This is a genomic window from Thiomonas sp. OC7, assembly GCF_900634595.1.
GTDB classification, from domain to species: Bacteria; Pseudomonadota; Gammaproteobacteria; order Burkholderiales; family Burkholderiaceae_C; genus Thiomonas; species Thiomonas arsenitoxydans.
The window spans coordinates 3,804,713-3,860,873 of the sequence record NZ_LR131953.1; the positions used below are offsets into that span (position 1 = coordinate 3,804,713).

The following is a 56,161-nucleotide window of genomic DNA, read 5'->3' on the forward strand; positions in this document are numbered from 1 at the left end:
GCGGCTCTATGCGCAGTTGCGCCCCAACGCCACCGAAGCCGATCAGCGCCTGCTGCGCTGGGCCGCTCAGTTGCACGAAATCGGCCTGTCGATTTCGCACAGCGCCTATCACAAGCATTCGGCTTATATCGCGGCCAACGCCGATATGCCGGGTTTCTCGCGCGGCGAGCAGGCGGCGCTGGCGCAACTGGTGTTGACTCACACCGGCAAACTGAAAAAACTCAGCGCTACTGATCTTGAAAACATTGATCTCGACGCCGTCCTGGCGCTGCGCCTGGCGGTCATTCTGGCGCGCAACCGCACCGCGGTTGACATCGATGGACTGCATCTGCGTTACCAACCGGCTGGAGTGAAGCTCTCGGGCCTGCGGCCGCCGCTCGATATCGTTGCCCCGGAGCCCTGGCTCAAAGGCAATCCGCTGACCGAATACAGCCTGCGGCAAGAGGCCGCCGAGTGGACGCGGCTGAACTGGAACGTCGCGTTACAAAGTCCTTCTTGATCGCGTCATGCCTGCCGCGTAATGTTTGAGCAGAGGCCGCAAAAGCGGTACTGAGCTACAAACTGGAGCTGACGATGCAGATCATCCTCACACGGCATGGTGAAGTTGAAGGCATTCATCCCGAGCGTTTTCGCGGGCGTATGGAACTGGAGTTGACCGCACTCGGTCGCCATCAGGCCAAGGCGGTGGCGCAGCGCATCGCCGCCGAGTTTTCCCCGCAGGCGGTTTACACCAGCCCGATGGGACGCTGCCGCGAAACCAGCGCCGACATTGCCGCGGCCTGCGGCCTGAGCGCACAGGTGCTCGAAGGGATGAACGATCTCGACTACGGCCAGTGGCAGTGGAAGACGCACGAGGAGGTGAAGGCAGCGCATCCGCAGACCTACGCCTTATGGAAAAGCGCGCCGCAGTGGGTGCGCTTTCCCGGCGGCGAGTCGCTGCAGGACTTGGCGCAGCGCACTGCCGACGGCCTGAGGGCGCTTTTGCAGCGTCATGCCGAGCACACCGTGGTGCTGGTCGGGCACGACAGCGTCAACCGCGCGCTGCTGCTGCACGCGCTCGATCTGCCGCTATCGGGCTACTGGCGCATCACGCAAAAGCCTTGCTGCCTCAATCTTTTCAGCGTGGATGCACAAGGCAAGGTCGCGCTGCAACTCGTCAACGACACCACGCATCTGCGAGGCTTGGCATGAAATCCGGCGGCGATTCGCAGTGCCCGTTCTGCCAGGACATGCCCTGGGTGCTGCGCAACGGACTGGGCTTTGCGGTGTATGACCGCACGCCCGTCAACCCGGGGCATCTGCTGCTCATTCCCTTTCGCCATGTAGCCGACTGGTTCGACTGCACCCCGCAGGAACATCAGGCGCTGCTCGAACTAGCTGCTCAAGGCCGCGCTCTGCTGCTGCGCGAGCACCGGCCGGATGGTTTCAACCTGGGCGTGAATTGCGGCCGTGCGGCCGGGCAGAGCATTTTCCATGTGCATCTGCACCTCATCCCGCGTTACGACGGCGACATGGACGAGCCGCTGGGCGGTGTGCGCGGCGTGATTCCGGCGCGGCAGAAGTATTGAGCGATTGCATTTCGAAGCAACCTTGAGCGCCCCGGACATTGACCCTGCGCATTTCATGGCCTAAATTCAAATCAACAAACGGCGATGGAGTTCGCCGTGCAATTGCCTCAATAGGGGTTTCGCCCCAGGCTGATGACTCCTACCCATGTTCCGGTTGACCTGCTGCCTGTGCAGCAGGCGCCGCCTTCAGGGAGGAGTCGCGGATGTTTACATCCCCATTGATCAGGAGTGTCTTGCCGCAGGCGCAAGACGGGGCTTCCGCCCAGCGCTTTCGGTCCGCGCAAAAACAACTCATGCTCCCGCTTTGTTCACAGCGCCTGTGTCTGCTGGTGCGTCGGTTCGTGCTTGCCAACATCTGAAAGGAGTTCCGTATGTCTTCGATCTCATCTTCTCTTCTTGGCCGGGTTGACGCGCGTCTGTCCCATCTTCCGCTGCCCTGCAGTGTGGTGCTGCCGGGCGGGCAGCGCGTGGGCCCGAGCAACGCGCAAATCGAAATGCGCCTGCGCGACAAGCGGGCGCTATGGCACATCACCACCGGGCAGATCGGCAAACTGGCTGAAGATTATGTCGAGGGGATGGTGGACATTCTGGGCAATCTGCGCGACCTCATGCGCATCGCCCCGGTGCTGCTCGACGACGACCCGCGCAACGAGCCTTCGGCCGCCACCGCGCGGATGTGGCACGGCTTGCGCCGCACCCTGTGGGAGCACAGCCACCACAGCCGCGAAAAGGATGCCGCGCAGATTCAGAGCCATTACGACGTGTCCGACGATTTTTATGCCCTGTGGCTCGACCCGCGCCGGGTGTATTCCTGCGCCTATTTCGCCGAGCCGTCGATGACCCTGGCGCAGGCGCAGGAAGCCAAGCTCGATCACATCTGCACCAAGCTCATGCTCAAGCCGGGCGAGCGCTTCATCGACATCGGCGCAGGGTGGGGCGGGCTGCTGCTGTGGGCCGCCGAGCACTACGGCGTGGACGCGACCGGCATCACCCTGTCGAAGAATCAATACAACCATGTGAACCGGCTGATCGTCGAAAAAGGCTTGCAGGGACGAGTGCGCATGTTGCTGCAGGACTACCGCGATGTGGACGAATCGCAGCCCTTCGACAAGGTCGCTTCGGTGGGCATGTGCGAACACGTCGGCCGCCCGAATCTGCCGCTGTATTTCAGCAAAATCCGCCGCCTGCTCAAGCCGGGCGGGCTGGTGATGAACCACGGCATCACCGCCGGCGGGGTGGACAACAGCCAGCTCGCCGGCGGCATGGGCGACTTCATCGAGAAGTACATCTTCCCGGGCGGGCAGCTCGTGCATGTCAGCGTAATGGCCGAGACCATGACGCGCGGCGGCCTGGAGCCGCTGGATTTCGAATGTCTGCGGCCGCATTACGCCAAAACGCTGTGGTACTGGGTCGATGCGCTCGAAGGCCATCTCGACGAAGCTCGCCGCGTGCTGGGCGAGCATGCGGAGAAGACCTTGCGCGCTTACCGGCTGTACCTCGCGGGATCGGCCATGGGCTTTGAGCAGGGATGGATTTCGCTGTTCCAGATTCTTGGAAGCCGCCCGGATGGTGTGGTGGAAGACCGCATCGACTGCGACCGCCTGCTGCGGGCCCGGCAGTCCGAGTATCCGTTCAACCGTAGCTACCAGTATGCGGGCAAGACAAGCGCAGGCTCGGCAGTCGCGGAGAAGCCGCAAGTCGTTGCGGCGCCGGTCGAAGCGCAGACGGCGTAGTTGCGCGTCATTTTGCGAGTGCGGCGGCGCGGTTTCGCGCCGTCGATGTCCACCCTTCAAGGAGAGGCCATGCCTGCTTCAGACGCTCTTATTTCTTCGATTCGCGCGCAGGAAATTCTCGATTCCCGCGGCACGCCGACCGTCAAGGCCACGATCACGCTGCAGTCGGGGGCGCGCGCCTCGGCGGCGGTGCCTTCGGGGGTTTCCACCGGCAGCAACGAGGCGGTGGAACTGCGCGACGGCGACCCGAAGCGCTATTTCGGCAAAGGGGTGCGCAAGGTGATTGCTCACATCGAGGGCGAAATCGCCGAGGCGCTCAAAGGGCGGGATGTGTGCGATCAGGCCGCGATCGACGCGGCACTCATCGCCCTCGACGGCACGCCCAACAAGGCGCGTCTGGGCGCCAATGCGCTGCTGGCGGTGAGCATGGAGCGCGCGGGCTATCGGCCGGGAGAAGATATCGCCATTGCGCTCGACCCGGCCTCGACCTCGTTCTACAAAAATGGCCGCTACCACTTGAGCCGCAGCGGCAATCAGGTGCTCGACAGCCAGGAGATGGTCGAGCTGTATCAAGGTTGGCTCAACGTCTTTCCCATCGTCTCGATCGAAGACGGCCATGCCGAGGACGACTGGTCCGGCTTTGCTGCGATGACGCGCCAACTCGGCGGTCAGATTCAGATCGTCGGTGATGACAACTTTGTCACCAATACCCGCATCATCCAGCGCGGCATCGACGAAGGCACGGCCAATGCCTCGCTCATCAAGCTCAACCAGATCGGCACGGTGAGCGAAACCATCGCCGCGGTGCGTCTGTGCCAGAAAGTGGGCTGGGGCACGGTGATGTCGCACCGCAGCGGTGAGACCGAAGACGCCTTCCTGTCCGACTTTGCCGTGGCCGTGGGCGCGGGGCAGATGAAGTCGGGCGCAACGGCGCGCAGCGAGCGGCTGGCCAAGTACAACCGGCTGATGGAGATCGAAGCCGAATTGGGTGATCGGGCCGAGTTCGTCAACCCCTACCGTTGAGGTCTGGTATGACGGGTGCGCCGGGGTTTCACAGCATCGTCCATCCCACGCCGGAGCAGGAGGTCGCGCAGTCTCGCCCGGATCTGCGCGATGTGTTCCACGACCTGTTCTTAGAGGCGATTTTCATGGGGGCTTACGGCAGCTTTGCCCCGCGCGAAAAGCCGTCGCTCTATGTGGTCCATCAGGGAGATGACGAAGCACCCTATCGTGCCGAGGTGCTGGTTTTGCTGCAGGCGCTGTTCGGCACGCCCTTGCATGAGCTGAGCGTGGTGCAGTACCGTCAGGCCGTACTACGCGACCTGAAACAGGCGCCGCTGCTCAAGGGCATGCGGGCGTTTCAGCGCGGCATGCAAGAGTTTCGCGCCTCGCTGCGTCGCGCAGAAAAGGCGGATTACGCCGCTGAAGGACAGCGCTGGTTCGTGGACGCCGCCTTGATTTACGGCCATGCGCTGCAAGCCCTGCATCAGACGCTGGTCGGCGCCGATCTGCAGTCGCAGGCGCTGCAATCCTTGCAGGGTCATGTCGCCGACTTGCTGGTCTCGCCCGCGTACACCGCGCGCATGAAGGAAGCGCAGGCTTTGATCCAAGCGCTGGCGCAGGTGCGCTATGCCTTTCGCGTGGACGGCACCGCAGTCACCGTGCTGCAAGACCCGCAGGAGCCGGACTACAGCGCCACCATCGCCGATACTTTCGCGTGCTTTCGCCAGGGCGAGGTCAAAGACTACCGTGTGCAGTTCAACCCGGCTTCGCGGTTGAACCATGTGGAAGGGCAGATCCTCGACCGTGTCGCCCTGCTGCACCCGCAGGTGTTCGAGCGGCTGGCGCAGTTTCGCAGCGCGCAGGAAGGGTTTGCCGAGGCCCGCATCGTGCGGCTGGACCGCGAGCTGGCCTGGTATCTGTCTTGGATCGACTACACCCAGCGCCTCGAGCGCGCCGGACTGCCGCTGTGTTTTCCCACCCTCCACCTCGAACAGGGGCATATCGACGCCCGCGAGGCCTACGACATGGCGCTGGCCTGGCAATGCCTGGATTCGCAAAAGCCGGTGGTGTGCAACGACATGGCGCTGCAGGGCGACGAGCGCATGCTGGTGGTCACCGGCCCCAACCACGGCGGCAAGACCACACTGGCGCGCACCTTCGGCCAGTTGCACTACATCGCCTCGCTGGGTTTGACCGTGGCCGCGCGCAGCGCCAGCCTGTTGCTGCCCGACCAGATGTTCACCCACTTCGAGCGGGTCGAAGACATCAACAATCAGCGCGGCAAGCTGCAGGACGATCTGGTGCGCATGCACCGCATTCTGGCCGCGGCCACGCCGCACAGCCTGGTGCTGATGAACGAGATTTTTTCGTCCACCACGCTTGATGATGCGCTCTGGCTGGCGCGGCGCGTCATGGCGCGGCTCGCGGCCATCGGCGCGGCCTGCGTATTCGTCACCTTTCTCGACGAACTCTCCACTTTCGATGCGCACACCGTGAGCATGGTCGGCACGGTCGATGCTAAAGACGCGACCCTGCGCACCTTCAAAGTGGTGCGACGCGCCGCCGACGGCAAGTCTTACGCGCTGGCGCTGGCGCAGAAATTCGGCGTCACCCGGCAACAACTGCTTGAGCGTATTTCCCCATGAAAGCCCATCTGCTGTTTCCCGATCGTGACTTCGATCCCAAGGCCGATCCGCCGCCGCAATGGCCCGAGCTGGCGCAAGACCTGGAGGTCGATACCCTGCTGGGCGCCATGGCCGAGGGTGACGCTTTTTTGCTCGACGTGGCGGCGCGCACCCTCATGGCCGCCAGCGGCGCGGGAGATGCCCGCGTCATCTCCTATCGGCAGGCCGCATTGCAGGATGCGCTAGACCACCCCGAACAGGTGAGGGCGCTCTACGCGCTGGTGGTTGAAGCCATCGACAGCCGCAAGAAGCATCTGTTCGGCCTGGGGCTGTTCGGGCGTTATCCCAGTTTCAACCTGCGTGGCGCGGTCGAACTGCTGCAGACCTTTGTGCAATACCTGCGCCGCCTGCGCCAGCAGGCTGATGCGCTGAGCGGCAGCTTCCGCTCCGAGGCCTTCGGCACGCTGTTCGAAAGCCTCAAGCGCGACATCAGCGATGACTATTTCGACACGGTGCAGGAGCATCTGGAGACGCTGCGATTCCGGCATGGCGTGCTGCTCAGCTCGGGCCTTGGCCCGGGCAATGCGGGCAGCGGCTATGTGCTGCATGCGGGCAATGGCAGCCGTCCCGGCTGGCTGGTGCGGCTGCTGCACCAGGCCCCGCCGCAATACACCTTCCGCCTGGCCGAGCGCGACGAGGCGGGCGCGCAGGCGCTGTCTGAACTGGTCGATCGCGGCATCAACGACGTGGCCAACGCCATGGCGCAGGCCACCGATCATGTGCTGAGTTTCTTTGAGCTGCTGCGCGCCGAACTGGGCTTTTACGTCGCCTGCCTCAATCTGCAACAGCGGTTGGCGGCGCTGGACGTGCCGTTGTGCATCCCTACGTTCAAGCCGATCGGCGCCTTGCAATTGCGCACGCAGGCGCTGCGCGACCCCACTCTGGCACTCACCCTGCAACGCGCCCCAGTGGGCAATACGCTCGAGGCAAACGGCAAGAACCTGATCGCCGTGACCGGGGCGAACCAGGGCGGTAAGTCCACCTTTCTGCGCTCCGTCGGGCTGGCCCAGCTCATGCTGCACGCCGGCCTGTTCGTCGCGGCCGAATCGTATGACGGCGAGCTGGCCAGCGGTCTGTTCAGCCACTACAAGCGCGAGGAGGATGCTGCCATGCAGGGCGGCAAACTCGACGAAGAGCTCGACCGCATGAGCGTGATGGCCGATCAGATTCGCCCCGGCGCGCTCTGGCTGTCGAACGAATCGTTTGCCTCGACCAACGAACGCGAAGGCTCCGAACTGCTGCTGCAGGCGGTCGATGCGCTGCGTCAGCGCGGCATCAAGGTGGCGCTGGTTACGCACCTGTTCGACGCTGCAAGACGGCTGCAAGGCCAGAACGCCGATCAGGTGCTGATGCTGCGCGCGCAGCGCCGCGACGACGGCGGCCGCAGCTTCCGGCTCGAAGCGGGTGAGGCGCTACAGACCAGCTTCGGCGCCGATCTTTACGCCGAAGTCTTCGGGCCGGATGAATCCTGATCGTCCTGTCAATCGGCCTTGTCCGCTTGGCAATGGGCTTGAAGCAGGGACTGGGCGCGGGTACGCACGGCGTGCGCTGGATGCTGCTCAGCCAGCCGCTGCAACGCGGCTTTGAGCAGCGGGTCGCCCGCGGGCATCTCGGCCAGGCTATGCAGGATTTCCAGCCCCTCGATCACATCGCCGTCATGCTCCAGCGCACAGTCGGCCAGCGCCCCGATGGTGTGCGGATCGGCCTGTTTGCCCAGCGCGATGATGGCGCCCATGCGCGTTTCGCTCAGGGGATGATGCAGGGCGTGGATCAGGCGGTCGGGGTAGGGCGTGTGCCGCGCGTAATCGTCGAGGTTGGTGCCGCAGTCGGGGCAGACCTGGGCATCGAGCGGAATCTCGGCAAAGCACCAGGTGCAATACTGAAAAGCGCTGCGCTCGCCCATGAAAAACGCTCCAGGCCAGAACGCGATATGCGGGTCGACGACGTTGAATTTTCTCGGCTGAACTCGGCGCCTCATTGACAGCCGCACTGCGCCAACCAATAGACGATGTGGCCCGGCGGCACCATTTCCTGAATCCGCGGCAATACCGACTCGACCACCTCCGGCTCATCGAAAAACTCCAGTACCAGCGGCAGATGGACGTTAAGCCGCAGCAGGTCGTCGGCATGCACTTCGCCCTTGCTGCCGAAACCGGCCACGCCGCGAAACACGGTGACGCCGTGGACTTTGTGCTGTTCGTGCAGCAGCTTGAAGATCGAGCGCATCAGGTCGTGATGATCGGTGTCCTTGTCGCCCTCTTTGATATAGACGCGAACCATGGTGACGGATTTGGCGCTCATGCTGAGACTCCCATATTGCGTGACAGAAAGGCGCCGAAAATGGCTGCTGCGATCGACAGCACGACCGAGGCGCCGATATACAACCCGGCCTTCACCATCTCGCCGTTCTCGATCAGATTGAGCGATTCCAGCGAGAAGGTCGAGAAGGTGGTGTAAGCCCCGAGACCGCCGGTGAGAATGCCGGTGCGCAACTCAGGGCTGACGTTGATGCGCTCCAGGGTTTCGAAAAACAAAAAGCCCATCAGAAACGAACCGAGCACGTTGATCGACAGCGTGGCAAAAGGGAACGAGCGTCCCAGCATGCCCTGAACGACGATGCTCTGGCCGTAGCGCGCGAACGCGCCGATGATGGCGAAGAGGGCGATATACACATAAGTCATAGATAGATCCAACAAGGCGAAGACGAAAAGACTGCTGTGACATCAACACAGCCCAAAAGCGGGAAATACCGGCTCAGCCTGGCGTCCACACCAGCACCAAGCCGAAAATCACCAGCAACAACACGCCGATATAAGCCAGATAGACGTTCATCAGCCCGTTCTGCAGGAATCGCAATTTGCGCGCCAGCCATTGCACTGCCTGAACCGCAGGGTTGAACAGCAGCGGGCCGAACAGCGGCGCCTGCGAATAGTCGAACTGCAATTCTTTCAAGAAATAGGCCTTGCCCTCGAACTGCCGCGCCACCGCGTTTTGCGGACGGTAGATGAAGCTGTAGAACACCCGCAGCGCGTTGGAGAACGACAGCGCCGTGGTCGCCCCGGCGTGCGCGGCGTAGTCTTCGCCGCCGCACCACAGCGGCGCACGGCGCACGGCATAGCGGCGCCGCCCCCACACCAGGGCCAGCGGAATGAGGGCGAGCAAGGGCACGACGATCACCAGCATGGCCGGGGAGATGAAGGCGAACCCGGCCGACAGCGGCACCAGCAGCCAGTCGTGCGTCATCTGCTGCGGGGCTTGCGCGGCGGGCCAGGCCGAGGCGGCCATCTGCGGCAGCCAGAACACCAGGCTGACGGCGAACGCGGGCACGGCCAGGCCGGTGATGAGCACGGCTCCCCGTTGCAGCGAGGTGAGCGCGGTCTGGTGTTTGCGGTGCTGCGCGGCGTGTTCCTCGTTCTGCCCGAGCAGGCCGACGCCGAACAGCTTCACCATCGTCGCCAGCGCAATGGCCGCGGTCAGCGCCATGCCGGCACCAGCCAGCGCCAGGGCGATGCGCGAACCATCGGTCTTGAGGGTGAAGTCGTGGAACAGGCTTTGGAACAGATACCACTCGCTGACGAAACCCGCGGTGGGCGGCATGGCCGCCAGACTCATCGCGCCGAACACCGCGCCTAGACCGAGGGTGAGCGGCGCATGACGCAGGATGGCGCTTTGCCGCAAGTGATGGTCGCCCTGCAGCGCGGCGGCGGCATCGGCGCTGAGAAACAGCGTGCCCTTGGCCAGGCTGTGGCCCATGAGGTGCAGCATGCCCACCGTCCAGGCCAGGGCCGAGAGGGCGTCTTGTCCGCCGGCGCGGAAGATGAGAGCAGCCCCCAGCGCGGTGACGGCGACCCCGGCGTTTTCGGCGGAGGAGAAGGCGAGCAAGCGCCGCCAGTCGCTCTGCTGGAAGGCATAGAGAATCGCCAGAATGGCGGTGAACGTGCCTGCGGCCAGCACCACCACGCCGAACGCGGCCAGCCAGGGCGGATGGCCCATCCACTGCAGCAGCGCGCGGCCGAGGGCGAAGTAGGCCGCGTTCATCACCACCCCGGACATCAGCGCGCCGCTGGCGCCACTGCCGCTGCCGTAGGCGCCGGGGTACCACTCGTAAAACGGCAGCAGCCCGAGCTTGGCGCCGAAGCCCGCCAGCCACAGCAGGCCGAGGAAAAAGGCCGAAGCCACGCCCCACTGCGTCCATTGCAGCGCGTAGGTGCCGAAGGCCAGGCTTTGGCCCAGCATGAGCACGGCCAGCAGCAGCGCCACGCCGCCGACTTCGAGCAGCGCGAGCATGAACAGATTGTCGCGCCCGGCCTGCACGCTGCGATGGTCGGCCAGCAGCATGAGCGCGCCGCCGAAGCCCATCACTTCCCAGGCGATGAGAAAGCTCGCGCCGTCCTGCAAGCCATACACCCCGAGCGCCCCGAGCAGCGACAGCGCCGCACCAGCGGCCCAGCCACGGGCGTGCCCCGTGCCGCCAAGCAGGCTGGCAAAAAAGGCGGGCAGCAGCGCGGGCAGCATCAGCCACAGTGCGGCGGCATCGGGCTGAAACACCACTGGCGAGTTGCCCAACAGCAGCAAGGTCTGACTGGCGCCGCCGTCGGGCAGTCCCCACAGCGCGCCGAGCGCCGCCAACGCGCAGCCTGCCGCCAGCAGCAGACGGGGCAGGGCGGTGCCGATGAGCAGATCGGCGAGCAGGGCCAGCAACCAGGCCAGCACGGCCAGGCCGAAAGCGGTCAACGAGACGGAATCAGGCAGATTCATAAACGCCTCCGTGCACCCGCTGCGGACTGCGCCGCAGCAGCAATAGCAGGGCTTCGATCAGCGCCGCCGGATTGGGCGGGCAGCCGGGCAGCCACACGTCCACTGGCAGAATGCCGTCCAGCCCCTGGTGGCAGGCATAACCGCCGCCATTGGTGCCGCCGCCGGTGGCGCAAGTGCCGGCGGCCATGACCCAGCGCGGCTGCGGCATGGCCTCATAGGTGCGTAGCAGCGGCTCGCGCATGGCGGCAGTCACTGGGCCGGTGACCAGCAACAGGTCGGCAAACCGCGGCGAGGGTGTGAAAAAAACGCCCAGCCGGTGCAGGTTGTAGAAGGGGTTGAGCAGGGCCTGCAGCTCGCTTTCGCAACCGTTGCACGAACCGGCGTCCACATGGCGGATGTGCAGACTTTTGCCGAAACCTTTCATCGCTTGCGCGAGTTCGGCTTCTTTCGCGGCGTCGGGGTTCGTGGGGGCGGCTTGGGCGGGGTTGAGCAGATCGGCCTTGTCGCGCACGCCAAACGCCCAGTCGTGGCTGACGCTGAAAGCGCCTTCCGGGCAGACCTCGGTGCAGAGCTGGCAGCCGACGCAGCGGGCGTAGTCGAGCTGAATCGCGCCCGCATCGCTGCGCGTAATGGCCGAGGCCGGGCAGGCCGCGACGCAATCGCTGCAGCCGCTTTGCTCGCTGGAACAGCGCGCGGCATCGAAGCGCGGCAGGCCGAGAACGCCCTCCTGCCCGTCCGGGCCGGGGCGCTCGGGCCAGGGGGTGGTGGCGCGGCCTTTTTGAAGGCCAAACCAAGTCCATACAGGCATGGTGGCTCTCCTCTTTCAGCGGTCAGCGCCAGCGATGGACAGGCCGAAGCTGGCTTCGTTGATGGCGTAATCCATCATGTTGCTGTCCTCCACAGTGAATGGAAACACCCGCCAGTTCGAGAACGACGGCTCTTTGATTTTCACGCGCTGCAGCCGGGTGCGGTCTGCGCTGAGGTGCACGGCGTAAAGCAGACCGCCGCGCGTGGCCTCCACCCAGCCCAGCCCTTCGCCCTGCGGATCGGCGTCTTCCATCACGTCGAAGCGCAGCACCCCGCCCGGCTTGGTGCGGCCGATGGTCTGACGAATGATGGCCAGCGATTCGCGGATTTCTTCCATGCGCACCAGTGAGCGCGCGTGGGCGTCGCCGCCTTGCTGCACGGGCACGTTGAAACGCACTTTTTCGTAGTGGGCGTAGGGATGATCGCGGCGCAGATCGCGGTCCAGGTTGCTGGCGCGCTCGATCGGGCCGCAAGCGCCCTGGTCGAAGGCCACCTGGCGCTCCAAGCGGCCCGTGGTCATCAGCCGGTCGAGGTGGCTGCGAGTGTTTTCCAGGCGCTGCAGATAGCGGTCGATCTCGTCGTTGACGCTGTCGAGCGCCTTGTCCAGCCCGGTTATGTCGAGGTCGCGGCGCAGGCCGCCGGGGGTGATGAGCCCGCGCAGAAAGCGGCTGCCGGTGAGTCTGCCGTTGATCTGCTTCACCCTCTCTTCCAGCAGATGGCCTTCGGTCTCACCGACCTTGAGCGTGGTGGTCTTGGACAGATGGCCGAGGTAATGCAGATGGTTGTACAGACGCTCCAGCTCGGCCAGGACGACGCGCAGATAGCGGGCGCGCGGCGGTGGGCGCCAGCCCATGGCGCCCTCCACAGCCTGGGCAAATGCCAGCGCATGCGCCACCGAGTCGATACCGCTCACGCGCTCGGCCAGCACCGCGCCCGTCGCCAGCGTGGCGCCTTCAAAGCGCCCTTCCATCGCCCGGTGCTTGTAGAACAGCCGCGGGTGATAGTGCAGGATGCCTTCGCCGATGTAGAAAAACAAAAACTGCGCCGACTCCACAATGTCGGCCCGCACCGGGCCGAAAGGCAGACGCTGGATGTCCGGCCCCTGCACCTGCGGCACGATGGGCGGCAGCGGCGCATAGTCTCTTGCCGGGGCCGCGGGGTCGAAGCCAGACGCCAGGGGCGCCGGATCGCGCGGCTCGCCCTCGTGCAAAACCAGCGGGTTCGGCTCGGGATGACCTTCGAAGCGCAGGCCGTACAAGTCCATCATCTCGCGTTCGTACCAACCCAGCAGCGGCAGCTTGTTGGCCAGCGAGGGCAGGGTTCGGTCATCGGACCTGACGCGCCAGATCTTGTAGGGCTGGTTCGCGCCCTGGCTGAGCAAACCGTCGGGCCGCCCCAAGGTTTGCTCGCCCCCTTGGGGGGCAGGCGCCGCTTGCGGCGCCGTGGGGGCGCTACTGACGTAGATCACTTCCATGTCGCCCTCGGCGCAGCCACAGGCGTAGGCCATCTGCATGCGGCCGTGGGCGCTGGGCGTATCGCCCAGTTCGGTGAGCAGGCTGTCGGCCGCCGTCGGCAATTCGGCGGGGCTCAGGCGGGTGGTGTCGCAAAAACGCATGTCACACCCCTCCCAGTTGCGTGGCGATGCCGGCCAGATGATTCCAGATCGGCGGAAGCCACCACAGGCCGAGCAGCAGGATGGCGGCCAGCGCCACCACCATCGGCGCCACATGCACGAATTTCAATTTCAGATGCGGCGCATGGTCGGGGCGCGGGCCGAAGAACATGGCGCGGAAGTGATTGAGAAAGCCGATGAATATGACGATGAGCAGCACCGCCATCAGCCAAACCGCCCAGGGGTTGGCGCTCTGCATGCCGCCGCGCAGAATGGACAGCTCTGAAAGAAACAGCCCGAACGGCGGCGCGCCGGTGATGGCCACCGCCCCGGCCAGCCATATGGCGCCGCTGCGCGGAAAAAAGCGCAGCACGCGGCGAATCTTGGCGATCTCCTTGCTCTCATAAGCGTGCATCATGTTGCCAGCGCCGAAAAACACCAGCGATTTGGTCAGCGAGTGGTTGAGCATGTGATAGAGCGCGCCGATCACCCCCAGCGGGCCGCCGAAGCCGAAGCCCAGCGCGATCACGCCCATATGCTCCATACTCGAATACGCCGCCAGCCGTTTGACGATGGTTTGGCGGCTGATGAACAGCGCCGCCACCAGCAGGCTGAAGGCGCCCAGCACGACCAAGGCGGTGCGCGCCATCGTTTCAATGGACGTGGCTTGCAGAATGTGCAGATAGCGCACGATGCCCAGCATGGCGCAGTTGAGCAGCGCGCCGGAGAGCATGGCCGAGACAGGCGCCGGGCCTTCGCTGTGCGCATCCGGCAGCCAGGTGTGCATGGGTACCAGGCCCACCTTGGTGCCGAAACCCACCAGCACCAGCAGGAAAGAAAGCATCAGCAGCAAGGGCTCGGCCTTGGGGGCGATGGCGGCGAGATTGGCCCAGGTCATGTCGTACACCGGGCCGAGGATGAAGGTGCCGGCCCAGTAAAACAGCACCGTGCCCAGCAGCGCCAAACCCAGCCCGGCGGAGACGATGACGATGTACTTCCACGCCGCCTCGATGCTTTCGGGCGCGCGTTGAAAGCCCACCAGAAAGGCGCTGACTATTGTTGTGAGGTCGATGGCGATCCAGTACAGGCCCGGATTGTTCTGCGCCGGGGCGAAGAACATGGTCAGCGCGAACGCCGCAAACAACGAATAGAAGCGGTGCAGCCGCGCCTCTTCGCCGTGCATCCAGCGCATATAGCCGATGGCGTACACGCTGGCCAGCAGGTACACGATGGCCAGGCAGAGCATCACCCACACGCCGAAGGTGTCGAGCAGCAGGTAATGGTTCAGCGTGGTGATGGGCTGACTTGGCGTGGCGATGAGCAACACGACGACCAGCACGAAATCGATGATGGCCGCGGCGAGGTTGAGCGCCTCGGCCACGCGGCTGCGACGCGACACCCAGCTCCCCGCCATCGCCAGCGCGGTGACGATCCAGATGGCATACAAGACGTTCCAGATCATCGCCTCACCCCACCAGCCTTGTGAGTTCGCGGCTGCTCGTGGTGCCCACTTCCTTGTGCAGGAAACGAATCAGCATGCCGAAGGTCGAGACGACGATCAGCAAGTCGAACAGAATCACCATTTCCAGCAGCAGGGGCATGCCCGGCACCAGAATCTGCGAGCCGAGAAAGATGCCGTTCTCGATCACCAGCAGCCCGAGGATGGAACTCACCGCCTCCGCCCGCAGCACCAGCATGAGAAAGCCGATGAGTTTGAGCGAGAACATGGCGGTGAGCGCGAGCACCGCGATGTTGTCCACCAGATTCATACGCACGCCCAGCTTGTGCGCAAGCGCATAGGAAAACAGCACCAAAAAGCCGCCCAGCACGATGCTCGACGCCGGTTGCAGCAGCGGCGTGAATTCGCGGTTCTGTCCCAGGCCGTTGACGATACGCACCAGCAGATAGGGCAGCAGCGTGCCGCGAAACAGCGCGGTAAGCGCGGCGATGAAGATCAACTCCGGGTAATGCCCGCTGATGCCGATGGCCGCCGACAGCGCCGCGATCACCCACGATTCTGCGGCGAACGCCAGAATGTGGTTCTTGATCCAGTGCGAGCCCAGCATGACGAACGCCAGGATGAGCGCGACGATGGTCAGCAGGCTGAAGAGCGAAGCCTGCACGCCGCCGAGGTGGAAGATCAGCATGGTTGGCCCCTCACACCTGCCGCGCCACGATGGCGAGAATCGCCATCAGGAAAGAGAGCGCCAGCGGCTCCTGATAGCGGTAGAAGCGCAGGCGCGACTGCGCCGTATCGACAAACACCATGATGAGCGCGACCGCCGCCCATTTGGCCAGCAGCGCAAGGGTGGCGCCCAGAATGCCCAGCGCCGTGCCCTGGATGGACAGCCCCCAGGGAATGGTCAGCACGTTGAGAAAAATGGTGTAGAGAATGGCCTGCTTCATCCACGAAGCCCACTTCAGCAGCGCCAGCAGTGGGCCGGAGTATTCGAGGATGCGCGCCTCGCCGATCATGTAGATCTCGTAGTGGATGCTCGAATGGATGGGCAGGCGCTCGGTTTCCACCGTCAGCAAAATGAAAAAGGCCGCAACCAGGAATAAGTGCGCCGGGCTCCAGAACACCGCCGGGCTGGCCACCAGCAGATGGTTGACCACGAAGGGCAGCATGGCCTGCGCCAGCAGGGTGATGCCGACGAACACCATGATCAGCGTGGGCTCGGCCAGGATGGAGAGCATGGCCTCGCGGCTCGACCCCAGTCCGCCGTAGGGATGGCCGCTGTCCAGCCCGGCGAGCAGGATGGCGAAGCCACCCAAGGTGAGGATGAGACCGCCGCCGAGAATGTCGCCCATGTCGGAGAGCGGCAGCGGATAGTTGGTCAGCACCGGGATGAGAATGGGCACCGTGAGCATGGCCGAGAACGCCACGATAGGCGCGGCCCAGAAAATCCACGAAGCCGTTTGCGGCACCACGATCTCTTTGCGCAGCAGCTTGAACAGATCGCGGTAAGGCTGAAAGAGGCTGGGGCCGCGGCCGCGCTGCACCTTCTCTTCCATCGTGACGATGAAACCGTGAAGCAAGGGCGAGAGCAACACAATGGCCAGTACCTGGCACACTTGCTGCAAGATGACGTCACCGCGCATAGCTCCTCCCTGTCGTGAAACGCAAGCGATTGCATGGCTTGCGGCAGGTAGGAGTCATTAGCTTGGGGGCAGCCCCACGCGGTTTTGGCGAACTCCATCGCCTTAATGGTTGCTGTGCAGTCTAGGAGTTCAAACCGAAAAGGGTCAAGCTGACATCCGTTTCAAAACGCAAATCGGACGACCAAACTTTACCCCAGCGAGATGGCTGAATGATGCGGTCACAACCTCGCCACTGGCAATGCTGGGCCGCAGGCGCTACAAACTTAGAAATACACGCGGGAGACGACGCATGAACCGTAACGGCAACACCACACAGCAGTTGATCGAACCCAGCGAGGGCAACCGGATCGAGACCGACTCGTTCGGTCCCATCGAAGTCTCCGAGGCGCATCTGTGGGGGGCGCAGACGCAGCGTTCGCTGCAGCATTTCGCCATTTCCACCGAGCAGATGCCGCGCGAGTTCATCCGCGCCCTGGCGCTGGTCAAGCGGGCCTGCGCCGGCGTGAATGCCGAGTTGGGCAAACTCGATCTGCGTACCGCGCAGGCCATCATCGAGGCGGCCGACGAGGTCATTGCCGAACGCTATCCTGACGAGTTTCCGCTGGCGGTCTGGCAGACCGGCTCGGGCACGCAGACCAATATGAATATGAACGAGGTGCTGGCCAACCGCGCCTCGGTGCTGCTGGGCGGTGGCGTGGGTCTGGCACGCAGCGTGCATCCCAACGATCAGGTCAATATGGGGCAGTCGTCGAATGACATTTTCCCCACGGCCATGCATGTGGCCGCCGCTGCGCAGACCGTGCAATATCTGCTGCCCGCACTCATCGCCCTGCGCACCACCCTGCAGACCAAGGCGGAATCTTTCGCCGACATCGTCAAAATCGGCCGCACCCATTTGCAGGACGCCACGCCTCTCACCCTCGGGCAGGAATTTTCGGGCTACGTCGCCCAACTCGATCTGGCAAGGCGCGCCGTCGACGCCGCGCTGGGGCCGGTCTATGCACTGGCCGTGGGTGGCACCGCGGTGGGCACCGGGCTCAACACCCATGCGTCGTTCGGCGTGCGCGTGGCCACCGAGTTGGCGCGGCAGACCGGGCTGCCGTTCACCAGCGCCGAGAACAAGTTCGCCGCGCTCGCCGGGCATGAGGCGCTGGTGTTCCTGCACGGCGCGCTCAAAACGCTCGCGACGGCACTGATGAAAATCGCCAATGACGTGCGCTGGCTGGCTTCCGGCCCGCGCAGCGGATTGGGCGAGATTCGCATCCCCGAGAACGAGCCGGGCAGTTCCATCATGCCGGGCAAGGTCAACCCCACGCAGTGCGAGGCGCTCACCATGGTGTGCGCGCAGGTGTTCGGCAACGATGTGGCGATCAATATCGGCGGGGCTTCGGGCAATTTCGAGCTCAATGTATTCAAGCCGCTGATCGCGCACAACGTGCTGCAAAGCCTGCGGCTGCTGGCCGATGCGATGAACAGCTTCGATCATCATCTGGCGCGCGGCATCGAGGCCGACCGGGCGCGCATCACCGAGTTGATGCAGCGTTCGCTGATGCTCGTTACCGCGCTGGCGCCGCACATCGGCTACGACCAGGCGGCGGCCATTGCCAAATCGGCCCACCACAGCGGCAGCACCCTGCGCGAAGCAGCGCTGGCCTCGGGGCTGGTGAGTGCGGAAGACTACGACCGCTGGGTGCGGCCGCAGGACATGGTGAGAACCAGTTGACGCGGCGCTTACTCGCCGAGGAAATGCCGCGCGTAGCGCCGGTTGACCTGGCTCAGACGCAGCAGTAAGGCGAAATCGGCCACGCCGAAGTCCGGGTCCCAGGCGGGCGCGCCGCACACTTTGGCGCCGACACGCAGATAACCCTTGAGCAGCGGCGGCGGCTCCACCGCGAGGTCTTGCCGCAGGTGCTGCACCGGCAGGGCGAGACGCGGGTGCACCCGGTCTTCGATCGCGGCCAGATGGCTTTTCTGCAGTTGCGCCCAGAGGCTGGCGGCGGTATGTCCGCCGCAACGCATCGACATGCTGGCGCAGCCGATCAGCGCATCGAGCCCGTGGCGTTGCATATAGTTGGCGATGCCGCCCCAAAGCGCCATGATGACGGCGCCGCTGCGATAGTCGCGGTGCACGCAGGAGCGACCGATTTCAAGCAGGCGGGGCTTGAGGTGATACAGGCGGGTGAGATCGAATTCGGTTTCGGTGTAGAGCGTACCCACGCGCTTGGCCTGATGCGGGGGCAGGGCGCGGTAGGTGCCGATCAGGCGTCCGTCGCCGTCGCGTACCAGCAGGTGGTCGCAGTAGGCGTCGAACAGATCGATGTCGAGGCCGGGCTCGGGCGTTTTGATCTGCGCGCCCATTTCTTCGACGAACACCTTGTAGCGCAGGCGCTGCGCCTCGCGCACTTCATCGCCATGACGCGCCCAGGCAACGCTGAGACTCTGCGAGGCTTGTCCGGCTGCGGCGTTCAGGCCCGCCGCGTTGTGCTCAGTGCGCCTGTCCAGCGGACGCGCTTGTTCGTCGTCGAACATGGTCTTTCCTCCATATCGGATAGGAGCCCCCAGGGCAGGGCTAGGCCCAGCCCGCCCCCCGTGGGGGTCAAGAAAACTTGGGGTGGCCCTGCGTTTTCTTGAGTGAAAGATAAGAACGCGCCGTGACAGTTCAGTGAAGGTCTCGTGAATTTGGTGTGACAGTGCAAGCAAGCTGACGAGTTGTGAGCAGGGCCTCAATCGCCCAGCAAATCCGCGCTGACGCAGGCGCGCAGACTGCGCTGGATGCCGACTTCGCGGCTGCGTTCCACCGCCCAGAGCAGGCCGCTTTTGCGCAATGAGAACTGCTGGTCGCAGCCGGTGATCCAGTAAAGCCCGGCGCGGCCGAGGATGGGTTGATGGCCCACAAGCACGAGCGCACCGCCTTCGCGCGGAAATTCGGACACCACCGAGAGCAGTTCCTCCATCGACGATTCCGGGCGCAGGCGCGGGTCGATCACCGGATAGTCGTTGAGATGCTGCGCAGTCTGGCGCGCGCGCTGGGCGGGGCTGGAAATCACCGTCCAGGGTTTGGGCAACTGCGATTTGATCCAGCCGGCGACCTGGGCCGCGTCGCGTCGGCCTTGCTTGGTGAGGTTGCGGCGCAGATCGACCTCGTCGCCCTGCGCTGAGCCCGCGGCGTCTTCGGCCTCGGCGTGTCGCCAGAAAATAACGTGGAAATTCGGCATGTTAGACAGGGAAGTGAGTGTCATTTCAATCCTTGAAGGATACATGGCAAAAATGTCATCTCACTGTAAACCACACTGAAACACTCAGTATGCGTTACATCACAAGGCTCAAAATCGGAAATAAATCAATGCTGCATCACGGCGAGAAAGACCGGAATGGAGAAGGCGCCGAGTACGGTGGACAGGCTGACCAAGCCGGCCACGTAGGGGCCGTCACCGCCCATGCGGGCCGCCAGCACGTAGGCGCTCGAAGCGGTGGGCATGGCGGCGAACAGCACCAGCACCAAGGCCTGCAGCGGCGGCAGTGCAAACGCCCAAGCCAGCGCCATCGCAGACAGGGGCAGCAGCAGGTGCCGGATGCTCAAAAACCACAGGCCCACCGGCAATTCCCGGTGCAGGCCGCGCCATTGCAGACCGGCGCCCACGGTCATCAGCCCTAGTGCGATGGAGGCATGGCCGAGCCGATCCAGCGCGGGCACGATGGGCTCGGGCAGCGACAGGCCGAGGCTGTGCACCGTCAGCCCGGCCACGGTGGCGATGAGCAGGGGGTTGCGCAACAGTTCGCGCCAGACATTGCTTTGCGCATGACGCGCCAGCGCCCACACCGCCGCGACATTGCACAGCGGCACCCCTACGGCGATGAGCACCGCGACCAAAGACACCGCGGGCGGGCCGCCCACCCGATCGGCGACGGCCAGGGCAATGTAGGAATTGAAGCGAAAGGCGGTCTGCACGCCGCTGGCCACGCAACGTCGGTCGGCCTTGCGCGACCAGAAGGCCAGATACGACAGGCCGATGCCGATGAGCAGCATGGCCGCTCCCGCGATGACGAAGTCCCGCGTGTCGCCCAGACTGGCATGGCCGCGGCTGGTGGTGGAAAACAGCAGAGCCGGAAACAGCACGAAATACACCAGCCGTTCCACCCCGTCCCACACGTTGCGTTTGAGCGCGGTGAAGCGCACGAGCAGCAGCCCCAGCACGATCAGGATGAAGTCCGGCAGCAGGAGCAGGGCGTCGTGCAGCATGGGGTGGGGTCAGAGGCAGCACAGGTGCGGCAGCCCACGACGGCGGGAGCCGCACCGATTTTCAAAGCCGCGAGTCGCGTCCTTCGCCGGGGTCGGAGAATTCGTCTGCGACTTCGGTGGGGCGGCGCTGCACCAGCACCTTGTCGATGCGCTTGCCGTCCATATCGACGATCTCGAAAGTCCAGTCGCCCCACTGCACGATGTCGCCAGTGGCCGGCAGCCGTGCGAGCAGTAGCATGAGCATGCCCGATAGGGTGTTGTAGCGCTGCTTTTCCTCGTCGGGCAGACGGGCCAGGCCCAGGCGGGTCTTGAGGTCTTCCACGGTGATGAGGCCGTCCATCAGCCAAGAGCCGTCTTCGCGCTGTATCGCCCAGGGTTCTTCGGACGGATGCGACTTGAACTCGCCTGCAATGGCCTCCATCAAGTCCTGCACGGTCACGATGCCCATGGTCTGGCCGTATTCGTCGATCACCACGGCGGTGTGCTCGGGACTCTGGCGGAAGGTCTGCAGCAGCTCCAGCCCGGTCAGGCTTTCGGGTACGAAGGTCGCGGGTACGGCGGCCTTGCTCAGATCGTCGATACCCTCGCGGCGGATGAAACGGCCCAGCAAATCCTTGGTCGAGACGATGCCGACCACTTCCTCCAACCCGCGTTTGACCAGCGGAAAGCGCGAATGCGTCGACTGCGCGATTTTGTTCAGGTTTTCGCTCAGCGGCTGATCGACGTCGAGATATTCGATCTCGTTGCGCGGCGTCATCAGCGAGGCGATCTGCCGGTCGTCGAGGCGGAACACATTGCGCACCATCTCGTGCTCCTGCTCCTCGATCACCCCGGCGTCCGAGCCTTCTTCGAGCACCTCGTTGATCTCGGCCTCGGTCATCTGCGGCATGGTGTTGTGGCGCACGCGCAGCAAGGTCAGCAGCAGGTCGGTGGAAATGGACAGCAGCTTGACGAAGGGCGCCGCGCCGCGGGCGATCCAGGTCATGGGCCGCGCCATCACCATGGCGATGCGCTCGGGCGCGAGTTGCCCAAGCCGCTTGGGCACCAGCTCGCCAATGACGATGGAGGCGAAGGTGATGATCAGCACCACGATGGCCGTGGCCGACACCCCGGCAAACTTGGGCAGCAGACCCAGCGAGATCAGCCAGTTGGCCACCGGCTCGGAAAACGCCGCTTCGCCCAAAATACCGTTGAGCACACTGATGGAGGTGATGCCGATCTGCACCGTGGACAGCAGCCTCGTGGGCTGCTCGGACAGATGCAGCGCGGTGCGGGCGTTTTCATTGCCGGCCTCCGCCAGCGCGGTCAGGCGAGCTCGGCGCGCCGTGACCAGTGCGATCTCCGACATGGCGAACAGACCATTGAGCAGAATTAGACCGAACAGAATCAGCACTTCCATGACGGGCGCTCCAGAGCGGACGAAACACGGAAAAAAGCAGTCGCCTGTGCAGCGGTCCAGCGAAGATGCAAAGAGGCACAGGGCAAGATCGGGCAGGCGGGGCGGCGGGTGCGCAAGGGCTGCGCAGAGCGCTGGGCGGTGGTTGCAAACCCGGCACAGAGCTTAGGGAACAAAGGGCCGGGTAACAAAGACGCAGGGTCAGGATCCAAGGAGTGGGTGTCGGAGCGGGCTGGCATTCGGCCTATGCTTCACGTTGGTTTGCGCAGCGGGCTGATCGCCCACGCAAACCCGCAAAACAAGATCCAAACATCGCGGAGCCCATTCCATGTCGAGTCAACAAGAGCCCCAATTAGACCAAAAACCCCAGTCGCCCTCCGAAATGCAACATTTGTCTACCCGTTTGCAACATCACCCGTATCAACCTCCAGCCGGTTTTGGTGCGGTGGAGCCCGGCGTGCACCATGCCTCCACCGTGATCTTCCCGGATGTGGCGACCATGCGCGCGCGCGACTGGCGCAGCAAGGCCGGTTATACCTACGGGCTGCACGGCACCCCCACCACGTTCATCCTGGAAGAGCGTCTGGCCGCGCTCGATGGCGGGCGCCACTGCGTGCTCTGCCCCTCGGGTCTTTCGGCCATCGCCTTGGTCGATCTCGCTTTGTTGAAGCAAGGCGACACGGTGCTGTTGCCGGGCAATGTGTACGGCCCGAGCCGCGAACTGGCCGAGCGCTTTCTCGGGGCCTGGGGCATTCAGCACCAAATCTACGAAGCCACTTGCACCCCTGAAGAACTCGCCAAGCTGATCACGCCGCAAACCAAGCTCCTCTGGCTGGAAGCGCCCGGTTCGGTGACCATGGAAATGCCCGATCTGCGCGGACTCATTGCCGTGGCACGGCAGCACGGCCTCCACACCGCCATCGACGCCACCTGGGCTGCCGGCATCGCGCTGCAGCCCTTCGATCTCGGCGTGGATGTGGTGATGCAGGCCCTTACCAAATACCAAAGCGGCGGCGCCGACCTGCTCATGGGCAGCGTGACCACCCGCGACGATGCCCTGCACGAACGCCTGCTGCTCACCCACATGCGGCTCGGCTTGGGCGTGGGCGCAGACGACGTCGCCCGCGTGCTGCGCGGCCTGCATACCCTGCCGCTGCGCTATGCCGCGCACGACGCCAGCGCGCGGCGCATCGCGTTGTGGATGCAAGACCAGCCCCAGGTGGCGCAGGTGCTCCACCCGGCGCTGCCCGGCAGCCCCGGCCACGCGCACTGGCAGCGCGACTGCACCGCCGCCGCCGGGTTGTTCAGCGTGGTGTTCGATGCGCGCTACACCGCCGCTCAGGTCGATGCCTTCGTCGACGCCTTGCAGCTCTTCAAGATCGGCTATTCCTGGGGCGGCCCGGTCAGCCTGGCCGTGCCCTACGACGTGCAACTGATGCGCCCGTCGACCCACTGGTCACACGCTGGCGGTCTGGTGCGACTGGCCATCGGCCTCGAAGACCCGCAAGACCTGATCGACGACTTGCGGCAAGCGATGCAACAAATGTTCTAAGCGTTGTCACCCAACAGCGCCCAAACTCCGTTGAGGCTGCATAACCTAACTTTACGGGGAACCCATCATGTTTCGGCTAAGTCTGTTGATGAGCGGCGCAGTGTTGTTGTCACTACTGGGTGGTTGCGCTGTCGTGCCGCCGTCCTATTCCACGGCGTATGCGCCTGCGCAGCAGCCGAGCGATCAGCAACCTGTTTATCAGCAGCCGGGCTACGCACCGTATGCCCAGCCGGGGTATGCCGGGGCTTATGCGTCGGCGCCGCCCGAGTATGCGCAGCAACCGGCCTATGTGCAGCAGCCTGCCTACGCGGCGCAGCCGGGCTACGCACCCGCGCCTGTGGCGCAATCGGCTTTGCCGGGCGCAGCGCTGGGGGCGGTGGCGGGCGGGTTGATCGGTTCGCGCTTCGGTGCGGGCAATGGCCGTACGGCCATGGCGGCCACGGGCGCGGCGCTGGGCGCGGTGGTGGGGGCCAATGCGGCCAATCCCTATGCCACGCAGATCACGCCGGGTACGGTGATCGGCGGGGTGGTCGGCGGGCTGGTGGGATCACGCTTCGGCCACGGCAATGGCAAGACGGCGGCGGCAGCGCTGGGCGCGGCAGTGGGGGCGATGGCGGGATCGCAGTATCCGGCAGTCAGCCTGCCGTGATGCCGCCGTAATGCGGCTTTGAGGCCCGTTTATTCGAACCAGTGCAGCAGACTGTCGAGGCCGCCATGGTCGATGGCGGCGGTGGCGGCTTCGCGTACCTTGGGTTTGGCGTGGTAAGCCACGCTGAAGCCCACCGCATTCATCATGGGCAGGTCGTTGGCGCCGTCGCCGATCACCAGCACTTCGCCGGGATCGCAGCCCAGGTCGTCGCAGAAGGCGAGCACGGCCTTTTTCTTGGCTTCGCCGTCGATGATGTCGCCGATGAGTGTGCCGTCGAGCGCCTCGCCCTTCACGCCCAGCACATTGGCGGCCACGCGGTCGAAGCCTAGGCGCTGCTTGAGCCGGTCGGTGAAGTGGGTGAAGCCGCCGGTGACGAGCTGGGTTTTCAGTCCGGCGGCCTTGGCGGCGGACAGCAGGGTTTCGGCGCCGGGGTTCAGGCGCAGGGTGTCGGTGTAGAGCTTGTCGAGTGAGGCAAGCGGCACCCAGGAGAGTAGGGCCACGCGCTGGCGCAGGCTGGTGGCGTAGTCGGCGATCTCGCCGCGCATGGCGGCGGCGGTGATGGCGGCGATCTCGTCTTTCTTGCCGACGGCGGCGCCGATTTCGTCGACGGTCTCGATGTTGATCAGCGTGGAGTCCATGTCCATCGCCAGCAGCTTGAAATCACCCAGATGCAACCCGGCGGGCACGATGGCCCAGTCGATATGGTGCTCGCGGCAATAGGCATCGAGTGCGCGGCGCATGCCGGGGCCTGCTGCACGAATATCCCGCAGCCGCGCGCCGTTGTGGCCGCTGTTGGGGCCGTGATCGTCGGCAAATTTTTCCAGACTGATCGGCGCGGCGATGTGGCAGAGATGATCGAGGTTTTCTTGCGAGAGCGGGGCGGTGTGGCGCTGAATGACGAGGTGGTACATGGTGTGTGCGTGTGCGGATGCGATAGGGCTGTTGGGAGGTTTGCGTCGGACTTTACGCCAGCGCCTCAGGCAATCGCCACCTCGGTCCGCGGCGCGCCGAGTTGCTTGAGGGTGTCGCGGATGAACTGGGCGCGCTGCGTGGCGTCTTTCGTCGGGCGTTCGATCCGCAGTCGGTCGTTGCCGGTGAGCTTGATGTGGCGGTTCTTCTGGATGAGGTCGATGATGCGGGCGGCGTCCACCGGGGCGTCCTTGCGGAAGTGCAGGATGGCCACTTCTTCGGCCGCGTCGATCTTGGTGATGCCGTAGCTCTGCGCAATCAGCCGCAGGCGGTGCGTGTCCACCAGCGCCTGCGCGGGCGGCGGCAGGCGGCCGAAGCGATCGACGATTTCCTCGGCCACGCTGTCGAGCTGGGCGCTGGTGGCGGCGCTGGCCAGACGCTTGTAGAGCGATAGCCGGGCATGCACGTCGCCGCAATAGTCGTTGGGCAGCAGGGCGGGCACATGAAGATTGATCTCGGTGGTCACGCCCAGCGGGTTGAGCAGGTCGGGCTCGCGGCCTGCGCGCAGCGCCTTCACGGCCTCGCTCAGCATGTCGTTGTAGAGCTGGAAGCCGATCTCCTGCATATTGCCCGATTGCTGCTCGCCCAGCACTTCGCCGGCGCCGCGAATCTCCAGGTCGTGCATGGCGAGATAGAAGCCCGAGCCCAGTTCTTCCATCTGTTGAATGGCTTCGAGCCGCTGTCCGGCCTGCTTGGTCAGGCTCTGCACATCGGGCACCAGTAGATAGGCGTAGGCCTGATGATGCGAACGCCCGACGCGGCCGCGCAGCTGGTGCAGCTGCGCCAGGCCGAACTTATCTGCCCGCGCCATGACGATGGTGTTGGCGCTGGGTACGTCGATGCCGGTTTCGATAATGGTGGTGCACAGCAGAATATTGAAGCGCTGGGCGTGGAAGTCGCGCATCACCCGTTCCAGATCGCGCTCGTGCATCTGGCCGTGGGCGATTTCGATGCGCGCTTCGGGCACCAGTTCTTCGAGCTGGCGACGGCGGTTTTCGATGGTCTCGACTTCGTTGTGCAGGAAGTACACCTGACCGCCGCGCTTAATTTCGCGCAGGATGGCCTCGCGCATCACCGCGCCGCTTTCGCTGCGCACGAAGGTCTTGATCGCCAGGCGCTTTTGCGGCGCGGTGGCGATCACGCTCAGATCGCGCAGCCCTTCGAGCGCCATGCCCAGGGTGCGCGGAATGGGCGTGGCGGTGAGCGTGAGCAAATCGACCGAGGCGCGCATGGCCTTGAGCGCCTCTTTGTGGCGCACGCCGAAGCGGTGCTCCTCATCGACGATGACCAGGCCGAGCCGGTCGAACTTGACCGTGGGCGACAGCAACTTATGGGTGCCGATGACGATGTCCACCGTGCCGCGCGCCAAGCCGTCGAGCGCGGCGCTGATCTCCTTGGTGCTGCGAAAGCGCGACATCTCGGCAATGCGCACCGGCCAGTCGGCGAAGCGGTTGCGAAAGGTCTCGCAGTGCTGCTCGGCGAGCAGGGTGGTGGGGGCCAGCACGGCCACCTGCTTGCCGCCCATCACCGCCACGAACGCAGCGCGCAGCGCGACTTCGGTCTTGCCGAAGCCGACGTCGCCGCAGACCAGGCGATCCATCGGCTTGGGGGAGATCATGTCCTGCACCACCGCATGGATGGCCGCGGCCTGATCGGGCGTCTCCTCGAAACCGAAACTCGCGGCGAAGGCTTCATAGTCCTGCGGCGAGTAGCGGAAGGCATGGCCCTGATGCGCGGCGCGGCGGGCGTAGATGTTGAGCAGCTCGGCGGCGGCGTCGCGCACCTGTTCGGCGGCTTTGCGCCGGGCCTTGTCCCACTGGCCCGAGCCGAGGGTGTGCAGCGGCGCGTCTTCCTGCGCCGCGCCGCTGTAGCGGCCGATGAGATGCAGTTGCGACACAGGCACGTACAGCACCGCATCGTTCGCATAGACCAGATGCAGAAACTCCGCGGGGCCGTCGCCCAGATCGAGCTCGGCCAGGCCCTGATAGCGGCCGATGCCGTGGTTGGCATGCACCACCGGGTCGCCGGGCTGCAGCTCGGCGAGGTCGTGGATTAGGGCATCGACATTGCTGGCCTGCTCTTGCTTGCGGCGCCTGCGCTGGGCCGGGTTGAGGGCGAACAGCTCGGTCTCGGTGAGCACGGCCAAGCGGTCGGCGGGCAGCGCGAAGCCCCGCGCCAGCGGCCCGACGGCCAGGGCGAAGCCGGTGGTGCCCTGTACGAATTCGTCCCAGCTCTCCGCGGGCTGGGCCGACAAGCCGGACTCCTGCAACAGCTCGCGCAGGGTTTCGCGGCGGCCGGCGGATTCGGCCAGCAGCAGCGCGCGTCGGTGTTGCGGGCGGCCCTCTTCCAACCATTGCGCCAGGCGCGCCAGTGGGCGGGTGGCGCGGCGGTCGGCGCTGATGTCGGGTAGCTCGGCGCTGGTGGGTTTGTCGGTCTGCGGCGCATCGGCCTTGGGCCGCAGCGCAAGCTGGGCGAGGGGTTTGATGCGGCTGAAGAACGCTTCTTCACTGAGGAAGAGCTGGTCGGGAGCGAGGGCAGGGCGCTCCGGGTCGTGCCGCAACAGGCGGTGGCGCTCCTGCGTATCGGCCCAGAACTTCTGGATGGCGGTAGCAATGTCGCCGTGCAGCACCACGCGGGTACGTTCGCCCAGATAGTCGGGCAGAGTGGCGGTGTGCTCGAAGAACAGCGGCAGGTAGTACTCGATGCCGGGCCCGGCTACGCCGCTTCCCATGTCCTTGTAGAGCGGGCTGCGGCTGGGGTCGCCCTCGAACACCTCGCGCCAGCGGGCGCGAAAGCGCTTCTGCGCCGCATCGTCGAGCGGAAATTCGCGGCCCGGCAGCAGCCGCACCTCCTTGACCGGGTAGAGGCTGCGCTGGGTGTCGGGGTCGAAGGCCTGGATGGCGTCGATGGTGTCGCCGAACAGATCGACGCGGTAGGGCACGGGCGAGCCCATGGGATGCAGGTCGATGAGACCGCCGCGCACCGCGTATTCGCCCGGGGCCATCACCTGGCTGACGTGGTTGTACCCGGCCAGAACGAGCTGGGCGCGCAGCGCGGCATCGTTGAGCGCTTCGCCCTGGCGGAAATCGAAGGTGTAGGCCGCGAGGAACTCGGGCGGGGCCAGCCGCTGGATGGCGGTGTTGGCCGGGGCGATGACCACGTCGATCTGCTGGTTGTGGATGGCCCAGAGGGTGGCCAGCCGCTCGGAGATCAGATCCTGGTGCGGTGAAAAGCTGTCGTAAGGCAGGGTTTCCCAGTCGGGCAGCAGACCGACGCGCAACTGCGGGGCGAACCACTGCAACTCGCCGAGCAGGCGCTGGGCATCGGCTGCGCCTGCGGTGACGACGAGCCAGGGCGCGGCGTCATCGCGCGGCGCGCACAACTCGGCCAGCAGCAGGGCATCGGCACTTCCGGCGGGAAGCGGCCAGCTCACACGCTGGCCGGGCTTGAGCGCGGGCACTTGGGCGCGCAGGGCATGGACAATAGACATTGTTCAAATTTTCGCCCAAAGTCGTGGGCGCCCGTGTGTCTTGATGCAAATACCGCCCGCTTCTCCCGCTCGACCCTCCCGTTGCCATGCCGTGATTCCGAGCGCGGGCAGCGGTTCGCGCCTGCCTGGCGATGCACCCAAGCAATACCGGCGTCTGCTGGGCGAGTCGGTGGTGCAGCACACGGTGCGGGCTTTTCTGCAGACGCCGCGCATCGCCTCGGTATCGGTGGTGATGCAGGAGGGCGACGTCTGGGTGGCCGACGCCTTGCAGCCCGATCCCCGGCTGCATCTGGTGCCACGCGGCGGCGCGACTCGGGCGCACAGCGTGCTCGGCGGGCTGGAGGCCTTGTTAGACGCGGGCGCGGCGCATGACGACTGGGCGCTGGTGCATGACGCCGCGCGCTGCTGCATTACCCCCGAGCTGATCGACCGCCTGATCGACGCTTGCCTGGAGGATGACGTCGGCGGCCTGCTGGCGCTGCCCCTGCCCGATACCCTCAAGGTCGCCGATTCCGCAGGCCGCGTGGCCTGCACCGAGCCGCGCGAGGGCCGTTGGCTGGCGCAGACGCCGCAGATGTTCCGCATCGGCGCGCTGCGCGAGGCGCTGCGGGCGGCGATTGAAGCTAACGCGCCCCCGCCGCCGGGCCGCCCCAAGGCGGGGGCAGCCCCCTCGGGGGGCAGCGACCGCGTAGCGGGAGCGTGGGGGCAACAATTCGCGCCGCCGGGCCGCCCCAAGGCGGGGGCAGCCCCCTCGGGGGGCAGCGAGCGCGCAGCGGGAGCGTGGGGGCAACAATCCCCACCTACGGACGAAGCTGGCGCGATGGAGCGCCAGGGCGCGCGACCGCTGCTCGTGCCTGGCGCGTCGTGGAATTTCAAGATCACCTATCCCCCCGACCTCGAACTCGCGCAGGCCTTGCTTGCCGCGCGCGCAGGAGTATCGACATGACGCAAATCCGTATCGGCGAGGGCTATGACGTCCACGCTCTCGTTCCCGGCCGCAAACTCATCATCGGCGGCGTGACCATCCCCCATCCCCTCGGCCTGCTCGGCCATTCCGATGCCGACGTGTTGCTGCACGCCATCACCGATGCCTTGCTGGGCGCGGCCGGGCTGGGCGACATCGGCCAGCATTTCCCCGATACCGACGCGCGCTACCAGGGCGCAGATTCGGGCGAACTGCTGCGGCAGGCGCGCCAGAGCGTGCTGGCACAGGGCTGGGCGATCGGCAATGTGGACTGCACCGTGATCGCGCAGGCGCCCAAGCTCGCACCGTATCGCGACGCCATCCGCCAGCGCATCGCCGCGCTGCTGGAACTGGACGCGGCGCAGGTCAACGTCAAAGGCAAGACCACCGAGCGTCTGGGCTTTGTCGGCCGGGGCGAAGGCATCGCCGCCAGCGCGGTGTGCCTGCTGCAGCGCGATTGACGAACGCCACCGAACAAGGACCGAACCATGCACAAGTCTCGTTTCATTCACCGCATCGCCTTGGCTTTTTTACTGGCCAGTTCCAGCGCGGCCTGGGCCGCGCAGCCCGAGGTCAATACCGGCCTGCCGCTGGTGCGCCTGCAGATCGGCGGCCACACCCTCACCGCCGAAGTGGCTTCTACCCCCGAGCAGCAGCAGACCGGGCTGATGAACCGCCGCAGTCTGCCGAGGAATCACGGCATGCTGTTCGTGTTCGCTCAGTCTCAGCCGGTGTGCATGTGGATGAAAAACACGCTCATTGCCCTGTCGGTCGCCTTCATCACCACGGATGGCCACATTGTCAATATCGCCGACATGCAGCCGCAGACCGAAGACGTGCACTGCGGCCAGACCGATGTGCGCTATGCGCTGGAAACCCCGCTGCACTGGTTTGCGCAGCACGGCATCCGGCCGGGTGCGCGCGTGCTGGGGCTGCCCGCAGCAAGCCGCTGACGCGATACAAGCGGTGACAACTGCGTGCGGTGCAGTTGTCACCGGGCAGGCAGGACTTTCGTTGATTCGACACGGCCGCCATTGTTCTCGTCGAATTTCAAAGGAAGTCCATCATGCATTCTTTTCTGCATCACTCTCAAGAAAACGCCGGGCCGCCCCAAGTTTTCTTGTCCACCTCGCAGCTTGCAAGCTGCTCGGATTCGGCTCCGTCCAAGCTGCCGCAGGGCAGCTTGGAGCCGCGGGCCTCGTCCCCCGGGGGGGGCGGGTCGGCGAGCCGACCCTGGGGGCGCTCTCAAGCAAACGCCGGGCACTGGAAGCGGTTGGCGTTCGGTCTGCTGGCTGCCAGCGCCTTGCTCACCGCGCCGCTGGCCATGGCCGAAACACCCTGGCAGGCCGCCCATCCGGCGCGTGCTGAAGTGCTCCAACGCGCCAATCATCTCGATCACCGCATTGCCTATGCAAGGTGGACCGGCGCCCTCGCGCCCTGGCGGGCCGCCGCGCTGCAACACCAGGTGGCGCAGGTGCGCTGGCGGCAGAACATGCTGGCGCGACGTCAGGGCGGCGCGCTGGTGCGTTCCCAGTATTGGGCGCTGAACCGTCAGGAAGACGCCATCAGCCGGGAGATCGCACCATGACGCGCGCCATGAAAGCCTTGGGACAAGCCGCACGCTCGCGCCGCCTGCAACTGGTTTCAGCGGCGGTCGCAGGGAGTCTGCTGCTCGGCGGGTGTTATGTGGCGCCTCTTGCCCCGGCGCGGGTTTCCGGTGCGGTGATCGTGCGGCCGGAGGGCGGCGGCTGCTGGCATCACGGCTGGCGCGGCCCCTACGGCGCCTGGCATCCCGGTCATTGGGGCGTGTGCGGCTGAACGGAGCGTCGATCATGGAACATCGTTTGCACGCGGCCGGGCGGCTTTCGCGCCGCCGTTTCATCGGGGGGCTTGGCGTTGCGGGGCTGGGCTTGTGGGGTTTGGCGCCGGCTGCCCTGTCGCAAAACTTGCAGGCCGCTGGCGAGGCTGGCCCTGCCGGACTGGACGCCGCTGCGCAGGTCAGCCCGGTGACCTTTCTCGACCGCGTGAGCTGGGGCGCCAGTGCGGAGCAACTGCAGGCGCTGTCCCGCCTGGGCGCCACGGCCTATCTGGACCTGCAACTGCGCGTTCAGCCCAATGCAGCGCTGCCGTCCGATCTGGCGGCGCAGCTAGCCACCTTGCCGGTGAATCAGCCGCTCGAAGCGCTCATTCCGCCCATCATGCGTGAACAACGCGCCTTGTTCCAGGCCCGCAAGAATGACCCGCAGGCCGCTGCCGACACCGAGGCCCGGCTGAAGGCGCTCAACCGCTTCAAATATGCGCTGGCGCAACAGGCCGCGGCGCAACAGGTGTGGCTCGGTCTGTACGCCCCCAATGCCCTGCAGCAGCGGCTGAGCTGGTTCTGGCTGAATCATTTCAATGTGTTCCGTGGTGGCAATATCGGCCCGATGATGGGCGATTACACCCAGCGCGTCATCGCCCCGCACGCGCTGGGGCGCTTCCGTGATTTGCTGCGCGCCACGATGTTTTCGCCGCAGATGCTGCTTTACTTGAACAACGCGCAAAACGCCCGTGGCCATGTGAACGAAAACTATGCGCGCGAAGTCATGGAACTGCACACCCTGGGCGTAGGTAGCGGCTATACCCAGACCGATGTGACCAACCTCGCCCGCGCACTCACCGGCCTGGGCGTCGACCTGATGGACCAGCCCGTGCGGGTGCGCCCGGCCCTGCGCGCCGATGTGTGGCGGCAGGGACTGGTGGTGTTCAACCCCGCGCGGCACGACCCCGACCCCAAGACGGTGCTGGGCTACACCCTGCAAGGCCACGGCCTGGAAGAGATCGACGAGGTCATCACCCTGCTGGCCGACCACCCCGCCACGGCGCGCCACATCAGCACGCAACTGGCGCAGTACTTCGTCGCCGATCCCGCTCCGCCCGCTCTGGTCGATGTCATGGTGCGGCGCTGGCAGACCAGCGGCGGGCAGATGGCCGAAGTGCTGCGCGCGATGTTCACCAGCGCGGCGTTCATCGCCAGTCTGCGCCAGCCGCAGTTCAAAGACCCGATGCGCTATGTGCTGTCGGCGCTGCGCGCCACTCTGGGGGACGAACCGATTCGCAACCCGCAGCCGGTGCTCGGCATGCTGGCCCGCCTGGGCGAGCCGCTGTTCGGACGCCAGACGCCCGACGGCTACCCGCTGAACGCCAGCGCCTGGGACGGCTCGGGCCAGCTCACCGCGCGCTTCGAAGTGGCGCGGCAGATCGGCAGTGGCGCACCGGCGATGTTCGAGCCGCCGCCTGCCTTCCTGCGGCAGAGCGCGCCGCAGGTGACCGCAGAACCTGACGAAGCAATGGCCGCGATGACGGCTTCCCAAGCCGCGCCCAAGCCGCCCCTCCGTCCCCCGCCCGATCTCGCGCGCAGCCCGGTCTATCTCGCCCAGCAAAACCAGCTCAGCATCGCCACCTTGCGCGCGCTGGCGCAGGCCAACGACCGCCTGCGCTGGAACACGCTGTGGCTCTCATCGCCCGAATTCATGAACGCGTGAATGCCCCCCGAAGCCTCGCCGCACTCGGCTCTCCCCCCAGGGGCGAGAAATTCTTGGTGCGGCCCGGTGAATTGCTCAGGAGAAACTGCCATGCAACGCCGCCATTTCTTGCAAACCGCCACCGCCGCCGCGCTGGCCGCGCCGATGACCCGCCTGTGGGCCGCGCCCGCCGCACAGGGGCAGCCCAAGTTCGTGCTGGTGTTTCTGCGCGGCGCGTATGACGCCACCAATCTGCTCGTGCCCCATGCCAACAGCTTTTACTACGAGTCGCGCCCGCATATCGCCGTGCCCCGGCCGGGGGAGGGCGCCGACGCGTCCATCGCGCTGAATGCCGACTGGGCGCTGCATCCGGCGCTGCGCGAATCCCTGCTGCCGCTGTGGCAGGCCGGGCAACTGGCTTTCGTGCCCTTTGCCGGCACGCGCGATCTGACCCGCAGCCACTTCGAAACGCAAGATCACATCGAACTCGGCCAGGGCCCGCAGACGCGCAATTTCAACGACGGCTTTCTCAACCGTCTGGTGCAGCAGCTGGGCGCGCGCGCCCAGCCCATGGCCTTTACCGCGCAGCTGCCGCTTTCGCTGCGCGGCGCCCAGCGCGTGCCCAATCTCGCCATCGCCCAAGCTGGGCACACCGGCATAGACGACCGCCAGCGCGCGCTGATCGAAAGCATGTGGAACGGCTCGTCGCAGGGCGCGGCGGTGCGTGAAGGCTTCGCTGTGCACCAGACCGTCGCCGACGATATGCAGGCCTCCGGCTGGCAGGCCGAGATGGTGGCCGCCAGCCGCGGCGCGGTCGCGCCCAAGGGCTTCGTCGCCGAGGCCGTGCGCATCGGCGGATTGATGCGCGACAGCTTCAACGTCGGTTTCATCGACGTGGGCGGCTGGGACACCCATGTCAACGAAGCCACCGACAACGGCGCAAAAGGCCAGCTTGCCGACAAACTCGCCGCGCTCGGCCAGGGGCTGGCCGGCATGGCGCAGGCGCTGGGCCCCGCCTGGCAGCAGACCACTGTAGTCGTACTCAGCGAGTTTGGCCGCACCTTCCGCGAAAACGGCAATCGCGGCACCGATCACGGCCACGGCACCGTGTACTGGGTGTTGGGCGGCGCAGTGCGGGGCGGGCGCATCGCGGGTGAGCAGATCGTGCAATCGCCCTCCACCCTCAACCAGAACCGCGACGACCCGGTGCTGACCGACTACCGCGACTTGCTCGGCGGCCTGTTCCAGCGGCAGTGGGGGCTGAGGCCATCGCAGATTCAGACCATTTTTCCGGGGGCACGGCCAGTCGATCTGCGGCTGGTGTGAGGGGCGCTCGTCGCCCAAAAAGAAAAGCCCGCACAGCGGGCTTTTCTGCGACACGGGTTCGGGCGCGATCAGCCGAAGTTCTTTTCGGCGAAGTCCCAGTTGGCCAGGTGGTCGAGGAAGGTGGTGACAAAGTCGGGGCGACGGTTGCGGAAGTCGATGTAGTAGGCATGTTCCCAAACGTCGATGGTCAGCAGGGCCTTGTCGGCGGTGGTCAGCGGGGTCTGACCGTTGGCGGTGTTGACAATGTCCACGCTGCCGTCGGCCTTTTTCACCAGCCAGGTCCAGCCCGAGCCGAAGTTGCCGACGGCCGACTTGTGAAAGGCTTCCTTGAACGCGGCGTAGCTGCCCCATTTGGCGTTGATGGCCGCAGCCAGCGCGCCCTTGGGTTCACCGCCGCCGCCCGCTTTCAGACAGTTCCAGAAGAAGGTGTGGTTCCACACCTGGGCGCTGTTGTTGAACAGGCCGCCGCTGGATTTTTTGATGATGTCTTCCAACGACATGTTCTCGAACTCGGTGCCCTTGATCAGGTTGTTGGTGTTATTGACATAAGCCTGATGGTGCTTGCCGTGGTGGTATTCCAGCGTTTCGCGCGACATATGCGGCGCGAGCGCGTCGGGGGCAAAGGGCAGGGGGGGGAGTTCGTGTTGCATGGGCTTCTCCTTGAGTGAGTGGCGGTTGCATAAATCAAACCAAGGCCATTCTAGGAACAGCCGTTTGACTTTGCTCACTCAAGGAAACGCAGGGCCGCCCCAAGTTTCCTTGTCCACCTCGCAGCTTGCAAGCTGCTCGGATTCGGCTCCGTCCAAGCTGCCGCAGGGCAGCTTGGAGCCGCGGGCCTCATCCCCCGCGGGGGACGGGTCGGCGAGCCGACCCTGGGGGCGCTCAATTCGGCGGGATGTCTGCTTCGAGAGGATGGGGCTGCGCGTCGATGCGGCCGATGTCGATCCGCACCGCGCGTTGCGCGTCGGCCAGCAGCAGGGGCTGCTGTGGCGCGAGTTGCGTGAGGTCGCGCAGCACTTGGCCGTTCGCGTTCATGCCCAGCAGGTAGCCGCGCGCGAGGGTGGCGCGCGGGCTGAGGAGTTGCAGGTGCTGCGCGGCCCGGTCAAGGCGGAGCTGGCTGTTGGAAATCTGGCGCGACAGCGCTTCTGGCAGGCTGCGCTCGCATCGGTTCAGGCGCTCGCGTTCCCGGGGCGCGCGCTGGCGCAGCGCATGGGCCAGGCGGTGCTGTAAGAGTTGCAGCCGTTGCGCATGCAGCCTCGGCAGGTCGTTCAAGGCCTGCCGCAGTCGCCACTGCAACTGCGCGAGGTGGCGCTGCGGTGCGGCCAGCAGCGCGGCAGGTTGCGGCCAGCGCAGGGCGAGGCGGTCGCAGCGCTGCTGTTCGCGCTGCAGATGGCGGCTGAGTGCACTGCTGGCGCGGTGCGCGGTATGGGTGAGCGCGTCGAGCAAAGCGGCCTGGGCGGGCACGCCGAGTTCGGCGGCGGCGGTGGGAGTGGGCGCACGCAGATCGGCGACGAAATCGGCCAGGGTGAAGTCGGTCTCGTGGCCCACGCCGCTGATCACCGGCAGGGTGCTGGCGGCAATCGCCCGGGTCAGCGCCTCGTCGTTGAAGGCCCAGAGATCGTCGAGACTGCCGCCGCCGCGTACCAGCAGAATGAGATCGACTTCGCGCCGCGCCTGTGCGCGCTGCAGGGCGGCGAGCAGCTCGCCGGGCGCCGCGGCCCCCTGCACGCTGGCGGGATAGACCACGACGCGCACATGGGGGCTGCGCCGCCGCAGGGTGGTGAGCACGTCGCGCAGGGCTGCGGCCTGTAGCGAGGTGATCACGCCCACGGCTTGCGGCAGGGCCGGCAGCGGGCGTTTGCGCTCGGGGTCGAACAGGCCCTCGATTTGCAGTTTGGCCTTGAGGCGCAAAAAAGCTTCGAGCAGCGCGCCCTCGCCGTCGGGCTGCACGCTCTCAACAATGAGTTGCAGGTCGCCGCGGGGTTCGTAAATCGCCACGGTGGCGCGCAGCCGCACGCTCATGCCGTCGCGCAGCGCGGTGGCGGCAGAGCCTGCGCGCTGGCGGAACCAGACGCAGCGCAGTTGCGCCGTGCCGTCCTTGAGGTTGAAGTACTGGTGGCCGCTTGCGGCCCGAACCAGGCCCGAGATTTCGCCACGCACGCTCAGGCTGTTGAAGCGGGCGTTGAGGGCATCCGAGAAGGCCTGAACCAGAGTAGAAACTGTCCACACCAGGACGCCGTTAGTTGAAGTTTTCAAGGTGGATATCGAGTCGCCAGGTGCGAAACGTCAAGAGGATGTGCACACTTTGCCTGCAGATGCTTTCGCTGCCAGAATGCGCCCGAAGGTAACGTGCTTGCATGCCAAGTTATTGAAAAACAATGAGAAGTTATTGATTAAAAAAGCGTCACATTAAGCCGGGTGCTTGATTTTGCGCGATTTGGCGCCGCCGTTCAGCGCTTTCCCACAGAGTTGTCCACAGAAAGGCGGGATAACTTTCGAAGCCCGCGATCTTGACTCTTGACCGGCGCCCGCTGTTTCATTGTCCGCCACTTCTCTGACCCGGCATAATGCGGCGCTGAAGGATCGTGCGTGGCGGATTGGGCACGCACGGCGACTGATTTTGCAGCGCAAAGACGCAAAGGAAAAAGACCCATGTTGCAGATGGTGGAAGCCGCAGGCTGGCCGATCTGGCCGTTGATTCTGTGCTCGATTGTGGCCCTCGCGGTGATTTTCGAACGGCTGGCCTCGCTGCGTCGCGCTCGCATTCTGCCGACCAAATTGCTGGACGAGGCGCTGAATGTGTCGGCCAAGCAACTGCCGGCGGCCGATGTGATCGACAAGCTCGAACAGAACTCGCCGCTGGGCGCCGTGCTGGCCAGCGGGTTCCGCTCGGTGGCGCGGCCGCATGCCAGCGCGGCGGGGCTGCAGGAAGACTTGGAAAACGCCGGGAGGAATCAGGTCTATCGGCTGCAGAAGTATCTCAACGCGCTGGCCACCGTGGCCTCTGCGGCGCCTTTGCTCGGTCTGCTGGGTACGGTGGTGGGCATGATCGAGATTTTCGGCTCGCAGTCCACGGCCGGAACCGATCCGACGGTGCTGGCGCATGGCATTTCGGTGGCGCTTTACAACACGGCGCTTGGGCTGATCGTGGCGGTGCCCTCGCTGATTTTCTACCGTTACTTCCGCAGCCGCGTGGACGACTACACGGTCGAACTCGAGCAGGCCGCGCGGCGTCTGGCCACGCATCTGCAAAGCTATCTGCCGCGCCGCTGAAATGAACCGCGCCTCCGACCTGCGCCGCTTGCCATGAATTTCAAACGCCAGACCACGGAAGATCCCGAGGTCAACCTCATTCCGCTGATCGATGTGTTGCTGGTCATTCTGATTTTTCTGATGATCAGCACCACCTATTCCAAGTTCACCGAGCTGAAGATCACTCTGCCCACGGCCGACGCCGAGAAGTTGCAGAACCATCCTCAGGAAATCATCGTGGCCGTCAGCAGCGGCGGCGAGTACGCGGTGAACAAGCAGTTGCTCCCCAGCCGCACGGTGAGTGCGCTGACCCAGTCGCTACTCGATGCGTCCAAAGGCAAGGCCGACACCATGGTGGTGATCAGCGCCGACGCCCAGGCCACGCAGCAATCGGTGGTGAATGTGATGGAGGCCGCGCGCGCCGCAGGCTTGAGCCGCCTGACCTTCGCCACGCAGAAGTCTCCCGGTTCCTGATGGCGCAACCCGCTGGGCCGAGCGGCTGGCCGGACTGGTGGGTGCGCCGCAGCCTGCTGAGTTGGGCGCTGTGGCCGCTCTCCCGGTTGTTCGCGCTGCTGAGCGCCGGTCGCCGCAGCCTGTATCGCGCGGGTGTGCTGCGTGCTGAGCGCGTGGGCGTGCCGGTGGTCGTGGTGGGCAACCTCACTGTGGGCGGCGCGGGCAAGACGCCGCTGATCGCCGAGCTGGCGCGCGGCTTGCAGCAGGCGGGCTGGCGGCCGGGGATCGTTTCTCGCGGGTATGGTCGCCGCTCAGCCGACGACGCTCCATTGCGCGTGGACGCGCAGAGCGATCCGGCAGAGTGTGGCGACGAGCCCGTGCTGCTGGCCCGCTTGACCGGCTGCCCGGTGATGGTCGGACGGCGGCGCGCTCAGGCCGCGCTCGCCCTGCGGGCCGCCTGGCCCGATGTGGATGTGATTCTGAGCGACGACGGCCTGCAGCATCTGGCGCTGGCTCGCGATATCGAACTGGTGGTGGTCGATCAGCGCCTTTGGGGCAATGGCTGGCTGCTGCCTGCCGGGCCGCTGCGCGAATCGCCCGGCAGACGGCGCGACGCTACGCTCGGCCCCGAGGCGGCGCTGCAGCAGGTGTCCGGCGGGGGGCGGCACTTCGCGCTGGTGCGCAGCCCGGGCGACATCACGCATCCGGTTAGTGGGCAAACGCTCAGCGCTGCGCAGTTCGTGCAGCGCTTTGGCGTGAAACCGCTGAGCGCGGTAGCCGGAATCGGTCACCCGGGGCAGTTTTTTGCCATGCTGCAAGCTCTCGGGCTGACGGTGCAGACCCGGGCGCTGGGCGACCATCAGCCTCTGAGCACCGATGCACTGGCCGGTCTGCCGCCAGACGGCCCCATTCTGCTGACGGAAAAGGACGCCATAAAATCGGCTCATCTGCCGCCTGTTTTGCGCGAGCGTCTCTGGGTTGTCGGCCTGCGGCTGCAACTGCCCGCCGACCTGCTGCCCTGGTTGCACCAACAATTGGAGAAAGCCCGTGGACTCCCGACTTCTTGACCTGCTCGTCTGCCCCATCTGCAAAGGGTCGCTGCAATTCGACGCCGCCGCGCAGGAGCTGATCTGCCCGCGCGACAAGCTGGCTTACCCGGTGCGCGACGACATTCCGCTGATGCTGGTCGATCTCGCCCGCGACATGACCCTGCCCGCCGACGCAACGCCGAGTCCGTCCCACACCACCACTGCCGAACCGGCGGCCTGAGCATGGCGGCTGCGTTCTGGGTGCTCATACCGGCCCGGCTGGCTTCCACGCGCCTGCCCAACAAGCCCCTGGCGGACATTGCCGGGGCGCCGATGGTGGTGCGCGTGGCGCAGCGCGTGGCGCATAGCGGCGCGCAGGAAGTGGTGGTGGCCTGTGACAGCCCGTTGATTGCGCAGGCCTGTGCGGCGCACGGCGTTCGCGCCGTTCTCACCCGCGAAGATCACGCCAGCGGCACCGACCGGCTGGCCGAGGCGGCCGATTCGCTGGGTCTGCCCGAAGACGCCATCTTGGTCAATGTGCAGGGCGACGAGCCGCTGATCGACCCCAAGTTGCCCGCGGCCTGCGCGGCCTTGCTGCAGCGCACTCCGCAAATCCCGATGGCGACCTGCGCGCATGCCATCACCGAAGCGGCCGAGATTTTCAACCCGAATGTGGTGAAAGTCGTGCTCGATGCGCAGGGCAGGGCTCTGTATTTTTCGCGCGCGCCGATTCCGTGGCAGCGCGACGCCTACACGGCGGGTTCAGGCGGATGGACAATGCAGGGGCAGCCCCCGCATCCGGTCTATCGTCACATCGGGCTGTACGCTTATCGCCACCGTTTTCTGCGCGATTACGCCAAGCTGGCCCCAGCGCCGCTGGAACAGGCCGAAGCGCTGGAGCAATTGCGCGTACTCTGGCACGGGCACCCCATTGCGGTGCATGTGACCGAACAGGCGCCCGGCCCCGGGGTCGACACGCTGGCCGATCTGGAGCGCGTGCGGGCGATGTGGCTTGAGCACTGAACAGGACGCCGAGTCAGCGCCTTGGCAGAGCGGTCTGCTATTCTGAAATGTGCGTTTTTACGATTGAGAGACCTTCATGCGATTGATACTTTTGGGTGCACCGGGCGCGGGCAAGGGCACGCAAGCCGCCTTCATCACCGAGCGCTTCGGCATCCCCCAGATTTCCACCGGAGACATGCTGCGCGCCGCGGTGAAGGCCGGTACGCCGCTGGGCCAGCAGGCACAGAAAATCATGGAAGCGGGCGCCTTGGTACCCGACGAGATCATGCTGGGCGTGGTGCGTGAGCGCCTGTCGGCGCCCGACTGCGCCAAGGGTTTTCTGCTCGACGGCTTTCCGCGCACCATCGCCCAGGCCGAAGGTCTGGAGAAAGCGGGAATCGGCATCGACGTAGTGCTTGAATTCGACGTGCCCGACGCCGACATCATCGAGCGCTTGAGCGGCCGCCGGGTTCACCCGGCCTCAGGACGTACCTATCACCTGACCTTCAATCCCCCCAAGACGGCTGGAGTGGACGACCTCACCGGCGAGCCGCTGGTGCAGCGCGCCGACGATCAGGAAGACACGGTGCGCAAACGCCTGGACGTCTATCACGCCCAGACCCTGCCGCTGGTGAAGTTCTACGCCGAGCGCATGGCCCAGCCCGGCGCGCCGCGTCTGGTCACCATTTCCGGGGTCGGGCCGGTGGCCGAAGTGCAGCAGCGCATCTTCGCCGCATTGCAGGGCTGAACGGACGGAGCGCCTTATGCAACTCTCTGGACACAGCGCGATCATCAGCGGCGGCGCATCGGGTCTGGGCCGCGCTACCGCCGCCTTGCTCGCGTCACGGGGCATGCGGGTGCTCATCGCCGATCTGCAAGAAGACGCCGGGCGAGCGACGGCGGAGGAGATCGGCTGCCAGTTCATGCGCTGCGATGTGACGCAGGCAGGCGACGTGGAAGCGGCGGTGCAAGCCGCCAACGCGCTGGCCCCGCTGCGGGTGGCGGTGAGCTGCGCCGGCATCGCCCCGGCTGCGCGCACGCTGGGCAAGCAAGGCCCCCATGCCCTGGAGCTTTTCCAGCGGGTGATCAACATCAATCTGGTTGGCAGCTTCAACCTCGCCCGCCTTGCCGCCGCCGCGATGGCGCAGCAGCCGCCGCTGGAAGATGGCGAGCGCGGCGTGATCGTCAACACCGCCTCGGTGGCGGCGTTCGACGGGCAGATCGGGCAAGTGGCCTACGCCGCGTCCAAGGCCGGCATCGCCGGCATGACCCTGCCGCTGGCGCGCGATCTCTCGCGGGACGGTATCCGCGTCATGACCATCGCGCCCGGTATTTTCGAGACGCCGATGCTCATGGGCATGCCTGCCGAGGTGCAGACTGCGCTGGGACAGATGGTGCCGTTTCCGCAGCGTCTGGGACGGCCCGAGGAATACGCGGCCCTGGTCGAATCCATCCTCACCAACCGCATGCTCAATGGCGAAGTCATCCGGCTCGATGGCGCTATTCGCATGCAGCCCAAGTAGTCTCGCCCGATCCAGCCGTTTCGCGGCCGCCGCCCCAGCCGCCACGATGACGACGACCGATCCATGCAGCAACGCATTCCGCCCGGTTTCATTCAGGATCTGCTCGCCCGCGCCGACATCGTCGAGGTCGTGGGCCAGTATGTCGAGCTGAAAAAGACCGGTACCAACTACAAGGGCCTGTGCCCCTTCCACGGCGAGAAGACGCCCTCGTTCACCGTGAGTGCGAGCAAGCAGTTCTATCACTGCTTCGGTTGCGGCGCGCATGGCACGGCTATCGGCTTCCTGATGGAGCACGCGGGCATGGGCTTCGTCGATGCGGTCAAGGAACTGGCCGGGCGCTACGGCATGACCGTGCCCGAGCCCGATCTCGACCCGCAGCAACTCCGCCAGCTCCAACAGCAGCGCAGTCTGCAGGCCACGCTCGTCGACGCCCTGCAGACGGCCGACGGTTTTTATCAGCACCGCCTGCGGCATAGCGAACGGGCGAAGAACTACCTCATCGCCCGTGGCTTGCAAGGCCAGGTCGCCAAAAAATTTGGCCTGGGCTACGCCCCGGACGATTGGCAGCCTTTGGTCGGCGCGTTCGCGAATTACAACGCCGATGCCCTGGTGCAGTCCGGCCTGGTGGTGGCCCGTGACGCGGCCGGCGACACCCTCGATCCGCAAGCCGAGTCGTTTGCCTCGGCGCAGCGTCGATACGACCGGCTGCGCGACCGCATCACCTTTCCGATTCGCAATCTGCGCGGCGAAGTCATCGGCTTTGGCGGACGCATCATCGACCAGGGTGAACCGAAATACCTCAACTCGCCGGAAACCGCGGTGTTCCACAAAGGCGAGGAACTGTACGGCCTGTTCGAAGCCCGCAGCGCCATTTCGCGCGCGGGCTATGCGCTGGTGGTCGAAGGCTATATGGACGTCGTGGCGCTCGCCCAATTCGGGGTGGAACAGGCCGTGGCCACGCTGGGTACCGCCTGTACGGCACAGCAACTGCAAAAGCTGTTTCGGCATACCGGCCAGGTGGTGTTCAGCTTCGACGGCGATACCGCGGGCCGCCGCGCCGCGCGCCGGGCGATGGAGCAGGCCCTGCCTTTGCTCAGCGATACGCGGGTGGTGAAGTTCCTGTTCCTGCCCGCCGAGCACGATCCGGATTCTTATGTGCGCGAAAAAGGCGCGGAAGCCTTCGAGCGCGAGATCGGCCGGGCGCAGCCCTTGTCGGAATTTCTGTTTTCCAGCCTGTTCGATGGCGTGGCGATGACCACCGCCGAGGGGCGCGCGCAGGCCATCCACGAGGCCGGGCCGTTGTTGTCGCAAATCACGGCGCCTGCTTTGCTCGGTCAGTTGGTGGCCGATCTGGCACGCCGCCTGGAGATGCCCGCCACCGAGTTGCGCGAGGTGCTTCGCCTGTCTTTGCCCTCGCGCAAGCCATCCGCCCCGGTGGAGTCGTTCGGCATGCGTGGCATGAAGACGGCGCCGCGCGTGCGCGGCGGTCGCGAGGCGCTGCGGGCCTTTGCTGCAGTACCGAAAGATCCCCTGCGGCAATTGCTCCCTTTGCTGCTGTCGCAACCCGAGTTGTGGTGGAGCATCAACCCGGCGCAGCATGCGCTGCTCTCGCTGGAGCCCGGGCCGCTGCAGGGGCTGGTGCTGACGCTCGAATCCATTCTGGAAGATCAGCCCGAACTGTCTGCCGCAGCGCTATGGGAAGCCTTGCGCGCGGCCGGGCACGCGCCTGAGGAGGTGCTGGCCGAGTCGCCTGATCCGCTGGAACTGGACCAAGCCGCAGCCAAACAGGATTTGCTGGCCATTCTGTCGCGCCTGGAGCGCGCCGCGCTGAAAAGACGGCAGGACGAACTGGTTGCCGGTGGCCTGGTAGCAGACGCCGACCGGACGGAATACCGCAGTCTGGCGCTACGACTCAAAGAGATCGACCAAGCGCCGCGAGGTTGACGGTTTTGGCGCGCAGGCAGACAATACTCGGTTTTTTGTAAAATCCACCGCTTTGGGGTGAATATCTGCCAAAACAGACTGCCGGGTATGAGTTCAGGGGCATAGGTTCAGGGGCGCAGGTTCAAGGGCATGGGTTCGGCAGCAAGGCATAAGCGCCGTGGGGGCGCGGTCATCAAGGAAAACCCAATCGAACCGAGGCTACGAATTTGGGTCGAAGCGATGCGGGTCAAAGCGATTAAACCTTCTTGGAGCTGCCAAGACGTTTGCTGATTCGGCTCGATAGTGCCCTTGCCGTGCGGGCTTGGTGCGAAATGGCCGTTTCGCTCGGGCTCTTTGAATTTTGGCGATTCACCCTACATACTGTCAGCAATCCCCCTTCTATATTTCCTTCCGAACCAACGGTCGGTTGAGGTCCACCATGACAAAAGCATCATCCAAAACGCAGACTCCCACCCCGCGGGGCGCATCCCGCAAAGAGGCCGCGGTCGCCGAGGTGAGTCCCGCCGAGGTGCGTCCCGTTGTGGACGCGCCGCGTGGCAAGGTCCATCGTGTAGCGGCAAAAGAAGGGGGTGCTGTGGAGGCCAATGCGGCCAAGGCAGCCACCAAGTTGGCCGCATCGGTTACCAGCCCAGCGCCCAAGCGGGGTCGTCCGCCCAAGGCGGGCGCTGTGACGGCCGAGGCCGAGACGTCTGCCGCGCGCCGTGGCCGCAAGAGCAAGGTGGAAGAGTCGGCCGATGATTTGTCGGACGACCTGAGTGAAGAGGTCGAAGCAGTCGATGTCGCTGCCGAAGTCGCCGAAGTCGAGGTGGTGGAAGAAGTGGCCGCCGCGCCCGTGCCCAAAACACGCAAGGCCTCGCGCGCTCGTGAGAAGCAACTGCTCAAGGAGTTCGGCTATGACGACTCCAACATCACCGATGAAGAGTTGGGCCGTCGGCGCGCTCGACTCAAGAGCCTGATCAAAATGGGCAAGACCCGTGGGTTCCTGACCTACGGGGAAATCAACGATCACATTCCGGACAATCTGGCCGATCCCGAGTTGATGGAAACCATTGTTTCCATGCTCAACGACGTGGGCATCGCGGTGTACGAAACCACGCCTGATGCGCAAACCCTGCTGCTCAACCAGCACGGCCCGACCGCGTCGAGCGAAGAGGAAGCGGAGGAAGAGGCCGAAGCGGCGCTGTCCAACGTCGACTCTGAATTCGGCCGCACCACCGACCCGGTTCGCATGTATATGCGCGAAATGGGCACCGTCGAGCTGCTCACGCGCGAAGGCGAAATCGTTATCGCCAAGCGCATCGAAGACGGCCTGCGCCAGATGATGCTGGCCATTTCGGCTTCGCCTTCGACTGTGGCCGAGATCCTGGCCATGGCCGCGCGTATTCATAACGGCGAATTGCCGGTCGATGAAGTGGTGGACGGCATGGTGTCGGACGACGAATCCGACGACTACGTGGCCGAAGAAGACGTCGACTACTCGCTCGACGAGAGCGGCGAAGAAGACGAGGACGGTGGCGCTGGCGCCACCTCCATGAAGCTCGAGGAACTCAAGGGCAAAGCCTTGGAAGCCTTTGCCGACGTGCACGACGCCTTCATGAAAATGCGCCGCGCCTACGACAAGGACGGCTACCGTTCTGCCAGCTATCTGAAGGCGCAGGAGGCGATTTCCGCTGCGCTGATGGAAGTGCGCTTCACCGCGCGGACCGTCGAGAAGCTCTGCAATCTGCTGCGTGCCCAGGTGGACGAAGTGCGCCGCTACGAGCGCGAGATCCGGCGTTATGCGGTGGATCGCTGCGGTATGCCGCAGGAGGAGTTCATCAAGTCCTTCCCCGGTCATCAGCTCGATCTGAAGTGGGTGGACAAGCATGTGGCCTCTGGCAAGTCGTATTCCGTCATCCTCAGCCGCAATGTGCCGGCCATCAAGGAGCTGCAGCAAAAGCTTCTCGACATCCAGACCCGGGTGGTGGTGCCGCTCGACGACCTCAAGGAAATCAACACCCAGATGAGCTTGGGCGAGCAGGCCGCGCGTGAAGCCAAGCGCGAAATGATCGAGGCCAACCTCCGTCTGGTCATCTCCATCGCGAAGAAGTACACCAATCGCGGCCTGCAGTTCCTCGACCTGATTCAGGAGGGCAACGTCGGCCTGATGAAGGCGGTGGACAAGTTTGAATACCGCCGCGGCTACAAATTCTCAACCTACGCCACTTGGTGGATCCGTCAGGCCATTACCCGCTCGATTGCCGATCAGGCGCGCACCATCCGGATTCCGGTGCACATGATCGAGACCATCAACAAGGTCAACCGCATCTCGCGCCAACATCTGCAGGAGACGGGCACCGAGCCCGACGCCGCCGTGCTGGCCGAGAAGATGGAAATGCCCGAGGACAAGGTGCGCAAGATCCTCAAGATCGCGCGCGAACCGATCTCCATGGAAACGCCCATCGGCGACGATGACGATTCACACCTGGGCGATTTCATCGAAGACTCGGGCACGCTGGCGCCGACCGAAGCGGCCATGCAGGCGGGTTTGCGCGACGTGGTCAAGGAGATTCTCGATTCGCTCACGCCGCGCGAGGCCAAGGTGCTGCGCATGCGCTTCGGCATCGAGATGGCCAACGACCACACGCTCGAAGAAGTGGGCAAGCAGTTCGACGTCACCCGCGAGCGCATCCGCCAGATCGAGGCCAAGGCGCTGCGCAAGCTCAAGCACCCCACCCGCTCGGACAAGCTGCGCAGCTTTCTCGACACGCTTTGATCCGGATGCTCCTGTCCGCCACGCGGCGGACAGGAGCACACGCTAGACTTCGGGCATGACCAACGCGCGAAAAACGGCTGTCCGCACCATCGTGTTTGCCGATGTCGTCGGCAGCACGGCATTGTTCCAATCTCTTGGCAATACCGAAGCCACGGCGCTGGTCACTCAGGTCGTGTCGAACATGGCCCGCAGCTTCAAGGCGGCGGGCGGCGATGTGGTGAAAACGCTGGGGGACGGCATACTCGCCACCTTCGAGCACAACACCCCAGCGCTCAACGCCTGCATCGACATTCAGCGCACCTGCTCCACCTCAGGCGCGGTCGATGCCACGGGCGCCCGACAAAAACTACCTCTGAAAATCGGCATCGCTCGCGGCGTGGTCGTGCTGGCGCCAGGCGATTGTTTTGGCGATCCGGTCAATGCGGCCTCGCGCCTGTCCGACTCGGCCGGAACCGGACAAATTCTCATCGGCGACGCCGTGATGGAAGCGCTGCCGCTGGAGTTGCTGGCCCGGCTGCGCAGCCTCGGCGCCATTTTTCTGCGCGGCTACGACGTGCCGGTTCCGGTGCATCAGGTCGATTGGGAGGCGCAGGTCGATATGGGCCAGACCATGCCCCAAGTGCCCTCGCGCATCGACTACAGCAGCCAGTTGCTCAATCTCGCCTGGCTCGATACCAGCGTAGACTATGGCGCCGATCAGATGCCCATCGTGATCGGGCGCACGAATGGTGCGGACTTTCCGGTCAACGATCTGCGGGTATCGCGCCAGCACGCGCGCATCGACTGGCGCGGCAGCTATTTCATGCTGACTGACCTCAGCAGTAACGGCACCTGGGTGCGCTACACGGGCAATGACACCACGCTGGCCCTGCGGCGCAACGAGTGCGTGCTGCATGGCCAGGGCGAAATCACCCTGGGCGCCAAGCCGTCCGACCCGACCGCGCCCACGGTGATGTTCCAGATCCATCCTCACTGAACTCAGGTTCTCATGCCCTTGTCCGATCCTACGGCGTATTCGCACGGTTCCGCACCGAAAACTGCCATCCTTCTCGTCAATCTGGGCACGCCCGATGCGCCGACCGCATCGGCCTTGCGTCGCTACCTCGGTGAGTTTCTCAGCGACCCTCGGGTGGTCGAAATTCCCAAGCCGGTTTGGTGGTTGATCCTCAACGGCATCATTTTGCCGATTCGTTCCTCCAAATCCGCGGCCAAGTACGCCTCGGTCTGGACCGAGCGCGGCTCGCCCCTGCAGACGGGCACGGCCGACCTCACGCAAGCCGTTGCCGCTGAAATGGCTCGGCTGGGTCATCATGTGCAAGTGCGATATGCCATGCGCTACGGCAACCCGTCTGTGGCCAGTGTGCTCGACGAGATGGCCAAGCAAAACGTCACTCGCATCCTGCTGGTGCCGCTCTATCCGCAATATTGCGCGGCCACCACGGCCTCCACGCTGGACGCAGTGACGGCCTGGATGCGGCGCAGCCGACGCATGCCCGAACTCCGGGTGCTCAATCACTTTCACGACGAGCCGCTTTACATCGAGGCCCTGGCGCGAAAAATCGAGGCGCACTGGCAGCAGCAGGGTCGGCCTGACAAATTCGTCATGAGCTTTCACGGCATGCCGGCGCGCACGCTCAAGCTGGGCGATCCGTACCACTGCGAGTGCCACAAGACCGGGCGCCTGCTCGCCGAGCGCCTGGGGTTGGCCGCTGCTGATTACGCGGTGACGTTTCAGTCGCGTTTTGGCAAGCAGGAGTGGTTGCAGCCCTACACCGAACCCACCTTGCGCCAACTGGCCAAAGAAGGTGTGGCTCGGGTCGATGTGACCTGCCCGGGCTTCAGTGTCGATTGCCTGGAAACGCTGGAAGAAATCGCCATGGAGGGCAAGGAAGCGTTTCTGTCCAGTGGCGGCAAGGTCTTTCATTACATCGACTGCCTGAACGCCGAGGCGCACTGGGCGCAGGGTTTCAGCCGTCTGCTGACCTCTCATCTGCAGGGCTGGAATACAACCGTGCCCGCCGATCCCAAAGAACTCGCGCAAACTCGCGAACGGGCCAAGGCACTGGGTGCGGAAAATCTGTGAGTGAAATCTGTGAGTTCACAGGGATGAATCGCGGGGCGTCGAGCGCGCCTCCCGCCAGAACTGCACCAGCAGCCCGACGCCGAGCCCGATCACGCCTATCGCCAAGAGGTAGAGCACCAGTTCAGCCAGAGACATCTTCTCTCTCCTTCAAGAGCGCCCAAATCGCACAAGTCTTGAAGAGTGAGTGCTCAACATGAGCAGACAGTTCCGTGGGATTGGGTGTGGGGTGTGCCGTGCATGTGACCAAAATTTTCTCTGTGCGGGCGGTTGCAGCGGCCTGCGCGATACGGCTCAATAATCTTCGTCGGCGCTGGTGAGATACCACTGCACCTGCTCAAGCGCCTGGGCTTGTTCGGGCGTCATGGTGCAGAACACATTGCGCGCATCACGCGCCAACATGCCCAGCTGATGCAGCTTGCTCTGGATGTCGGCAGGGCCGAGGAATTCAAACGATACGCTGCTGCGACCGTCGGCATAGGCGTCGCGAAACAGGGTGTCAAAGAGCAGATTCAGGCTGTCCGGATGTTCTGGGTGACAGAGCAGATCGCGCACATGCAACACCTTGCCGACGACCTCACAGACGGCATAGCCGATGAGCCCGTCGTTTTGGGCGCTCAAGGTCAGGAAGCGGAATTTTCTCCAGGGCTTCGGTTCGAAACGCCAGGCCAGGTAATGGCGATCACGCACGCCGATGAGCAAGGCCGGGTCTTTCTGCGCGGCCCACAGCGCATCGAAGCGGGCATCGGGCTGGTCCATCCATTGAGCCCGTCGGCCACGAAAGTCGTGGGTGTACCGGGTTCTGCGCAGGGTATGCCGCCACCAGTCTGCGGTGCGCCCGACGGCGCGGCGCACCAAGTGGGGGATTTGCGCAGGCAGATAGTTGGCGCTGCGCAGCACGCGAACGTAGCGCACCATGCGCCCCGCCACCTTGTAGCCCAGGCGCTTGACCACGGGTTCCGACTTCGGGTTGGGAAAGCCGTAGATCAGCCCGCACTGCGGCAAAAAACGATCGCGCAGCGACGTTTGCAGCAGCATCGCCGGATACAGCGTGCGATGTTCCGCCGTCACGCCGAAGTCAGCCAGAAGTCCCGCGTTCAAGGCTTGGCCAGCCAAACGCATCTGCCGGGTTGCAAGGCCGATGACGCCCACGGCTGTTCCGTTTTCGGCCGGAGAATGGGCGAGCAACACCTGCGGCAAACCGGCCGGATTGCGCAGGTAGAACCAATCGTATTTGTCCTGGCGACGTTCTGGGTGCCCTAGATTGGTCACCCAGAGCGACACGATGATGCTGCGATCGGTCTGCAGGTCGGCGGGCAACGCGGCGTAACTGGACGGTGCTGCGGTCATGGGGGAGCGCGAGTTCGCGAAGGGTCAGCGCCGGATGAACTGGTCGTGCAGAAGCAGGGTGGAGAGCATGCCGACAAAGGCCATATTGTCACCAAAGCCGATGACTTTTCCAGCGCGTGCCTTGTCGAACAGGCGGATCGCCGCCTGCGGGTCGAAGTAGGCCGCATCTTTGAGGCGCGCCGCGCTGAACAGGTCGGCCACGTAATCGACGGGTTCGCCATTGTGAAAAAAACTCTGGCTGTCGGGGGCGCGGTAAGGTTGCTTGGTGCGATGGCGCAGCGCGTCGGGCAGCAGGCCGTCCATGCTGCGTTTGAGCAGGTATTTCTCCACTAGTCCCATGAGTTTGTAGCGCGGAGGAAGCTGGCTGGCGAAGGCGATCAGCCGGTGATCGAGGAAGGGAAAACGGGTCTCGATGGACTGCGCCATGGCCATGCGATCGCCCTGCGAACACAGCAGATAGCCCGACATCAGGGTATGCGCCTCGATGTACTGATCCTGGCAGAGCGGCTCCCAGCGGGAGATGTCGGCGGGGAGTTGCGCGGCGAGGGTGGCGATGGGGTCGGCCGCCGTGGCTGCGGCGCGCCATTCGGGTGACAGAAAGCCGGTGATGCGCCGCGTGGTGGTCCAGCGCGGCAGGTGGGCGAACCAGGGCTCGCGGAAATGCGTTTCGCCTTCGCGGAAAAAACGCTCGGTCATCGCGCGGCCGGCGGCCGGGGAGTGTTTGAGATAGGGGTAGAGGCGTTCGAGTAGGCGAGGGCGCCAGCGCGACGCGGGCTGCCGGGCCATGAAGCGGCGCACCCGGGCTTCCTTGAACAGGTCGTAGCCGCCGAAGACTTCGTCGGCGCCTTCGCCAGTGAGCGCCACCTTGTAGCCCGCGGCGCGCACCCCTGCGGCCAGCAGCATCATGGGCGCGGGGGCGGTGCGCACGATGGGTGTCTCAGTGTGGGCGATGGTGCGCGGGAAGGCGGCGGCGATGTCGGCGCGTGTGCAGTGCACCGTGGTGTGATCGGTGCCCAGGTGGCGCACGAGTTGCTGCTGCCAGGGGCTTTCGTCGAATTCGGCGTCGTCGAAAGTGAGGGAAAAAGTGCGCAGCGGCGTGTCGGTGTAGTGGCGGATCAGGGTGGTGACGATAGAAGAATCGAGGCCGCCGCTGAGATAGGCGGCCACGGGCACATCGGCGCGCAGTTGCAGCCGCACCGCGTCGATCAGCAGGTCGCGCAGCTCGTCGGCGCAGGCGGCGGCCGAGCGCCCGTCTTCGATCGGGGCTGGGGGAAAGCTCCAATCCCAATAGCGGCGCGTCTGCGTGCCGCGTGCGTCGACCGACATCACATGGCCGGGCGGCAGAGACTCGATGCCCTCGAATACGGCGTGTGGCGGCAGGGGTGCCCAGTAGGTGAAGACTTCGCCCAGCGCTTTCGCATCCAGACGGCGCGGCACTTCGGGCAGGGCGAACAAGGCCTTGACCTCGGAGGCAAAGGCCAGACCGCCCGGCACGCGAGTGTGAAACAGCGGCCGGATGCCGGTGCGGTCGCGCGCCAGCAGCAGGCGCTGACGCGGCACGTCCCACAGGGCGAAGGCGAACTGGCCGTTGAGTTGATCGACCAGCGCATCGCCGTGGTCTTCATACAGGTGCACCAGCACTTCGGTATCGGACTGCGTGGCGAAGCGATGGCCGCGGCGCTGCAGCTCGGCGCGCAGTTCGATGTAATTGAAAATCTCGCCGTTGAAGACCACCCACACCGTGCCGTCTTCGTTGCACATCGGCTGGTCGCCGCCGGACAGGTCGATGATGCCCAGGCGGGCGTGGGCCAGACCGATCGGTCCTTTGTTGTAGAACCCCTGCTGATCAGGCCCGCGGTGATGCAGCTGGCCGATCATCGCGGCAAGCTGCGCGGGATCGATGGGCGCGTTCCAGTTCAGGCGACCCGCAATGCCGCACATGGCCGCTTTCAGCCGCCGATGTAAGACATCTCAACCCTGCGCTCGGCGCGCTGGGCCAGACCTGCTGCCGTGCCGCGCAGCAGGGAATATCGGTCATCGCGCGCCGTCCAGACCTGCGCCAGCGCGGCGCGCAGCTGCTCGTCGCTGACCGGGGCCAGGCCGCTGCGCGGATCGCCGCGCAGCAGGGCGCGCACGTCGTGGCCGTGGGTGGCGAACAGGCAGAGGTAGAGCTTGCCTTCCATCGACAGCCGGGCGCGGTTGCAGTCGCCGCAAAAGGCGCGGGTCACGCTGGAAATCACGCCGATCTCACCCCCGCCATCGTCGTAGGCCCAGCGCTGGGCGGTTTCGCCGGCGCTGTGCGGCTCCAGCGGATGCAGCGCATGGACGGCGTGAATGCGGTCGATGACCTGTTGCGACGGCAGCACTTCGTCCATGCGCCAGCCGTTGGTGTTGCCCACATCCATGTATTCGATGAAACGCAGCACCACGCCGGTGCCGCGGAAATGTTCGGCCATCGGCAGTATCTGCGCATCGTTGGTGCCGCGCTTGACCACCATGTTGACTTTCACCGGCCCGAGGCCCGCGGCCAGGGCCGCGTCGATACCCCGCAGCACTTCGGCCACGGGGAAGTCGACATCGTTCATCTGGCGGAAGGCCGCATCATCCAGCGCGTCGAGGCTGACGGTGATGCGATCGAGCCCCGCCTCCTTGAGCAAGGTCGCCTTGCGGGCGAGGATGGAGCCGTTGGTCGTCAGCGTCAGTTCGGGCGCCAGACCCTCCGGGGTGCGCAGGCTGTGCAGCATCTCCACCAGTCGTTCGAGGTTTTTGCGCAGCAGCGGTTCACCGCCAGTGAGCCGGATTTTGCGCACGCCCAGAGACATGAAAACCTGGGCTGCGCGGGTGATTTCTTCGAAGCTCAGCAAGTCGGCATGCGACAGGAATTCATAGTGCTTGTCGAATATCTCTTTCGGCATGCAGTAGGTGCAGCGAAAGTTGCAGCGGTCGGTCACCGAGATCCGCAAATCGTGCAGAGGGCGGTGAAAACGGTCGGTCGGCTGCTGCGGCGCGCTGCCGGTGTCGGCAGGGACGGACGGCACGCTTGTCGCGTAATGATGGTCGACGATGGGAATGATGCGTTCGGACATATCGCCATTATCGACAAAGCGGGCGGGCGCCGCGCTGTTTCGGCCCTCGGGCCTGTTCACATCACGGAAATTCGCAAGGCCAGGGCGAAGGTGGCGAGCAGCATGCCGAGCACTGCGCCGACGAGGACATCGGAGAGGTAATGCAGCCCCAGAATCAGCCGCGAAGCAGCGATCAACAGGGCAAACGGCACGGCGATCCAGCCCAGTATCGGGGCGAAAAACAGGATCTGCAGGGTGAAGTTCACCGCATGCAGGGTGTGGCCGGAGGGAAAGCTGAACTGATCGAGCGGGGGTTCGCTGAGCACGATGCGATGGCAATGTTCGCTCGGGCGCGGACGGGCCGCCAGACGCTTGATCGACCAGTACAGGCCGGTGCCGATGAACGTGGTCACGATTAACCAGAGGATCGGCGAGATCGCCTCGCGCCCATCGAGCCAGAGCAGCAAACACAAAATGGCCGCCCAGCCCCAGCCGTTGCCAAGGCGGCTGATGGCGGAAAAGAAGCGGCGCACCCAGGCCTGCCGACTCAAACGATTGGCCGCAAGGGTCAAGCCTTCTTCCCATTGCAGATAACGCTGAAGCAGGCTGGGCTGTCGCTGTTGCATGGTTGATCTGGGGCGCTGTTGCGGGATGGTGGAGGCGTGGCGAGATTGTTGCACTGCAGACTTAGCCACGGTTGAGCCGACGCGCATCTCGGCTGCCTCTACCATTGTGTCATCAGCGCAAGGCAGTCAGCCAGGAATCGACGGACGGCCTGCTGCGCTTTATTCTCAAGGATAGACATGGCATACACCATCGAACTTTCGGGCCGCGTCGCCCTGGTCACCGGAGCATCGAGCGGGCTCGGCTGGCGATTTGCCGAGGTACTGGCGCAGGCGGGGGCCGCCGTGGTGCTCAGCGGTCGGCGCATGGAGCGGCTCAAGGAACTGCGGGCCCGCATCGAAGGGCAGGGGGGCGACGCCCATGTGGTCGAACTCGATGTCACCGATAGCGCCAGCATTCGCGCGGCGGTGGCGCATGCCGAGACCGAGATGGGGCCGATCGACATCCTGGTGAACAACGCGGGCATTTCTGCGCAGCAAAAACTGCTCGACGCCACACCGGAAGATTTCGATGACGTTTTCGGCACCAATGTGCGCGGCGCATTTTTTGTGGCGCAGGAGGTGGCGCGGCGCATGGTGGCGCGTTCGCTGGGCGTGACGCCGGGCACCTGGGCCGGCGGGCGCATCATCAACGTGGCCTCGGTGGCCGGGCTGCGAGTCATACCCAAGCTGGGGGTCTATGCCATGAGCAAGGCCGCCGTGATTCACATGACGCGGGCGATGGCGGTGGAGTGGGGCAAGTACGGCATCAATGTCAACGCCATCTGTCCCGGCTATATCGATACCGAGATGAACCACCATCACTGGCAGACCGAGGCGGGCCAGCGTCTGATGCAGATGCTGCCGCGCAAACGCCTGGGCAAGCCCGAAGATCTCGACGCCATGCTGGTCATGCTCGCCAGCGGGCAAAGCAGCCTGGTCAACGGCGCCATCCTGACGGCTGATGATGGCTTTGGCATCTGAGGAAAAGCCCGATGCGATTCGAAATCCCTGAACAAAAACAACTGGTTCACACCCTGACCCTGCCCATACGCTGGGGCGATATGGATGTGATGGGCCATGTGAACAACACGATCTATTTCCGCTACATGGAAATCATCCGCCTGGAGTGGCTGCGCGAAACCGGCGTACCCGCCAACCCCGCAGGGCTGGGGCCGGTGATCGTCAACGCTTTCTGCAATTTTCAGATCGAATTGAAGTATCCGGGCGAGGTGCTGGCGCGGCTCTACACCACCGATGTGGGGCGTACCAGCTTCGACACCTACACCTTGCTCAGCCGCACCGACGATCCCGACACGATCTACGCCAGTGGCGGTTCGCGCGTGGTCTGGGTGGATTTTCCGCGGCGCAAGAGCGCGCCCTTGCCCGATAGGCTGCGTGAATTGCTCACGCAGCATGCCGACTCAAACTGACCTCTATTCGAGAGATTGCGTCATGCCAGATTCCGAAACCAACCAGCCGCTTTGGTTGCCCTCTCCGCAGCGCATCGCCGCTTCGCACGTCGAGGCATTTCGTCATTGGGTGAATGAGCGCCACGGTCTGCATTTGCAGACTTATCAAGACTTGCTCGATTGGTCGATCGCCGAGCAGGCCCAGTTCTGGGACGCGGTGTGGGAAACCTCCGGCGTGATCGCCGAGCACAAAGGCGAGCGGGTGCTGATCGACGCCGACCGTATGCCCGGTGCGCGCTTTTTCCCAGACGCCCGCCTCAACTTCGCACAGAACCTGCTGCGCCGCAATGACGACGCCATTGCGCTGCATTTCTGGGGCGAAGATCAGGTGCAACGCCGCCTGAGCTGGCGCGAATTGCACGCCGAAGTCTCTCGGCTGCAGCAGGCCTTGAAGCATTGGGACGTCCAGCCCGGAGACCGGGTTGCGGCCTATATGCCCAATATGCCCGAGACGGTGATTGCCATGCTCGCGGCCACCAGCCTCGGCGCCACCTTCACCTCCGCCTCGCCCGACTTCGGGGTGCAAGGCGTGCTCGATCGTTTCGGCCAGACCCTGCCCAAGGTGCTGATCGCCTGCGACGGCTATTTCTACAACGGCAAAACCTTTTCCAACCTGCAGAAGCTGGCCGAACTCGTGCCGCAATTGCCCTCGCTGGTGAAAACCGTCGTCGTGCCCTATGTGGCGCAGGCGCGCGGGCAGAGCTTGAGCGTGGCGGCGATTGCCGGCGCTCAGGTGTGGGAGGATGCGCTCGCGCCATTGACCCCGCAGGCGGTGCAATATGCGGCGCAGCCCTTCGATCATCCGGTCTACATCCTGTATTCAAGCGGCACCACCGGGGCGCCGAAATGCATCGTGCATCGCGCGGGCGGCGTGCTGCTCAAGCATCTGGCCGAGATGCGGTTGCAGGCTGATATTCATCCCGAAGACCGCGTGTTCTTTTTCACCACCTGCGGCTGGATGATGTGGAACTGGCTGATGTCTGCGCTCAGCCAGGGGGCGACGGTTTGCCTTTACGACGGCTCGCCCGGTGTGCGCGACAACGCCATTTTGTTCGACTACGCCGATGCGGTGGGCTTCACGCATCTCGGCACCTCGGCCAAGTTCATCGAGGCGCTGGGCAAGTCGGGCATCGCGCCGATGCACACGCACCGCCTCAGCGATCTTCGCACCCTCATGTCGACCGGCTCGCCGCTGGCGCCCGAAGGCTTCGACTACATCTACGGCAAGGTGAAAGCCGACATCTGCCTCAGTTCCCTGTCGGGCGGCACCGATCTGGTG

At 65.0% G+C, this 56,161-nt stretch carries 52 protein-coding genes and 2 riboswitches (2 of these 54 cut by a window edge); of the genes, 31 read left to right on the forward strand and 21 right to left on the reverse strand.

Features of this window, described 5'->3' with window-relative positions; translation table 11 throughout:
- From BIO17B3_RS18400 to BIO17B3_RS18430, 7 genes are all read left to right on the forward strand, one after another.
- On the forward strand, positions 1–499 hold the end of the coding sequence (locus BIO17B3_RS18400; protein WP_156055103.1) for a Ppx/GppA phosphatase family protein. 1,037 nt of this gene lie to the left of the window's left edge; 499 of the gene's 1,536 nt are visible here — the last part of the coding sequence; its start codon lies off the left edge, out of view; the stop codon is at positions 497–499.
- Positions 500–573: 74 nt separating this feature from the next.
- On the forward strand, positions 574–1,191 hold the full coding sequence (locus tag BIO17B3_RS18405; protein ID WP_156055104.1) for a histidine phosphatase family protein: 618 nt from the start codon (positions 574–576) through the stop codon (positions 1,189–1,191).
- Positions 1,188–1,568, forward strand: coding sequence for an HIT family protein (locus BIO17B3_RS18410; RefSeq protein WP_156055106.1), 381 nt, complete (start codon positions 1,188–1,190; stop codon positions 1,566–1,568). The genes BIO17B3_RS18405 and BIO17B3_RS18410 overlap by 4 nt, the downstream gene beginning before the upstream one ends.
- A 71-nt stretch (positions 1,569–1,639) precedes the next feature.
- Positions 1,640–1,717, forward strand: a riboswitch (Fluoride riboswitch).
- A gap of 222 nt (positions 1,718–1,939) precedes the next feature.
- Positions 1,940–3,301 carry a class I SAM-dependent methyltransferase gene (locus tag BIO17B3_RS18415; RefSeq protein WP_156055108.1) on the forward strand — a complete coding sequence of 454 codons (1,362 nt, stop codon included), beginning with the start codon at positions 1,940–1,942 and terminating at the stop codon, positions 3,299–3,301.
- Between the two features lie 69 nt (positions 3,302–3,370).
- Positions 3,371–4,324 (forward strand): hypothetical protein, encoded by a 954-nt coding sequence (locus tag BIO17B3_RS18420; protein ID WP_156055109.1) that lies wholly within the window; start codon positions 3,371–3,373, stop codon positions 4,322–4,324.
- Between the two features lie 8 nt (positions 4,325–4,332).
- Entirely contained in the window at positions 4,333–5,949 is a 1,617-nt protein-coding gene (locus BIO17B3_RS18425; RefSeq protein WP_156055111.1) for a DNA mismatch repair protein MutS, read from the forward strand.
- Positions 5,946–7,460 carry a DNA mismatch repair protein MutS gene (locus tag BIO17B3_RS18430; protein ID WP_156055113.1) on the forward strand — a complete coding sequence of 505 codons (1,515 nt, stop codon included), beginning with the start codon at positions 5,946–5,948 and terminating at the stop codon, positions 7,458–7,460. Before BIO17B3_RS18425 ends, BIO17B3_RS18430 begins: the two co-directional genes overlap by 4 nt.
- 8 nt (positions 7,461–7,468) lie before the next feature.
- On the opposite strand, the gene BIO17B3_RS18435 is transcribed toward BIO17B3_RS18430, so the two are convergent.
- The 9 genes from BIO17B3_RS18435 to BIO17B3_RS18475 all read right to left on the reverse strand — a co-directional run bounded on the left by BIO17B3_RS18435 (position 7,469) and on the right by BIO17B3_RS18475 (position 16,267).
- Entirely contained in the window at positions 7,469–7,966 is a 498-nt protein-coding gene (locus BIO17B3_RS18435) for a HEAT repeat domain-containing protein (RefSeq protein ID WP_232054338.1), read from the reverse strand.
- Positions 7,963–8,289, reverse strand: a complete 327-nt coding sequence (locus BIO17B3_RS18440) for a DUF190 domain-containing protein (protein WP_156055114.1) — start codon at positions 8,287–8,289, stop codon at positions 7,963–7,965. Before BIO17B3_RS18440 ends, BIO17B3_RS18435 begins: the two co-directional genes overlap by 4 nt.
- Positions 8,286–8,669 (reverse strand): fluoride efflux transporter CrcB, encoded by a 384-nt coding sequence (gene crcB / locus BIO17B3_RS18445; RefSeq protein ID WP_013123322.1) that lies wholly within the window; start codon positions 8,667–8,669, stop codon positions 8,286–8,288. The genes BIO17B3_RS18440 and crcB overlap by 4 nt, the downstream gene beginning before the upstream one ends.
- A gap of 73 nt (positions 8,670–8,742) precedes the next feature.
- Positions 8,743–10,746 (reverse strand): proton-conducting transporter membrane subunit, encoded by a 2,004-nt coding sequence (locus tag BIO17B3_RS18450; protein ID WP_156055116.1) that lies wholly within the window; start codon positions 10,744–10,746, stop codon positions 8,743–8,745.
- Positions 10,733–11,554, reverse strand: coding sequence for an NADH-quinone oxidoreductase subunit NuoB (gene nuoB / locus BIO17B3_RS18455; protein ID WP_156055118.1), 822 nt, complete (start codon positions 11,552–11,554; stop codon positions 10,733–10,735). Before nuoB ends, BIO17B3_RS18450 begins: the two co-directional genes overlap by 14 nt.
- A gap of 15 nt (positions 11,555–11,569) precedes the next feature.
- Positions 11,570–13,168, reverse strand: a complete 1,599-nt coding sequence (locus tag BIO17B3_RS18460; RefSeq protein WP_156055120.1) for an NADH-quinone oxidoreductase subunit C — start codon at positions 13,166–13,168, stop codon at positions 11,570–11,572.
- 1 nt (position 13,169) lies between these two features.
- Positions 13,170–14,627: a proton-conducting transporter membrane subunit gene (locus BIO17B3_RS18465; protein ID WP_156055121.1), complete on the reverse strand. Its 1,458-nt coding sequence runs from the start codon at positions 14,625–14,627 to the stop codon at positions 13,170–13,172.
- A gap of 4 nt (positions 14,628–14,631) precedes the next feature.
- Positions 14,632–15,312, reverse strand: a complete 681-nt coding sequence (locus BIO17B3_RS18470) for a hydrogenase (protein ID WP_156055122.1) — start codon at positions 15,310–15,312, stop codon at positions 14,632–14,634.
- Between the two features lie 10 nt (positions 15,313–15,322).
- The gene (locus BIO17B3_RS18475) at positions 15,323–16,267 is read right to left on the reverse strand and encodes a respiratory chain complex I subunit 1 family protein (protein ID WP_156055124.1); all 945 of its coding nucleotides are present in this window, start codon (positions 16,265–16,267) and stop codon (positions 15,323–15,325) included.
- Positions 16,268–16,308: 41 nt separating this feature from the next.
- A riboswitch (Fluoride riboswitch) is annotated at positions 16,309–16,378 on the reverse strand.
- Between the two features lie 178 nt (positions 16,379–16,556).
- Here BIO17B3_RS18475 and fumC point away from each other — a divergent pair.
- The gene (gene fumC, locus BIO17B3_RS18480) at positions 16,557–17,990 is read left to right on the forward strand and encodes a class II fumarate hydratase (RefSeq protein ID WP_156055126.1); all 1,434 of its coding nucleotides are present in this window, start codon (positions 16,557–16,559) and stop codon (positions 17,988–17,990) included.
- An 8-nt stretch (positions 17,991–17,998) separates the two neighbouring features.
- On the opposite strand, the gene BIO17B3_RS18485 is transcribed toward fumC, so the two are convergent.
- From BIO17B3_RS18485 to BIO17B3_RS18500, 4 genes are all read right to left on the reverse strand, one after another.
- Complete coding sequence (locus BIO17B3_RS18485) at positions 17,999–18,796, reverse strand: GNAT family N-acetyltransferase (RefSeq protein ID WP_156055128.1); 798 nt, start codon at positions 18,794–18,796, stop codon at positions 17,999–18,001.
- Between the two features lie 194 nt (positions 18,797–18,990).
- The gene (locus tag BIO17B3_RS18490) at positions 18,991–19,506 is read right to left on the reverse strand and encodes a histidine phosphatase family protein (protein WP_156055129.1); all 516 of its coding nucleotides are present in this window, start codon (positions 19,504–19,506) and stop codon (positions 18,991–18,993) included.
- Between the two features lie 101 nt (positions 19,507–19,607).
- Positions 19,608–20,507 carry an AEC family transporter gene (locus BIO17B3_RS18495; RefSeq protein ID WP_156055131.1) on the reverse strand — a complete coding sequence of 300 codons (900 nt, stop codon included), beginning with the start codon at positions 20,505–20,507 and terminating at the stop codon, positions 19,608–19,610.
- A 61-nt stretch (positions 20,508–20,568) separates the two neighbouring features.
- Positions 20,569–21,906, reverse strand: coding sequence for a hemolysin family protein (locus tag BIO17B3_RS18500; RefSeq protein WP_156055133.1), 1,338 nt, complete (start codon positions 21,904–21,906; stop codon positions 20,569–20,571).
- A 379-nt stretch (positions 21,907–22,285) separates the two neighbouring features.
- Here BIO17B3_RS18500 and BIO17B3_RS18505 point away from each other — a divergent pair, with 379 nt between their 5' ends.
- Both BIO17B3_RS18505 and BIO17B3_RS18510 read left to right on the forward strand, forming a co-directional pair.
- The gene (locus BIO17B3_RS18505) at positions 22,286–23,455 is read left to right on the forward strand and encodes a cystathionine beta-lyase (protein ID WP_232054339.1); all 1,170 of its coding nucleotides are present in this window, start codon (positions 22,286–22,288) and stop codon (positions 23,453–23,455) included.
- Between the two features lie 67 nt (positions 23,456–23,522).
- Positions 23,523–24,104 carry a glycine zipper 2TM domain-containing protein gene (locus BIO17B3_RS18510; RefSeq protein WP_156055135.1) on the forward strand — a complete coding sequence of 194 codons (582 nt, stop codon included), beginning with the start codon at positions 23,523–23,525 and terminating at the stop codon, positions 24,102–24,104.
- 29 nt (positions 24,105–24,133) lie between these two features.
- Here BIO17B3_RS18510 and serB read toward each other — a convergent pair whose 3' ends face one another.
- Both serB and mfd read right to left on the reverse strand, forming a co-directional pair.
- The gene (gene serB, locus BIO17B3_RS18515; protein WP_156055137.1) at positions 24,134–25,015 is read right to left on the reverse strand and encodes a phosphoserine phosphatase SerB; all 882 of its coding nucleotides are present in this window, start codon (positions 25,013–25,015) and stop codon (positions 24,134–24,136) included.
- 65 nt (positions 25,016–25,080) lie between these two features.
- Positions 25,081–28,563 (reverse strand): transcription-repair coupling factor, encoded by a 3,483-nt coding sequence (mfd, locus tag BIO17B3_RS18520; protein WP_156055138.1) that lies wholly within the window; start codon positions 28,561–28,563, stop codon positions 25,081–25,083.
- 43 nt (positions 28,564–28,606) lie between these two features.
- Here mfd and BIO17B3_RS18525 point away from each other — a divergent pair, with 43 nt between their 5' ends.
- The 7 genes from BIO17B3_RS18525 to BIO17B3_RS18555 all read left to right on the forward strand — a co-directional run bounded on the left by BIO17B3_RS18525 (position 28,607) and on the right by BIO17B3_RS18555 (position 34,356).
- Positions 28,607–29,509 carry a 2-C-methyl-D-erythritol 4-phosphate cytidylyltransferase gene (locus BIO17B3_RS18525; protein WP_232054340.1) on the forward strand — a complete coding sequence of 301 codons (903 nt, stop codon included), beginning with the start codon at positions 28,607–28,609 and terminating at the stop codon, positions 29,507–29,509.
- The gene (gene ispF / locus BIO17B3_RS18535) at positions 29,506–29,988 is read left to right on the forward strand and encodes a 2-C-methyl-D-erythritol 2,4-cyclodiphosphate synthase (RefSeq protein ID WP_013106068.1); all 483 of its coding nucleotides are present in this window, start codon (positions 29,506–29,508) and stop codon (positions 29,986–29,988) included. The genes BIO17B3_RS18525 and ispF overlap by 4 nt, the downstream gene beginning before the upstream one ends.
- A 27-nt stretch (positions 29,989–30,015) precedes the next feature.
- Positions 30,016–30,480, forward strand: coding sequence for a DUF192 domain-containing protein (locus BIO17B3_RS18540; RefSeq protein ID WP_156055139.1), 465 nt, complete (start codon positions 30,016–30,018; stop codon positions 30,478–30,480).
- 113 nt (positions 30,481–30,593) lie between these two features.
- Entirely contained in the window at positions 30,594–31,115 is a 522-nt protein-coding gene (locus BIO17B3_RS18545) for a hypothetical protein (protein ID WP_197737915.1), read from the forward strand.
- Positions 31,112–31,345: a hypothetical protein gene (locus BIO17B3_RS19305; RefSeq protein ID WP_232054341.1), complete on the forward strand. Its 234-nt coding sequence runs from the start codon at positions 31,112–31,114 to the stop codon at positions 31,343–31,345. The genes BIO17B3_RS18545 and BIO17B3_RS19305 overlap by 4 nt, the downstream gene beginning before the upstream one ends.
- Before the next feature lie 14 nt (positions 31,346–31,359).
- Positions 31,360–33,051, forward strand: a complete 1,692-nt coding sequence (locus tag BIO17B3_RS18550; protein ID WP_232054342.1) for a DUF1800 domain-containing protein — start codon at positions 31,360–31,362, stop codon at positions 33,049–33,051.
- A 90-nt stretch (positions 33,052–33,141) separates the two neighbouring features.
- Positions 33,142–34,356 (forward strand): DUF1501 domain-containing protein, encoded by a 1,215-nt coding sequence (locus BIO17B3_RS18555; RefSeq protein ID WP_156055142.1) that lies wholly within the window; start codon positions 33,142–33,144, stop codon positions 34,354–34,356.
- Positions 34,357–34,424: 68 nt separating this feature from the next.
- On the opposite strand, the gene BIO17B3_RS18560 is transcribed toward BIO17B3_RS18555, so the two are convergent.
- Both BIO17B3_RS18560 and xseA read right to left on the reverse strand, forming a co-directional pair.
- Positions 34,425–35,006 carry a superoxide dismutase gene (locus BIO17B3_RS18560; protein ID WP_156055143.1) on the reverse strand — a complete coding sequence of 194 codons (582 nt, stop codon included), beginning with the start codon at positions 35,004–35,006 and terminating at the stop codon, positions 34,425–34,427.
- 232 nt (positions 35,007–35,238) lie between these two features.
- Positions 35,239–36,612, reverse strand: coding sequence for an exodeoxyribonuclease VII large subunit (gene xseA, locus BIO17B3_RS18565; RefSeq protein ID WP_156055145.1), 1,374 nt, complete (start codon positions 36,610–36,612; stop codon positions 35,239–35,241).
- A 396-nt stretch (positions 36,613–37,008) separates the two neighbouring features.
- On the opposite strand from xseA, the gene BIO17B3_RS18570 reads away from it, so the two are divergent.
- The 11 genes from BIO17B3_RS18570 to hemH all read left to right on the forward strand — a co-directional run bounded on the left by BIO17B3_RS18570 (position 37,009) and on the right by hemH (position 48,396).
- Positions 37,009–37,629 (forward strand): MotA/TolQ/ExbB proton channel family protein, encoded by a 621-nt coding sequence (locus tag BIO17B3_RS18570; protein WP_013106061.1) that lies wholly within the window; start codon positions 37,009–37,011, stop codon positions 37,627–37,629.
- Between the two features lie 33 nt (positions 37,630–37,662).
- Positions 37,663–38,082 (forward strand): biopolymer transporter ExbD, encoded by a 420-nt coding sequence (locus BIO17B3_RS18575; RefSeq protein WP_013106060.1) that lies wholly within the window; start codon positions 37,663–37,665, stop codon positions 38,080–38,082.
- The gene (gene lpxK / locus BIO17B3_RS18580; RefSeq protein WP_156055147.1) at positions 38,082–39,128 is read left to right on the forward strand and encodes a tetraacyldisaccharide 4'-kinase; all 1,047 of its coding nucleotides are present in this window, start codon (positions 38,082–38,084) and stop codon (positions 39,126–39,128) included. Before BIO17B3_RS18575 ends, lpxK begins: the two co-directional genes overlap by 1 nt.
- Complete coding sequence (locus tag BIO17B3_RS18585; RefSeq protein ID WP_156055149.1) at positions 39,109–39,330, forward strand: Trm112 family protein; 222 nt, start codon at positions 39,109–39,111, stop codon at positions 39,328–39,330. The genes lpxK and BIO17B3_RS18585 overlap by 20 nt, the downstream gene beginning before the upstream one ends.
- Positions 39,331–39,332: 2 nt before the next feature.
- Positions 39,333–40,112 (forward strand): 3-deoxy-manno-octulosonate cytidylyltransferase, encoded by a 780-nt coding sequence (gene kdsB, locus BIO17B3_RS18590; RefSeq protein WP_156055151.1) that lies wholly within the window; start codon positions 39,333–39,335, stop codon positions 40,110–40,112.
- A gap of 76 nt (positions 40,113–40,188) precedes the next feature.
- Positions 40,189–40,839 carry an adenylate kinase gene (gene adk, locus BIO17B3_RS18595; protein ID WP_156055153.1) on the forward strand — a complete coding sequence of 217 codons (651 nt, stop codon included), beginning with the start codon at positions 40,189–40,191 and terminating at the stop codon, positions 40,837–40,839.
- 16 nt (positions 40,840–40,855) lie between these two features.
- Entirely contained in the window at positions 40,856–41,614 is a 759-nt protein-coding gene (locus BIO17B3_RS18600) for an SDR family NAD(P)-dependent oxidoreductase (protein WP_156055154.1), read from the forward strand.
- A 63-nt stretch (positions 41,615–41,677) separates the two neighbouring features.
- Positions 41,678–43,558, forward strand: coding sequence for a DNA primase (dnaG, locus tag BIO17B3_RS18605; RefSeq protein WP_156055157.1), 1,881 nt, complete (start codon positions 41,678–41,680; stop codon positions 43,556–43,558).
- 418 nt (positions 43,559–43,976) lie between these two features.
- Entirely contained in the window at positions 43,977–46,313 is a 2,337-nt protein-coding gene (gene rpoD / locus BIO17B3_RS18610; protein WP_156055158.1) for an RNA polymerase sigma factor RpoD, read from the forward strand.
- A gap of 55 nt (positions 46,314–46,368) precedes the next feature.
- Positions 46,369–47,289, forward strand: coding sequence for an adenylate/guanylate cyclase domain-containing protein (locus BIO17B3_RS18615; protein WP_156055160.1), 921 nt, complete (start codon positions 46,369–46,371; stop codon positions 47,287–47,289).
- Between the two features lie 12 nt (positions 47,290–47,301).
- Complete coding sequence (hemH, locus tag BIO17B3_RS18620; protein WP_156055161.1) at positions 47,302–48,396, forward strand: ferrochelatase; 1,095 nt, start codon at positions 47,302–47,304, stop codon at positions 48,394–48,396.
- Between the two features lie 291 nt (positions 48,397–48,687).
- Here hemH and BIO17B3_RS18625 read toward each other — a convergent pair whose 3' ends face one another.
- Genes BIO17B3_RS18625 through BIO17B3_RS18640 form a run of 4 tightly spaced genes read right to left on the reverse strand, consistent with a single transcriptional unit; the run spans position 48,688 to position 53,434 of the window.
- Positions 48,688–49,743, reverse strand: a complete 1,056-nt coding sequence (locus BIO17B3_RS18625; RefSeq protein WP_156055163.1) for a GNAT family N-acetyltransferase — start codon at positions 49,741–49,743, stop codon at positions 48,688–48,690.
- Between the two features lie 24 nt (positions 49,744–49,767).
- Entirely contained in the window at positions 49,768–51,684 is a 1,917-nt protein-coding gene (gene asnB / locus BIO17B3_RS18630; RefSeq protein ID WP_156055165.1) for an asparagine synthase (glutamine-hydrolyzing), read from the reverse strand.
- An 8-nt stretch (positions 51,685–51,692) separates the two neighbouring features.
- Positions 51,693–52,829 carry a GTP 3',8-cyclase MoaA gene (gene moaA, locus BIO17B3_RS18635; protein ID WP_156055167.1) on the reverse strand — a complete coding sequence of 379 codons (1,137 nt, stop codon included), beginning with the start codon at positions 52,827–52,829 and terminating at the stop codon, positions 51,693–51,695.
- 56 nt (positions 52,830–52,885) lie between these two features.
- Complete coding sequence (locus tag BIO17B3_RS18640; RefSeq protein WP_231836145.1) at positions 52,886–53,434, reverse strand: phosphatase PAP2 family protein; 549 nt, start codon at positions 53,432–53,434, stop codon at positions 52,886–52,888.
- 177 nt (positions 53,435–53,611) lie between these two features.
- On the opposite strand from BIO17B3_RS18640, the gene BIO17B3_RS18645 reads away from it, so the two are divergent.
- The 3 genes in view from BIO17B3_RS18645 to BIO17B3_RS18655 are tightly spaced (at most 22 nt apart) and all read left to right on the forward strand, a layout consistent with a single transcriptional unit that may run on beyond the window.
- A complete protein-coding gene (locus BIO17B3_RS18645; RefSeq protein ID WP_156055171.1) occupies positions 53,612–54,394 on the forward strand; it encodes an SDR family oxidoreductase in 783 nt (260 codons plus the stop codon).
- A gap of 11 nt (positions 54,395–54,405) precedes the next feature.
- Entirely contained in the window at positions 54,406–54,843 is a 438-nt protein-coding gene (locus BIO17B3_RS18650) for a thioesterase family protein (RefSeq protein ID WP_013106045.1), read from the forward strand.
- 22 nt (positions 54,844–54,865) lie between these two features.
- Positions 54,866–56,161, forward strand: the 5' portion of a protein-coding gene (locus BIO17B3_RS18655; protein ID WP_156055172.1) for an acetoacetate--CoA ligase. It continues 717 nt past the right edge of the window; only the first 1,296 of its 2,013 coding nucleotides appear in the window; the start codon lies at positions 54,866–54,868; its stop codon lies off the right edge, out of view.

Coding starts and splice junctions, on each gene's coding strand:
- BIO17B3_RS18405 (WP_156055104.1), top strand. CDS start 574: ATGCAGATCATCCTCACACGGCATGGTGAAGTTGAAGGCATTCATCCC.
- BIO17B3_RS18410 (WP_156055106.1), top strand. CDS start 1,188: ATGAAATCCGGCGGCGATTCGCAGTGCCCGTTCTGCCAGGACATGCCC.
- BIO17B3_RS18415 (WP_156055108.1), top strand. CDS start 1,940: ATGTCTTCGATCTCATCTTCTCTTCTTGGCCGGGTTGACGCGCGTCTG.
- BIO17B3_RS18420 (WP_156055109.1), top strand. CDS start 3,371: ATGCCTGCTTCAGACGCTCTTATTTCTTCGATTCGCGCGCAGGAAATT.
- BIO17B3_RS18425 (WP_156055111.1), top strand. CDS start 4,333: ATGACGGGTGCGCCGGGGTTTCACAGCATCGTCCATCCCACGCCGGAG.
- BIO17B3_RS18430 (WP_156055113.1), top strand. CDS start 5,946: ATGAAAGCCCATCTGCTGTTTCCCGATCGTGACTTCGATCCCAAGGCC.
- BIO17B3_RS18435 (WP_232054338.1), bottom strand. CDS start 7,966: ATGAGGCGCCGAGTTCAGCCGAGAAAATTCAACGTCGTCGACCCGCAT.
- BIO17B3_RS18440 (WP_156055114.1), bottom strand. CDS start 8,289: ATGAGCGCCAAATCCGTCACCATGGTTCGCGTCTATATCAAAGAGGGC.
- crcB (WP_013123322.1), bottom strand. CDS start 8,669: ATGACTTATGTGTATATCGCCCTCTTCGCCATCATCGGCGCGTTCGCG.
- BIO17B3_RS18450 (WP_156055116.1), bottom strand. CDS start 10,746: ATGAATCTGCCTGATTCCGTCTCGTTGACCGCTTTCGGCCTGGCCGTG.
- nuoB (WP_156055118.1), bottom strand. CDS start 11,554: ATGCCTGTATGGACTTGGTTTGGCCTTCAAAAAGGCCGCGCCACCACC.
- BIO17B3_RS18460 (WP_156055120.1), bottom strand. CDS start 13,168: ATGCGTTTTTGCGACACCACCCGCCTGAGCCCCGCCGAATTGCCGACG.
- BIO17B3_RS18465 (WP_156055121.1), bottom strand. CDS start 14,627: ATGATCTGGAACGTCTTGTATGCCATCTGGATCGTCACCGCGCTGGCG.
- BIO17B3_RS18470 (WP_156055122.1), bottom strand. CDS start 15,312: ATGCTGATCTTCCACCTCGGCGGCGTGCAGGCTTCGCTCTTCAGCCTG.
- BIO17B3_RS18475 (WP_156055124.1), bottom strand. CDS start 16,267: ATGCGCGGTGACGTCATCTTGCAGCAAGTGTGCCAGGTACTGGCCATT.
- fumC (WP_156055126.1), top strand. CDS start 16,557: ATGAACCGTAACGGCAACACCACACAGCAGTTGATCGAACCCAGCGAG.
- BIO17B3_RS18485 (WP_156055128.1), bottom strand. CDS start 18,796: ATGTTCGACGACGAACAAGCGCGTCCGCTGGACAGGCGCACTGAGCAC.
- BIO17B3_RS18490 (WP_156055129.1), bottom strand. CDS start 19,506: ATGACACTCACTTCCCTGTCTAACATGCCGAATTTCCACGTTATTTTC.
- BIO17B3_RS18495 (WP_156055131.1), bottom strand. CDS start 20,507: ATGCTGCACGACGCCCTGCTCCTGCTGCCGGACTTCATCCTGATCGTG.
- BIO17B3_RS18500 (WP_156055133.1), bottom strand. CDS start 21,906: ATGGAAGTGCTGATTCTGTTCGGTCTAATTCTGCTCAATGGTCTGTTC.
- BIO17B3_RS18505 (WP_232054339.1), top strand. CDS start 22,286: ATGCAACATTTGTCTACCCGTTTGCAACATCACCCGTATCAACCTCCA.
- BIO17B3_RS18510 (WP_156055135.1), top strand. CDS start 23,523: ATGTTTCGGCTAAGTCTGTTGATGAGCGGCGCAGTGTTGTTGTCACTA.
- serB (WP_156055137.1), bottom strand. CDS start 25,015: ATGTACCACCTCGTCATTCAGCGCCACACCGCCCCGCTCTCGCAAGAA.
- mfd (WP_156055138.1), bottom strand. CDS start 28,563: ATGTCTATTGTCCATGCCCTGCGCGCCCAAGTGCCCGCGCTCAAGCCC.
- BIO17B3_RS18525 (WP_232054340.1), top strand. CDS start 28,607: ATGCAAATACCGCCCGCTTCTCCCGCTCGACCCTCCCGTTGCCATGCC.
- ispF (WP_013106068.1), top strand. CDS start 29,506: ATGACGCAAATCCGTATCGGCGAGGGCTATGACGTCCACGCTCTCGTT.
- BIO17B3_RS18540 (WP_156055139.1), top strand. CDS start 30,016: ATGCACAAGTCTCGTTTCATTCACCGCATCGCCTTGGCTTTTTTACTG.
- BIO17B3_RS18545 (WP_197737915.1), top strand. CDS start 30,594: ATGCATTCTTTTCTGCATCACTCTCAAGAAAACGCCGGGCCGCCCCAA.
- BIO17B3_RS19305 (WP_232054341.1), top strand. CDS start 31,112: ATGACGCGCGCCATGAAAGCCTTGGGACAAGCCGCACGCTCGCGCCGC.
- BIO17B3_RS18550 (WP_232054342.1), top strand. CDS start 31,360: ATGGAACATCGTTTGCACGCGGCCGGGCGGCTTTCGCGCCGCCGTTTC.
- BIO17B3_RS18555 (WP_156055142.1), top strand. CDS start 33,142: ATGCAACGCCGCCATTTCTTGCAAACCGCCACCGCCGCCGCGCTGGCC.
- BIO17B3_RS18560 (WP_156055143.1), bottom strand. CDS start 35,006: ATGCAACACGAACTCCCCCCCCTGCCCTTTGCCCCCGACGCGCTCGCG.
- BIO17B3_RS18570 (WP_013106061.1), top strand. CDS start 37,009: ATGTTGCAGATGGTGGAAGCCGCAGGCTGGCCGATCTGGCCGTTGATT.
- BIO17B3_RS18575 (WP_013106060.1), top strand. CDS start 37,663: ATGAATTTCAAACGCCAGACCACGGAAGATCCCGAGGTCAACCTCATT.
- lpxK (WP_156055147.1), top strand. CDS start 38,082: ATGGCGCAACCCGCTGGGCCGAGCGGCTGGCCGGACTGGTGGGTGCGC.
- kdsB (WP_156055151.1), top strand. CDS start 39,333: ATGGCGGCTGCGTTCTGGGTGCTCATACCGGCCCGGCTGGCTTCCACG.
- adk (WP_156055153.1), top strand. CDS start 40,189: ATGCGATTGATACTTTTGGGTGCACCGGGCGCGGGCAAGGGCACGCAA.
- BIO17B3_RS18600 (WP_156055154.1), top strand. CDS start 40,856: ATGCAACTCTCTGGACACAGCGCGATCATCAGCGGCGGCGCATCGGGT.
- dnaG (WP_156055157.1), top strand. CDS start 41,678: ATGCAGCAACGCATTCCGCCCGGTTTCATTCAGGATCTGCTCGCCCGC.
- rpoD (WP_156055158.1), top strand. CDS start 43,977: ATGACAAAAGCATCATCCAAAACGCAGACTCCCACCCCGCGGGGCGCA.
- BIO17B3_RS18615 (WP_156055160.1), top strand. CDS start 46,369: ATGACCAACGCGCGAAAAACGGCTGTCCGCACCATCGTGTTTGCCGAT.
- hemH (WP_156055161.1), top strand. CDS start 47,302: ATGCCCTTGTCCGATCCTACGGCGTATTCGCACGGTTCCGCACCGAAA.
- BIO17B3_RS18625 (WP_156055163.1), bottom strand. CDS start 49,743: ATGACCGCAGCACCGTCCAGTTACGCCGCGTTGCCCGCCGACCTGCAG.
- asnB (WP_156055165.1), bottom strand. CDS start 51,684: ATGTGCGGCATTGCGGGTCGCCTGAACTGGAACGCGCCCATCGATCCC.
- moaA (WP_156055167.1), bottom strand. CDS start 52,829: ATGTCCGAACGCATCATTCCCATCGTCGACCATCATTACGCGACAAGC.
- BIO17B3_RS18640 (WP_231836145.1), bottom strand. CDS start 53,434: ATGCAACAGCGACAGCCCAGCCTGCTTCAGCGTTATCTGCAATGGGAA.
- BIO17B3_RS18645 (WP_156055171.1), top strand. CDS start 53,612: ATGGCATACACCATCGAACTTTCGGGCCGCGTCGCCCTGGTCACCGGA.
- BIO17B3_RS18650 (WP_013106045.1), top strand. CDS start 54,406: ATGCGATTCGAAATCCCTGAACAAAAACAACTGGTTCACACCCTGACC.